This is a genomic window from Mesorhizobium sp. WSM3626 (assembly GCF_000513935.1).
GTDB lineage: Bacteria > Pseudomonadota > Alphaproteobacteria > Rhizobiales > Rhizobiaceae > Mesorhizobium > Mesorhizobium salmacidum.
The window spans coordinates 1-55856 of sequence record NZ_AZUY01000036.1 but is presented as its reverse complement, the minus strand read 5'-3'; the positions used below and the strand labels follow the sequence as shown (position 1 = coordinate 55856).

At 64.0% G+C, this 55856-nt stretch carries 53 protein-coding genes, 2 tRNA genes, 1 pseudogene and 1 riboswitch; of the genes and pseudogenes, 32 read left to right on the top strand and 24 right to left on the bottom strand.

Annotation, left to right across the window (positions count from 1 at the left end; all coding sequences use genetic code 11):
- Positions 1-82: 82 nt before the first annotated feature.
- Positions 83-691 carry a BA14K family protein gene (locus M653_RS0122175; RefSeq protein ID WP_027145323.1) on the bottom strand — a complete coding sequence of 203 codons (609 nt, stop codon included), beginning with the start codon at positions 689-691 and terminating at the stop codon, positions 83-85.
- A gap of 188 nt (positions 692-879) precedes the next feature.
- Here M653_RS0122175 and M653_RS0122170 point away from each other — a divergent pair, with 188 nt between their 5' ends.
- The 4 genes from M653_RS0122170 to M653_RS0122155 all read left to right on the top strand — a co-directional run bounded on the left by M653_RS0122170 (position 880) and on the right by M653_RS0122155 (position 3592).
- Positions 880-1992, top strand: coding sequence for an endonuclease/exonuclease/phosphatase family protein (locus tag M653_RS0122170; protein WP_027145322.1), 1113 nt, complete (start codon positions 880-882; stop codon positions 1990-1992).
- A 62-nt stretch (positions 1993-2054) separates the two neighbouring features.
- A complete protein-coding gene (locus tag M653_RS0122165) occupies positions 2055-2771 on the top strand; it encodes a hypothetical protein (protein ID WP_027145321.1) in 717 nt (238 codons plus the stop codon).
- A gap of 144 nt (positions 2772-2915) precedes the next feature.
- Complete coding sequence (locus tag M653_RS0122160) at positions 2916-3191, top strand: Arc family DNA-binding protein (protein WP_027145320.1); 276 nt, start codon at positions 2916-2918, stop codon at positions 3189-3191.
- The gene (locus tag M653_RS0122155) at positions 3170-3592 is read left to right on the top strand and encodes a type II toxin-antitoxin system VapC family toxin (RefSeq protein WP_027145319.1); all 423 of its coding nucleotides are present in this window, start codon (positions 3170-3172) and stop codon (positions 3590-3592) included. The genes M653_RS0122160 and M653_RS0122155 overlap by 22 nt, the downstream gene beginning before the upstream one ends.
- 58 nt (positions 3593-3650) lie before the next feature.
- Here M653_RS0122155 and M653_RS0122150 read toward each other — a convergent pair whose 3' ends face one another.
- From M653_RS0122150 to M653_RS0122135, 4 genes are all read right to left on the bottom strand, one after another.
- Positions 3651-3890 carry a hypothetical protein gene (locus M653_RS0122150; protein ID WP_027145318.1) on the bottom strand — a complete coding sequence of 80 codons (240 nt, stop codon included), beginning with the start codon at positions 3888-3890 and terminating at the stop codon, positions 3651-3653.
- A gap of 130 nt (positions 3891-4020) precedes the next feature.
- Entirely contained in the window at positions 4021-5238 is a 1218-nt protein-coding gene (locus M653_RS0122145) for an ABC transporter permease (protein ID WP_027145317.1), read from the bottom strand.
- Positions 5235-5942, bottom strand: a complete 708-nt coding sequence (locus M653_RS0122140) for an ABC transporter ATP-binding protein (protein ID WP_027145316.1) — start codon at positions 5940-5942, stop codon at positions 5235-5237. The genes M653_RS0122145 and M653_RS0122140 overlap by 4 nt, the downstream gene beginning before the upstream one ends.
- 4 nt (positions 5943-5946) lie before the next feature.
- Positions 5947-7233 carry an efflux RND transporter periplasmic adaptor subunit gene (locus M653_RS0122135; RefSeq protein ID WP_027145315.1) on the bottom strand — a complete coding sequence of 429 codons (1287 nt, stop codon included), beginning with the start codon at positions 7231-7233 and terminating at the stop codon, positions 5947-5949.
- Positions 7234-7334: 101 nt separating this feature from the next.
- On the opposite strand from M653_RS0122135, the gene M653_RS0122130 reads away from it, so the two are divergent.
- Both M653_RS0122130 and M653_RS0122125 read left to right on the top strand, forming a co-directional pair.
- Positions 7335-8243, top strand: a complete 909-nt coding sequence (locus M653_RS0122130; protein ID WP_027145314.1) for a PhzF family phenazine biosynthesis protein — start codon at positions 7335-7337, stop codon at positions 8241-8243.
- Between the two features lie 128 nt (positions 8244-8371).
- Positions 8372-8447, top strand: a tRNA-Lys gene (locus M653_RS0122125).
- 120 nt (positions 8448-8567) lie between these two features.
- Here M653_RS0122125 and M653_RS0122120 read toward each other — a convergent pair.
- The 8 genes from M653_RS0122120 to M653_RS0122085 form a co-directional block, all read right to left on the bottom strand.
- Positions 8568-8879 carry a hypothetical protein gene (locus tag M653_RS0122120; protein WP_032935780.1) on the bottom strand — a complete coding sequence of 104 codons (312 nt, stop codon included), beginning with the start codon at positions 8877-8879 and terminating at the stop codon, positions 8568-8570.
- Between the two features lie 284 nt (positions 8880-9163).
- A complete protein-coding gene (gene cobT / locus M653_RS0122115) occupies positions 9164-10174 on the bottom strand; it encodes a nicotinate-nucleotide--dimethylbenzimidazole phosphoribosyltransferase (RefSeq protein WP_027145312.1) in 1011 nt (336 codons plus the stop codon).
- A gap of 39 nt (positions 10175-10213) precedes the next feature.
- Positions 10214-10990: an adenosylcobinamide-GDP ribazoletransferase gene (cobS, locus tag M653_RS0122110; protein WP_027145311.1), complete on the bottom strand. Its 777-nt coding sequence runs from the start codon at positions 10988-10990 to the stop codon at positions 10214-10216.
- A 3-nt stretch (positions 10991-10993) separates the two neighbouring features.
- Complete coding sequence (locus M653_RS0122105) at positions 10994-12307, bottom strand: cobyrinate a,c-diamide synthase (RefSeq protein WP_027145310.1); 1314 nt, start codon at positions 12305-12307, stop codon at positions 10994-10996.
- On the bottom strand, positions 12304-13122 hold the full coding sequence (gene cobA, locus M653_RS0122100) for a uroporphyrinogen-III C-methyltransferase (RefSeq protein ID WP_027145309.1): 819 nt from the start codon (positions 13120-13122) through the stop codon (positions 12304-12306). The genes M653_RS0122105 and cobA overlap by 4 nt, the downstream gene beginning before the upstream one ends.
- A complete protein-coding gene (gene cobM, locus M653_RS0122095; protein ID WP_027145308.1) occupies positions 13119-13883 on the bottom strand; it encodes a precorrin-4 C(11)-methyltransferase in 765 nt (254 codons plus the stop codon). Before cobM ends, cobA begins: the two co-directional genes overlap by 4 nt.
- Positions 13880-14266, bottom strand: a complete 387-nt coding sequence (locus M653_RS0122090; RefSeq protein ID WP_027145307.1) for a cobalamin biosynthesis protein — start codon at positions 14264-14266, stop codon at positions 13880-13882. The genes cobM and M653_RS0122090 overlap by 4 nt, the downstream gene beginning before the upstream one ends.
- A complete protein-coding gene (locus tag M653_RS0122085; RefSeq protein WP_027145306.1) occupies positions 14263-15504 on the bottom strand; it encodes a bifunctional cobalt-precorrin-7 (C(5))-methyltransferase/cobalt-precorrin-6B (C(15))-methyltransferase in 1242 nt (413 codons plus the stop codon). The genes M653_RS0122090 and M653_RS0122085 overlap by 4 nt, the downstream gene beginning before the upstream one ends.
- Position 15505: 1 nt before the next feature.
- Here M653_RS0122085 and M653_RS0122080 point away from each other — a divergent pair, with 1 nt between their 5' ends.
- The gene (locus tag M653_RS0122080) at positions 15506-16273 is read left to right on the top strand and encodes a cobalt-precorrin-6A reductase (RefSeq protein WP_027145305.1); all 768 of its coding nucleotides are present in this window, start codon (positions 15506-15508) and stop codon (positions 16271-16273) included.
- On the opposite strand, the gene M653_RS0122075 is transcribed toward M653_RS0122080, so the two are convergent.
- From M653_RS0122075 to M653_RS0122040, 8 genes and pseudogenes are all read right to left on the bottom strand, one after another.
- A complete protein-coding gene (locus tag M653_RS0122075; RefSeq protein WP_027145304.1) occupies positions 16237-17001 on the bottom strand; it encodes a precorrin-3B C(17)-methyltransferase in 765 nt (254 codons plus the stop codon). The two genes, M653_RS0122080 and M653_RS0122075, sit on opposite strands and share 37 nt — an antisense overlap.
- Positions 16998-17756 (bottom strand): precorrin-2 C(20)-methyltransferase, encoded by a 759-nt coding sequence (locus M653_RS0122070; protein WP_027145303.1) that lies wholly within the window; start codon positions 17754-17756, stop codon positions 16998-17000. Before M653_RS0122070 ends, M653_RS0122075 begins: the two co-directional genes overlap by 4 nt.
- On the bottom strand, positions 17753-18385 hold the full coding sequence (locus M653_RS0122065; protein WP_027145302.1) for a precorrin-8X methylmutase: 633 nt from the start codon (positions 18383-18385) through the stop codon (positions 17753-17755). The genes M653_RS0122070 and M653_RS0122065 overlap by 4 nt, the downstream gene beginning before the upstream one ends.
- Positions 18309-19854: pseudogene (gene cobG, locus M653_RS0122060) on the bottom strand (precorrin-3B synthase). Before cobG ends, M653_RS0122065 begins: the two are co-directional and overlap by 77 nt.
- The gene (locus M653_RS0122055) at positions 19851-23390 is read right to left on the bottom strand and encodes a cobaltochelatase subunit CobN (RefSeq protein WP_027145300.1); all 3540 of its coding nucleotides are present in this window, start codon (positions 23388-23390) and stop codon (positions 19851-19853) included. The pseudogene cobG and the gene M653_RS0122055 overlap by 4 nt, the downstream one beginning before the upstream one ends.
- 18 nt (positions 23391-23408) lie before the next feature.
- Positions 23409-24446: a cobalamin biosynthesis protein CobW gene (gene cobW / locus M653_RS0122050; protein WP_027145299.1), complete on the bottom strand. Its 1038-nt coding sequence runs from the start codon at positions 24444-24446 to the stop codon at positions 23409-23411.
- Complete coding sequence (locus M653_RS0122045) at positions 24443-24877, bottom strand: DUF1636 family protein (protein WP_027145298.1); 435 nt, start codon at positions 24875-24877, stop codon at positions 24443-24445. The genes cobW and M653_RS0122045 overlap by 4 nt, the downstream gene beginning before the upstream one ends.
- 37 nt (positions 24878-24914) lie before the next feature.
- Positions 24915-25123, bottom strand: a riboswitch (cobalamin riboswitch).
- Between the two features lie 29 nt (positions 25124-25152).
- A complete protein-coding gene (locus M653_RS0122040; protein WP_027145297.1) occupies positions 25153-26352 on the bottom strand; it encodes a winged helix-turn-helix domain-containing protein in 1200 nt (399 codons plus the stop codon).
- A 335-nt stretch (positions 26353-26687) separates the two neighbouring features.
- Between M653_RS0122040 and M653_RS0122035 the strand changes: the two genes are divergently transcribed.
- The 17 genes from M653_RS0122035 to M653_RS0121955 all read left to right on the top strand — a co-directional run bounded on the left by M653_RS0122035 (position 26688) and on the right by M653_RS0121955 (position 45076).
- On the top strand, positions 26688-27053 hold the full coding sequence (locus tag M653_RS0122035) for an NADH-quinone oxidoreductase subunit A (RefSeq protein WP_010910112.1): 366 nt from the start codon (positions 26688-26690) through the stop codon (positions 27051-27053).
- Complete coding sequence (locus M653_RS0122030) at positions 27044-27625, top strand: NADH-quinone oxidoreductase subunit B (RefSeq protein WP_027145296.1); 582 nt, start codon at positions 27044-27046, stop codon at positions 27623-27625. The genes M653_RS0122035 and M653_RS0122030 overlap by 10 nt, the downstream gene beginning before the upstream one ends.
- Before the next feature lie 4 nt (positions 27626-27629).
- Positions 27630-28232 carry an NADH-quinone oxidoreductase subunit C gene (locus tag M653_RS0122025; protein WP_027145295.1) on the top strand — a complete coding sequence of 201 codons (603 nt, stop codon included), beginning with the start codon at positions 27630-27632 and terminating at the stop codon, positions 28230-28232.
- Positions 28233-29423: an NADH-quinone oxidoreductase subunit D gene (locus tag M653_RS0122020; protein WP_027145294.1), complete on the top strand. Its 1191-nt coding sequence runs from the start codon at positions 28233-28235 to the stop codon at positions 29421-29423. It begins immediately after the preceding gene.
- Positions 29424-30716 (top strand): NADH-quinone oxidoreductase subunit E, encoded by a 1293-nt coding sequence (locus M653_RS0122015; protein ID WP_027145293.1) that lies wholly within the window; start codon positions 29424-29426, stop codon positions 30714-30716.
- 10 nt (positions 30717-30726) lie between these two features.
- Positions 30727-32031: an NADH-quinone oxidoreductase subunit NuoF gene (nuoF, locus tag M653_RS0122010; RefSeq protein ID WP_027145292.1), complete on the top strand. Its 1305-nt coding sequence runs from the start codon at positions 30727-30729 to the stop codon at positions 32029-32031.
- A 66-nt stretch (positions 32032-32097) separates the two neighbouring features.
- Entirely contained in the window at positions 32098-32793 is a 696-nt protein-coding gene (locus M653_RS0122005) for an NADH-ubiquinone dehydrogenase (RefSeq protein ID WP_027145291.1), read from the top strand.
- A gap of 73 nt (positions 32794-32866) precedes the next feature.
- Positions 32867-34948 (top strand): NADH-quinone oxidoreductase subunit NuoG, encoded by a 2082-nt coding sequence (gene nuoG, locus M653_RS0122000; protein ID WP_027145290.1) that lies wholly within the window; start codon positions 32867-32869, stop codon positions 34946-34948.
- Positions 34949-34950: 2 nt separating this feature from the next.
- Positions 34951-35994, top strand: a complete 1044-nt coding sequence (nuoH, locus tag M653_RS0121995; RefSeq protein ID WP_023763315.1) for an NADH-quinone oxidoreductase subunit NuoH — start codon at positions 34951-34953, stop codon at positions 35992-35994.
- Entirely contained in the window at positions 35994-36485 is a 492-nt protein-coding gene (nuoI, locus tag M653_RS0121990; protein WP_027025978.1) for an NADH-quinone oxidoreductase subunit NuoI, read from the top strand. The genes nuoH and nuoI overlap by 1 nt, the downstream gene beginning before the upstream one ends.
- 124 nt (positions 36486-36609) lie before the next feature.
- Positions 36610-37230, top strand: a complete 621-nt coding sequence (locus tag M653_RS0121985) for an NADH-quinone oxidoreductase subunit J (protein WP_027145289.1) — start codon at positions 36610-36612, stop codon at positions 37228-37230.
- Between the two features lies 1 nt (position 37231).
- Complete coding sequence (gene nuoK, locus M653_RS0121980; protein ID WP_027145288.1) at positions 37232-37540, top strand: NADH-quinone oxidoreductase subunit NuoK; 309 nt, start codon at positions 37232-37234, stop codon at positions 37538-37540.
- Between the two features lie 10 nt (positions 37541-37550).
- The gene (gene nuoL, locus M653_RS0121975) at positions 37551-39524 is read left to right on the top strand and encodes an NADH-quinone oxidoreductase subunit L (RefSeq protein WP_027145287.1); all 1974 of its coding nucleotides are present in this window, start codon (positions 37551-37553) and stop codon (positions 39522-39524) included.
- Positions 39524-41029, top strand: coding sequence for an NADH-quinone oxidoreductase subunit M (locus M653_RS0121970; RefSeq protein ID WP_027145286.1), 1506 nt, complete (start codon positions 39524-39526; stop codon positions 41027-41029). Before nuoL ends, M653_RS0121970 begins: the two co-directional genes overlap by 1 nt.
- Before the next feature lie 19 nt (positions 41030-41048).
- Positions 41049-42485 carry an NADH-quinone oxidoreductase subunit NuoN gene (nuoN, locus tag M653_RS0121965; protein WP_027145285.1) on the top strand — a complete coding sequence of 479 codons (1437 nt, stop codon included), beginning with the start codon at positions 41049-41051 and terminating at the stop codon, positions 42483-42485.
- Between the two features lie 4 nt (positions 42486-42489).
- Positions 42490-43311, top strand: a complete 822-nt coding sequence (locus M653_RS0121960) for a biotin--[acetyl-CoA-carboxylase] ligase (protein WP_027145284.1) — start codon at positions 42490-42492, stop codon at positions 43309-43311.
- Positions 43312-43405: 94 nt separating this feature from the next.
- Positions 43406-45076 (top strand): ribonuclease J, encoded by a 1671-nt coding sequence (locus M653_RS0121955; RefSeq protein ID WP_027145283.1) that lies wholly within the window; start codon positions 43406-43408, stop codon positions 45074-45076.
- Positions 45077-45092: 16 nt separating this feature from the next.
- Here M653_RS0121955 and M653_RS0121950 read toward each other — a convergent pair whose 3' ends face one another.
- Entirely contained in the window at positions 45093-45956 is an 864-nt protein-coding gene (locus M653_RS0121950) for an MBL fold metallo-hydrolase (RefSeq protein WP_027145282.1), read from the bottom strand.
- A gap of 126 nt (positions 45957-46082) precedes the next feature.
- Between M653_RS0121950 and mce the strand changes: the two genes are divergently transcribed.
- The 6 genes from mce (at position 46083) to M653_RS0121915 (ending at position 52415) form a co-directional block, all read left to right on the top strand.
- Complete coding sequence (gene mce, locus M653_RS0121945) at positions 46083-46487, top strand: methylmalonyl-CoA epimerase (protein ID WP_027145281.1); 405 nt, start codon at positions 46083-46085, stop codon at positions 46485-46487.
- On the top strand, positions 46484-46768 hold the full coding sequence (locus M653_RS0121940) for a DUF1467 family protein (protein WP_027145280.1): 285 nt from the start codon (positions 46484-46486) through the stop codon (positions 46766-46768). Before mce ends, M653_RS0121940 begins: the two co-directional genes overlap by 4 nt.
- Before the next feature lie 677 nt (positions 46769-47445).
- Complete coding sequence (gene proS, locus M653_RS0121935) at positions 47446-48774, top strand: proline--tRNA ligase (protein ID WP_027145279.1); 1329 nt, start codon at positions 47446-47448, stop codon at positions 48772-48774.
- Positions 48771-50057 carry a lipoprotein-releasing ABC transporter permease subunit gene (locus M653_RS0121930; RefSeq protein WP_027145278.1) on the top strand — a complete coding sequence of 429 codons (1287 nt, stop codon included), beginning with the start codon at positions 48771-48773 and terminating at the stop codon, positions 50055-50057. Before proS ends, M653_RS0121930 begins: the two co-directional genes overlap by 4 nt.
- Positions 50057-50737 carry an ABC transporter ATP-binding protein gene (locus M653_RS0121925; RefSeq protein WP_027145277.1) on the top strand — a complete coding sequence of 227 codons (681 nt, stop codon included), beginning with the start codon at positions 50057-50059 and terminating at the stop codon, positions 50735-50737. The genes M653_RS0121930 and M653_RS0121925 overlap by 1 nt, the downstream gene beginning before the upstream one ends.
- 427 nt (positions 50738-51164) lie before the next feature.
- Positions 51165-52415 (top strand): peptidase M50, encoded by a 1251-nt coding sequence (locus tag M653_RS0121915; RefSeq protein WP_027145276.1) that lies wholly within the window; start codon positions 51165-51167, stop codon positions 52413-52415.
- A 7-nt stretch (positions 52416-52422) separates the two neighbouring features.
- On the opposite strand, the gene lipB is transcribed toward M653_RS0121915, so the two are convergent.
- Positions 52423-53166: a lipoyl(octanoyl) transferase LipB gene (gene lipB / locus M653_RS0121910; protein WP_027145275.1), complete on the bottom strand. Its 744-nt coding sequence runs from the start codon at positions 53164-53166 to the stop codon at positions 52423-52425.
- A gap of 235 nt (positions 53167-53401) precedes the next feature.
- Here lipB and M653_RS0121905 point away from each other — a divergent pair.
- Positions 53402-53486 (top strand) — tRNA-Leu (locus M653_RS0121905).
- 360 nt (positions 53487-53846) lie between these two features.
- On the opposite strand, the gene M653_RS01000000133170 is transcribed toward M653_RS0121905, so the two are convergent.
- The gene (locus M653_RS01000000133170; protein ID WP_032935783.1) at positions 53847-54689 is read right to left on the bottom strand and encodes an AraC family transcriptional regulator; all 843 of its coding nucleotides are present in this window, start codon (positions 54687-54689) and stop codon (positions 53847-53849) included.
- A 132-nt stretch (positions 54690-54821) separates the two neighbouring features.
- On the opposite strand from M653_RS01000000133170, the gene M653_RS0121895 reads away from it, so the two are divergent.
- A complete protein-coding gene (locus M653_RS0121895; RefSeq protein ID WP_027145274.1) occupies positions 54822-55784 on the top strand; it encodes an aldo/keto reductase in 963 nt (320 codons plus the stop codon).
- Positions 55785-55856 lie beyond the last annotated feature (72 nt).

Genomic DNA, 55856 nt, shown 5'->3' with positions numbered 1-55856 from the left:
AGCCCTCTAACTTCGAACGGTCAAAACCAAAAACGGCGCCAGGTGGCGCCGTTTTCATTTTCTCGCATCAGCCGCAGCCAGCTCAGCTATAGGGCGACCAGCACTGCTGGCGCGGGCCGTTGTAGGGCTGGAACGTGTTGTCGTAGGCGCGATATGAACGGTAGCGGTTGTAGCACCACCGGACATGGGCGCTCGAAAGCCGGCCGGCGCGGTAGTAGCGGCGCGGCGCCGGCGTATAGTAATCGTAGTTGCTATAGTTGTTGTACATGCTGCCAAGGCCGAGCCCCAGACCAAGACCGAGGATTGCGGCGGCGCCATCATCGTAGTAGCCGCCGTGATAATGGCGGCGGCCATGGCGCCAGCGCCAGTCATCGCCGCGACTCCAGTTACCGCCACCATTCCAGTGGCGGCCGCTCCAGTTGCCTCCGCCATGCCAGTGGCGGCCGCTCCAGTTGCCACCACCATTCCAGTGGCCGCCGTTCCAGTTCCGGCGCCATCTCCAATCGCCGCCATTGTTGTTGCCGCCGGCCCAGCCTTCGCGGACCGGGGTGACCGTTGGCGCGGCGGTGCTCGCCGGGATCGATACATCGGGCTGCAGGATCGGACCGGCGGCGGATGGCGCCGTGATACCGGAGACAATACCGAGCGCAATCAGCCCGGATTTGACAGTGGAAGAAAAGAGCGAATCCATTGCACTCTCCAAGAGAACAGGCCCCACGCCTACCCTGGGAATGGGCCTACTGTGGGCCTTTGCGTCTGAACGGCGGATGAACGGAAAGGTTCCGTCAACCATAGGGCGAAGGCCACCAGGACCAAAGCATCCCTGCTTGTGGTCCCGCGATCTTGTTTTCCGCCGCTCTTGCAGGCAAATGTCATGGCATGTCGCTGCGCCTTGCCACCTTCAATGTCGAGAACCTGATGAACAGGTTCGATTTTTCCGGCTATCGCAACCAGCTCAACGAGGATCGCACGCTGGCGATGTTCGATATCCAGAGCGAGGCCGAATACAAGATACTGGAGCAGGCGCGCGCCATCGCGCAATCCGACGACACGCGCCAGCTGACGGCACTGGCCATCGCCGCCACCCGCGCCGACATCATCTGCATGCAGGAAGTCGACAACATCGAAGCGCTGAAGGCGTTCGAGTACGGCTATCTGTTCAAGATGGTGGGGCAGGGTTACCGCCAGAAATACACCACGTCGGGCAATGATTCGCGCGGCATCGATGTCCCCGTGATGATGCGCAACGAAACCGCGCAGGGACAGCCGATCGAATTCGTTCGCATGACCAGCCACGCCTATGTCACCTACGAGCAGTTCGGGTTGCACACGCCGGAGCTGGCGGCCCTCGGCAACCTGCCCAATGAACGCATCTTCCGACGCGACTGCCTGGAAGTCGACATCAAGGTGGGCGGCGCGCCGATGACGCTTTATCTCGTGCACTTCAAGTCGATGGGCTCGCCCCGCAACGGGCTCGACGGACGCGAAGCGACAATGCCGGTGCGCGTCGCGGAAGCGCAGGCCGTGCGGCGCATCATCGAGGAGCGTTTCGGTGTGGATCATGCCGCCGACAAGCGCTGGGCGATCTGCGGCGACATGAACGATTACCGCCAGCGGGTGAAGATCGCCGGCGATGAGGTGGACGGCTACCGTTTCGAGGTGGTTGACGAGAACCTGTCCTGCATCAATGTGCTGACAGCGGGCGGGTTCTGCGAAAACGTGGTGGAGCGGCGGCCGGAAATGAACCGCTGGACCTTCTATCACACACGCGGACCCGAAGAGCGGCATCTGTGCCAGCTCGACTATATCCTGCTTTCCAGGGGACTGGCGGCGAAGAACGCCACCGCGGTTCCCGACATCGTCCGCAACGGTCAGCCCTGGCGCACGATCTTTCCCGCGGGCCAGGAAGTCGAGCGCTTCCCGCGCGCCGGCTGGGATCGGCCCAAGGCTTCGGACCACTGCCCGGTGGCGATCACGCTGGACATGGCCTGATGGGGAGTGTGGGCATGATGGGGAGTATGGGGCCTGATGGGCAGGATCGGGCCTGAGCCGACATGAGCTTTGATCTTCCACGCAATGTCATCCTGCCGGTCGATGCCATCGATGTGCGCCTCGATGCCGGCCCGCATCCCTTCGCGGTGGATAATGCCGGGGCGATCGCCGAGAACTGGCAGAGCGAAATCGAGACCAATCCGGCGCTCTTCGACGGCACGGTGGTTCTGCTTTCGGAACTTGCCTATCGCGACCGCAGTCTCATTGGCCTCTGCCATGCGGTCAACTACTCGACCTTCATGCTGTGGCGGAAGCGGCGCGAGAATTCCGGCGCCGAACACGCCTATGCCCATGCCGTGCTGGTGGCCGGCGACAATGCGCTGGTGGCGATCCGCATGGGACCGCGAACCGTCAATGCCGGCCGGGTCTATTTCGCCGCCGGTTCGTTCGAGCCGACCGATTTCCGCGATGGGCTGGTCGATGTCGATTTCAACATGATCCGCGAGGTGCGCGAGGAGACCGGCCTCGACCTGTCGGATGCCAGGCGCGGGATGCGCTGGCACGCGCTGTCGACGGCAAGCGGCACCGTCATCTTCCGCCGCTATCACGTCGACGAGCCTGCCGATGAGATAGCGCGCCGAATCTTGGCCTTCGTCGCCACCGAAGCCGATCCGGAGATCGAGGGGCCGGTGATCATCCGCCATGCCGACGACCTGCCGGACGGTCTGTCGCCGCACATGAAGCCCCTGATCGAGTGGCATTTCGCGAACGGAAACTAAAATTTCGTGCCGATGTCACGATCGCAGATGCGATGGTTCGAGTGGCTTCTTGCAGATGATAAAACCGTACGCGGGCTGTCGCGTAATGATGGCAAATTTGCAATATTGCTATCAATGACATCATCGTAGCTTGGGATGATATCAATGAGTGCTGTAACGATCCGCAATTTGCCAGAGGAAACGCTCCGCGCCTTGAAGGTGCGGGCAGCGCACCACGGCCGCAGCACCGAATCCGAAATGCGTGAAATCCTGGAAACGGCCGTGCGGCCAGCCAATCGGGTCAAACTCGGCTCCCTGCTCGCCGCCATCGGCCGCGAGGCCGGATTGTCTCAAGAGGATGTCGATACCTTGCAACAGCTTCGCGACAAAACACCGGGCGAGCCGGTGCGGTTCGAACGATCCTCATCGACATCAATGTAGTTTCTGAGCCGTGGAAACCTGCACCCGATCCCCGTGTCATCGCATGGATCGACGCGCAGGCCGTCGAAACCCTGCATCTATCGGCCGTCACCGTGGCTGAGCTACGTTTCGGTATCGCGGCGATGCCTGCCGGCAAGCGCCGCACGATCCTGCATGATCGTCTCGAGCAGGACGCGCTGCCGCTGTTTGCAGGCCGTATTCTGCCCTTCGATCTCGACGCGTCGCGCGCCTATGCCATCCTGATGGTACAGGCGAGAGCCGCAAGCAAGGCGATCGGCAAGGCGGACGGCTATATCGCGGCCACTGCCGCGGTACACGGCCTCACGGTCGCCACCCGCGACACCAGCCCATTCGCGGCCGCCGGGTTGAACACCGTCAATCCGTGGGAAAGCGCGCTGTAGTCCCGCCTGCCACCTGTTGGCGCCACGGCCGGGATGAATGATCTCGTGGGGAGGAGGCCTATGATGCCTTGCTTTTGAGTGCCTTGCGGTCGTTGCGCGCGGCGACGAAGAACAGGATGAAGCCGATGCCCAGCAAGCCGCCCATCGCCATACCCATGGTCTGGCCGACGACCGCCTGGAAATCCGGTTTGACGCGATCGGGATTTGCCATCCCGTAATCGGCGAGATACCACCAGATGCCTGCCAGGACAGCTTCGATGACCACCATTGTCAGGACCACGCGCGCCTTCTTGCTCATCAGCTGCTCCTCGACCAGAAATGCCTTGGCATAACATCGCCAACACAGCGACGACAGGTCGGGCGGGGCGGAAACGTCGAAGGTTGTGTAAAACCGGCTCGGAGTGCCGGGCGCCTTTGCAGCTTGCTCGTTACTCATGCCTTAGCGCGTCGATCGGATCGAGCCTGGCGCCGCGCAGGGCCGGGAAGAAGCCGAACACCATGCCGATCAGCGCGGAGAAGCCGACGGCGAGCAGGATGACCGCCGGGCTTGGCGCGAAGGGTATGGTCAAGGTCATCGAGGCGAGGCCGGCCAGCGCCAGGCCAATCAGGATGCCGATGATGCCGCCGAGCAGCGACAGCACCGTCGCCTCGACCAGGAACTGGATGAGGATGTGCTTTTCATGCGCGCCGATGGCGAGCCTGATGCCGATCTCGCGGGTTCGCTCGGTGACCGACACCAGCATGATGTTCATGATGCCGATGCCGCCGACCAGCAGGCTGACGCCGGCGACCGCGCCCTGCATGCCGGTCATCGTCGTGGTTGCGCTGGCCATGGCGTCGGCGATCTGGGTCATGTCGCGGATGGCGAAATCGCTTTCGCGGTCCGGGGTTATACGGCGTGCATCGCGCAAAATATCCTCGACGCGCGGCTGCAATTCGGTGGTCGGCGTGCGGTCGTCGGCGGCGATGTAGATGTTGTCGATATCGCGGTTGCCGGCGATGCGGCGCTGATAGGCGGCGAGCGGCATCAGCACGACATTGTCCTGGTCCTGGCCGAAGCCGGTATAGCCCTTCGGCTCGAGAAGGCCGACGATCTTGCAGGAGGTGCGGTTGACGCGGATGATCTCACCCTCGGGATCGCCGGCGCCGAAGAATTGCTGGCGCACCGTCTCGCCGATCAGGCACACGCCGGTGCCCGAACGGGTTTCGGAATCGCTGAACGGGCGGCCGGACACCAGTTTCCAGTCGCGCGCGTCGAGATAGGCGCTGTCGGTGCCGGTGACGCCTGAGGTCAGGCTTTCGGTGCCGAAGATGACGCGGACCTGCTTCTGCGATGCCGGCGAGATGGCGCGCGCGCCGGAGAGATGCGCAACCAGCGCCGCCAGGTCCTTTTCCGCCAGCGGCCGCACCGCCTGGTCGAGCCCGCCCGGACCTCCGGGACCGGCCGGGCGTCCGGCCCGGACGACCAGCAGATTGCTGCCGAGTTTGGAGATGTCGGCCTTGACCTTTTGCGTGGTGCCGGAGCCGATGGTCAGCATGGCAATGACGGCGGCGACCCCGATGACGATGCCGAGCAAGGTCAGGAACGAACGCAGCACGTTGCGGCGGATCGAGCGCAGCGAGAGGCGGATGGCTTCCCAGATCATGCCGTCTCCATGTTCATTGTGTCGGAGGCGACATGGCCGTCGAGGAAGCGGATGGTGCGCTCAGCATATTCGGCGACATCGGCCTCGTGCGTGACCATGGCGACGGTCAGGCCAAGCTCCTTGTTCAGCCGCGTCAGCAGTTCCATGATTTCGTGGGTGCGAGCCGTGTCGAGATTGCCGGTCGGCTCGTCGGCGACGAGCAGCGTCGGCCTGGTGACGATGGCGCGTGCGATCGCCACGCGCTGCTGCTGGCCGCCGGAGAGCTCGGCCGGCGTGTGATGCTCGCGGCCGACAAGGCCGACCTCAGCCAGCGCCTGCATGGCAAGGTCGCGGCGCTCGCGGGCGGCGACGCCGCGATAAATCAGCGGCAGTTCGACGTTCTCCGCCGCGGTGGTGCGGGCCAAGAGATTGTAGCCCTGGAAGACGAAGCCGACATAAAGGTTGCGCAGCATGGCGCGGCGGTTGCGGTCGAGCCGGCCGGCATCGACGCCCATGAAGGAGTAGGTTCCGGCCGTCGGCGTGTCGAGGCAACCGATGATGTTCATTGCCGTTGACTTGCCGGAGCCCGACGGACCCATGATGGCGACGAATTCGCCGCGCCGGATGGCAAGGTCTACGCCGGCCAGCGCATGCACCTTGGCTTCGCCTTGGCCGTAGCTCTTCCAGACCGTGTCGAAGGTGATGAGGGGCGCGCCCGCGGCCATAGCCTCAGCTCCGCGACTGCGAGGCGGTGATGATCTGCGCTCCTTCCTCCAGGCCGGAGGTGATCTCTGTCAGTTCGCCATCGGTGGAGCCGATCTTGACGTTGACCGGATGCGGCCGGCCGTTCTCCAGCACATAGAGCGTGCGAGAACCATCGGTCGGGGCCTTCGCCGCCTGGCGTTGGCGGTCGGGGCGACCCATGCGGCCGGTGAACAGGTCGCTGAGACTCCAGCCACGCGGGGCCTGCTGCGCCGGTCGGTAGCGGAAGGCGCTGGCCGGCACGGTGAGCACATCCTTGGCCTGCCGGGTAACGACCGAAACGGTAGCGGTCATGCCCGGGCGCAGCAGAAGTTCGCTGTTGTCGACCTCAAGCCGCGCATTGTAGGTGACGACCCCATCCGTCGTGACCGAGGCATAGGAAATGTCGCGGATCTCGGCATCGAACGGCCGGTCGGGGAAGGCGTCGACGGTGAAGCGGGCATGCTGGCCTGACTTGACCGCGCCGATGTCGGCTTCGTCGACCGCCGCCACCAGCTCCATGTTCCTCAAATCCGCGGCGATGATGAACAGCACCGGCGCCTGCAGCGAAGAGGCGACCGTCTGGCCGGGGTCGACCGAACGGGTCAACACGATGCCGTCGATCGGCGCGTAGATGGTGCTGTTGGCGAGATCGGTCTGCTGCGATTTCAAGTCTGCATTGGCGATGGCGAGATTGGCCTCGGCGCTGTCGAGTGCAGTCTTGGAGCGGTCGCGGGTCGCGGTCGCGGCCTCGAGCGACTGGTCGGTGGCCATGCCGCGCTTGGTCAGGGCCGCCGCGCGGACAAGCGCGCTCTCGTTCTCGGAGAGCGTCACCCGGGCGTCCTCGACATTGGCAGCCGCCCCTTGTGCGGACGCTTCGGCCCGTTCGATCTGGACCTGCAGCTTGGCGGTGTCGAGTGCAGCCAGCACGTCGCCCTTCTTCACCTGCCGGTTCTCGTTGACCGTGACCGAGCGTATGATGCCGGAGAGCTGGCTTGATATGTCGACCTGGGTGAGGGGTTGCAGCGTGCCAGTCGCCGAAACCTGGACGGTGAGGTCGGCCTTGGCGGCCGGCACTGTCGTATAGTCGATCTTGGTCGGCGTGCCGGCATACCATTGGTAGCCGGCAAAAGCCGCGACGAGGACGATCAGCGCCAGCAGCGCGTAGAGCCGACCGCGGCGGCGCGTCCTGCGCCGGCCGATCTGGTCGAGCCCTAGCGCCGTCTCAATGGCGGAATCCGATTCCGCCTTTGGCAGATTGACAATCTGGTCCACGTCGGACCCCTATTATGCGCAATGTCCCTGTCTGTGCACAGATCAGGCTTATCGGTTCAAATATCAAATTAAATTTCGCCCATGTTGGGATTGAGGCAGGAATGCAAACCCGGAATTACTTGCTTTACGATGTGTTTACGACCGAGCGACTGGCCGGCAACCCGCTGGCGGTGGTGTTGGATTGCAAAGGTCTGGACACCGCCGCGATGCAAGCCATCGCGCGCGAGTTCAACCTGTCCGAATCGGTCTTCGTGCTGCCGCCGGACAATCCCAAGCACCGAAACCGCATCCGCATCTTTACCCCCGATTATGAAATGCCGTTCGCCGGCCACCCGACGGTGGGCTCGGCCATCGCGCTGGCGGAACTGGCCGGTGAGGGCGGCGCCGGCATCTTCGTGCTGGAAGAAAACATCGGTCCGGTGCGTTGCGCGGTCAGCAAGCACGATGGCGCCACCTTCGCCGAATTCGACCTGGCCATGCTGCCGGAGCCGCTGAAGCTCGACGCCGATCCGGAGGCGATCGGCGCGGCACTCGGCCTGACACCGCACGAGATCGGCTTCGAGAATCACCGCGTCGCCTTCTGGTCGGCGGGCGTGCCCTATGTGACCATCCCGGTCGCCAACCTCGAGGCGGCGGGCCGGATCCGGCTGGACAACCAGGCGTGGTCGGAACTGGCGCCGCGCAAGAGCGAATGGGCCTTCGCCAGCCCGTACGTCTATTGCCGTGAAACGGTGAATCACGAGAGCGCGTTCCATGTGCGCATGATCGTGCCCGGCACGCCGTCCTACGAGGACCCGGCGACCGGTTCGGCGGCGGCGGCCTTCGCCGGCGCCATCATGCATTTCGACGGCCCGACGGACGGGGTTTCGCAATTGTGGATCGAGCAGGGACTGGAGATGGGGCGGCCATCGCGCATCCGCCTCGAACTGACTGTGCAAGGCGGAAAGCTGGCGTCCGCGCGCATTGGCGGCAACGCGATCAAGGTGGCGGAAGGCAAGCTTTTCGTCTGATCGCCTCCGCATTCCTTCCCGGCACGACAAGGCTTGTTGCGATTTGTCGGGAAATGATTCCAGCAGGGCTGGACAGGACCGGTGTCGGCGGCTATATGCCCGCCAACGCCGGTTTTTGCCGGCCGAGTGGGTGCGTAGCTCAGTTGGTAGAGCAGCTGACTCTTAATCAGCGGGTCCACAGTTCAATCCTGTGCGCACCCACCAAAATCTAACAAAATCAGTTTGTTGGACGAGGTGAGGGACCCCGTGGATGCAGGCGGAAGTCCGTGTCCGCATTGTGTCCAAATATTTTGGGCCAGCACCCACACTTTTCTGCATCATGCTCTAGACGCGTGTCATACCACTCTCCCGGCTGCCAAAATGTCGCGCTGGCGGCGGCCGATCGGTGCTTGGCCCTTGGTCTGATCCACAGCCCACTTCGATGATTCCCACCAGTGCGCGAACAAACTCCACCATGTCGTTTGCCGTGATGGCTGCCTTGTCGGGGTTTTGCCCGATGTGCTCGGCGGCTTCGCAACATGAGCGGCGGATGAGATCGTAATGTATATCCCTATCATCCTCCGGCAACGCCGCCAACTTCATGGCTCGGCTATGAATCAACCGCAGCAATAGTTCGAGAGCTGCTCCGACACTCATGCGTTTGCTCCGCATTGGTCGAGCGTCCTGGCGCTTGAGGGCGCGCGTTGGAACGTCCGATGAGGAGGCGTTTCCCGTCCCCGTATGGAAGGCTGCATCACAGTCGTTAATATATTCTTTCCTGCTAATATTCCTCCTTCGTTGAGCCTGCAGAAAGGCCGAGCGGCGCCCGGGGCCGCTTCTTGCGGTCGAAATTTCACTCAGTCCGAGCAAGGACATCGCGAACCCCCTGTTTTGGGGCTCCGAAAATTTATGAGGGTTTGTACATCAAGGCGATCCGCGCATTACTTCTCCGACACGCCAGCCTCGGCAAAACTCGCCATTCTCGCATGGCACTCCAGCGCCGAGCGCACGATGTTGACGGCCAGGCACGCGCCGGAGCCTTCGCCGAGCCGCATGCCGAGATCGAGTAGCGGCGGCAGGGCGAGCGCTTCGAGCAGGCCGCGATGGCCCGATTCGGCGGAGACATGTGCGGCGGTCGCATGAGCAAGGCCGGTTGGGTGCAGCTTTGCCAGCGGCGCGGCGGCGGCGGTGCAGACGAAGCCGTCTAGCAGCACGGGTATGCCCAGGTGCCGGGCGGAGAGCGTGGCGCCGAAGATGGCGGCGAGTTCGCGCCCGCCGAGGCTGGCTGCGACCCCCAGCGGATCGGCAAGGGCAGCGGCGTGGCGCTTCAGGCCGGCTTCGATGGCGACCACCTTGCGCTTCAGTCCGGCATCGTCGACGCCGGTGCCGCGCCCGGTCCATTTTTCGGCACCACCGCCGAAAAGCGCCGCCGAAATGGCGGCGGCCGGCGTGGTGTTGCCGATGCCCATTTCGCCAAAACAGACGAGGTCCAGATCTTTCGTCACCGCGTCGTAACCGGCCGAGACCGCGGTGAGGAAGGGTTTCTCATCCATTGCGGGCACTTGGGTGAAATCGCCGGTTGGATGATCGAGGTCGAGCGGGATGACGTCGAGCTCGGCGCCGGCGATGCGGGCGAGCTGGTTGATGGCAGCACCCCCGCCAGCGAAATTCGCCACCATTTGCACGGTGACTTCCGAAGGATAGGCCGACACGCCTTGCGCGGTGACGCCGTGGTTGCCGGCGAAGACGAAGACTTTCACGCGGTCGAGCTTCGGCATGTCACGGCCCTGCCAGCGCGCCAGCCAGGCGGTGATCGTTTCCAGCCTGCCGAGACTGCCTTGCGGTTTGGTCAGCGTGTCCTGGCGGCTGGCAACGGCATTGGCTGCCGCCTCGCTGCCGGCGGGCAGGTCGAGACAGGCGGCGCGCAGTTCATCGAGGGATTTGAAAGGCATGGGGGCAAGGTCTCCGGAAGGGAATCAGGCAAAAGGGGATCAGGAAAGAGCTACGGAAGCGACGAGAAGCACCGCGATTTCGCTCAATTGCTGCAAGGCGCCAACCGTGTCGCCGGTCTGGCCATTGATCTGGTTGAGGCAAAGGGCGTGAAAGGCAGCAAACAGCAGGCCAAGCAGGATGAGCGCGGCGATGGCGCCGCCGGCGCCAAGCAGGAGCAGCGGAATCGCGCCAAGCACGGCGCCGGCTATCGCCATTTCGAGTGAGACGGTGCCGGCGTCTGCCGAGAGGCCGTCGGATCGCGCTGGCGGCAAAAGATGCATAAAGGCGCCGAGCACACCGCGCGAAGCGGTATGCGCCGCCACCAGAGCGAAGAGGGCTTGCGTGGGATCGGTGAGTTCCGAAAGCGTGCTCCAGCGGATCAGCAGCGATAGCGCCAGCGCCATGGCACCATAGGCGCCGATGCGGCTGTCGCGCATGATCTCGAGCTTGCGTCCGCGCGACTTGCCGCCGCCGAAGCCGTCGGCGACGTCGGACAGCCCATCCTCGTGCAGGCAGCCTGTGGTGAGCACGGTTGCAACGAGGGCGAGGGCGGCCGACGGTCCTATGGCAAGGCCAAACCGTTCCGCCGTGGCAAAGACGATCGCGCCGATCAAGCCGACGACAAGGCCGGCAATGGGGGCGGCCCAGATCGCGGCGGCGAGGCTGCGGCCGCGAAAATCGAAGACGGGCAGCGGCAGGCGGGTGAAGAAGACCAGGCAAAGGGCGATGTCATCGAGGACTTGCCGAGGCGACAGGGTGATTCTTGGGCGCTTCATGGTCTAGGCCCGTGCAATGGCGTGGAAGAAGGTGCCACTGACATGGCCACGCCGGTAGCCGGAAGCGCCGAGCGGATTGCCCTGGCCGTCGGCGAGGTGGGCCAGCGGCTCATCATCGCCGGTGGCCGTCATCTGCGCATAGTGGAATTCGTGACCTCGGATCAGTGCGCCTTGCGGCCCCAGCGGACAGTCGGCGCGCAGCCGTGCTTCACGGTAGCCGAGATTCATCTTGCGCCTGGCGAAGCTGGTGGAATGGCCGAGCAGGCCGAGCATGCGATGCGTTTCGCCGCCGGCATCCTCCAGCGCTTCACCAAGCACCATGAAGCCACCGCACTCACCATGGATCGGCTTCTTCTCGGCGAAACGCGCCATTCCCGCATGGAAATTCGTGGCGGCGGCCAGCTTGCCGGCGTGAAGCTCTGGATAGCCGCCGGGCAGCCAGCAGACATCGCAATCCTCGTCCGGCGCTTCGTCGGCGAGTGGCGAGAACGGGACAATTTCCGCGCCTGCCTTGCGCCAACAGGCGGCGACATGCGGGTAGAGGAAGCTGAAGGCGGCATCCTCGGCCAGTGCGATGCGCTGGCCGGGCGGCCGCAGCGCGTCGGTGAAGTCGCCAACTGCCGGGGCGAGGGGGGTTGCCAGCGCCATGACCGCGTCCAGGTCGAGCGACTTCTCCGCCATGTCGGCCAGCCGGTCGAGATGCGCCATCAGATCGTCATATTCGCCGGCCTGGACGAGGCCGAGATGGCGTTCGGGCAGGTTCAACGTGGGATCACGCAAGATGGCGCCGACGACGGGCAGGCCGATCGCCTCGATGGCGTCGCCGGACAGCCGCCGGTGACGCTCGCTGCCCAGCCGGTTGAGCACGACACCCGCCATCCGCACATCCGGATCGTAGGTGGCAAAACCCTTGGCGACGGCCGCCGCCGTGGTCGACTGGCCGGACACGTCGAGCACCAGCAGCACCGGCAGGCCGTAAAGCCGGGCCAGATCGGCGGCCGAACCGGTGCGCCCCGGCGAGGCCGGAATACCGTCGAACAGGCCCATGGCGCTTTCGAGGATGACGAAGTCGGTATCATCGGCTGCCTGTGCCGCGAGCGCATTGAGCAGCGACGGCGACATCGCCCAGCTGTCGAGATTGACACCGGTCAGGCCGGTGGCGGCGGTGTGGAAGCCGGGGTCGATATAGTCCGGGCCGGATTTGGCGCCGCGCACCTTCAGGCCGCGCCGGGTGAGCGCGCGCAGAATGCCGATGGTGACGCTGGTCTTGCCCGAGCCGGAGCGCGGCGCGCCGATGATAATCGCGCGCGCCGTCATGCTTGCGCTGCCAGTGCCGCGCGCATCGCGACGATGCCGCCGACGACGATCAGTGCCGGTGAGGCGAGCCCGGCAGCCGCCGCTTTCTCGGCAATGGTGGCGAGCGTGGCGACGACGGTTCGCTCCTGCGGTGTCGTCGCGGCGACAATCACGGCCGCCGGCGTCGATGGCGCCAGTCCGCCGTCGAGCAGGGCGGCTGCTATCAGCGGCAGGTTGGCCATGCCCATATAGACGACCACAGGCTGGCCGGTGCGGGCGATCGCCGCCCAGTCGATGTCGTCATCGGTGCCGGCGGCATGGCCGGTCGCCAGAATGATAGCCTTGTTGATGCCGCGCATGGTGGCCGGGATGCCGGTGGCGGCCAATGCGCTGAGGCCAGATGTCAGGCCCGGCAGCACACGGAACGGGATGTTTTCGCGCGCCAGCGCCAGCGCCTCTTCGCCGCCACGGCCGAAAATATAGGGATCGCCGCCCTTCAGCCTGACGACGCGGCGGCCTTCACGCGCCAGCCGCACCAGCAAAGCGGTGATGTCGTCCTGCTTCATCGAGGGCTGGCCGCCGCGTTTTCCGGCAAAGAAAAGCTCGGCGTTACCGGCCACTGCCACGACATCTGGCGAAACCAGCGCGTCGTAGACCAGCGCATCCGCTTCGGCCAACGCCGCCAGCACTTCCAGGGTCAGGCAGCCAGGGTCACCGGGGCCGGCGCCGGCCAGCCAGACATGGCCCGGCTCAAGCGGACGCGGCTTGAAGTTCAGCCGCGCGAGCGCCTGTTCGAGCGTGGCGTTTTCGCCTTTGTTGCTGGTGCTGCCGCTCACAATCCGTCCCGTCCGCGAAAACGCCGCTGATAATGGGCGTCGTATAATGAACTCTCGCCAAAGCCTTCCGCCGCCAGCGAGCGGCCGACGAAGATGAGCGCCGTGCGCTCCATCGGATCGGCGGCCAGTAGCGCCTCGATGGTCTCCAACGTGCCGGTCAGCACCCGCTCATCCGGCCAGGAGGCGCGGAAGACGATCGCGACCGGGCAATCGCCGCCATAGTGCGGCGTCAGTTCGGCGACGACGCGGTCGATGGCGTGGATGGCAAGGTGAATGGCCAGGGTGGCGCCGGTGCGGCCGAAACCGGCCAGCGTTTCGCCGGGCGGCATTTTCGACGCACGCCCTGAAACGCGGGTCAGCACCAGGCTTTGCGCGACTTCGGGAATGGTCAGCTCGCGGCGAATTGCTGCTGCGGCGGCGGCGAAGGAAGGAACGCCGGGGGTCAGCGTGTAGGGAATGCCATGCTTTTCCAGCCGGCGGATCTGCTCGGCGACAGCGCTCCACACCGACAGGTCGCCGGAGTGCAGGCGGGCAACGTCATGGCCGGCCTTGTGGGCCGCCACATATTCAGCCTCGATCTCGTCCAGCGACATCGGCGCGGTGTCGATCAATTTTGTTCCCGGCGCGCAATGCTGCAGCAATTCCGGCGCGACGATCGACCCGGCATGGAGGCAGACCGGGCAACTCGCTAGGAGCCTTGCGCCACGCAGCGTGATGAGGTCGGCCGCACCTGGCCCGGCGCCGATGAAATGGACGGTCATGGCGCGTCTCCGCTGATGGCGATGGCGCAGGTGACCGCGCCGAGCACGGTGCGTGGACCAAGCAGGCTGGCGCCTTTGCCGGCGACGGCAAGGGCGGAGGCTTCCGAGACCGATGGGGTGCCGGCCAGGTCCCGCGAGAGGCTGGAGTTGCTGAGCGTCCGCGGCGAGGCGGCCTGAAGGGCTGCGTTATCGACGATGATGACGGGAAGGTTCAGCTTGCGACCGGCGGCGGCGATCGCGTCTTCATCCTTCTTGAGCGCCGCGGTGGCCAATGCCGAAAGAGCCGTCATCGCTAATCCGTGTGCTTCCAGAGCGGTTTCTATCGCCGCGAGCACGTCTTCGACGGTGACGCCTTTGCGGCTGCCGATGCCCGCGACCATCATGGCTTTACCCAGCTCCATTGCGTGACAGGCATGGCCGGCCGCCATGCCTGCATGGAGCCGACCGGCGAAGCGCGGGAGATGGCGATGCGGGTGAGATCGCCGCCGCGCTTTGTGTGCTGGGCGAGAAGCAGGGCTTCCATTTCCAGCGTCACCGCGTTGGCGACAAGACGGCCACCGGCGCGCAGGGCCTTGATGGCGGCGGTCAACATGCCGGCGTCGCTGCCGCCGCCGCCGATGAAGACGGCATCGGGCATCTCCAGCCTGGCCAGTGCCTTGGGCGCGCTGCCTTCCACAATGACAAGGCCGGGAACGCCACAGGCAACGGCGTTATGGCCGATGCGGGCGGCGCGGGCCGGATCGGCCTCGATGGCGACGGCGCGCATCGAAGGGTGGGCGAGCATCCATTCGATGCCAATCGAGCCTGAACCGGCGCCGACATCCCACAGCAATTCGCCGCGCCTCGGCGCCAGCGCCGACAGGGTGACGGCGCGGATTTCACGCTTGGTGATCTGGCCGTCATGCTCGAACAGATGGTCGGCAAGGCCTGATGTGAGCGGCAGGACGCGGGCTTGCGGAGCCGAATCAATTTCGATGGCCAGCACGTTGAGTGGATTGATGTTTTCGAGGTCGAAGGCGTCGGCACGAACCGAACGCAATGTCTCCTCCGGCCCGCCTAACGCTTCCAGGACCGTCAACCGCGAAGTGCCGAAGTCCAGTTCGGTGAGCAGGCGCCCAATTGCAGCAGGTGCATCGCCATCCGATGTCAGCGCCAGAATGCGCGCGTTGGGCTGCAGCAGCGGGCGAATCAGATCGATCGGCCGGCCATGCAGTGAGATGATCTCGATGTCCTGCAGCGCCCAGCCAAGACGGGCGGCTGCCAGCGAAATGGCTGACGGCGCTGGAATGACATACATCTCGCGCGGGTTGACCTTGCGGGCGAGGGTGGCGCCGACCCCGTGGAAGAACGGGTCGCCGGAGGCGAGCACGCAGACGTTTCCGCCGGCAAGCGCCAAGACCTCGGCCATTCCGGCATCGAACGGAACCGGCCAGGGTCGCTGCTTGCCCCTGGCAAAGGAAGCGACGAGCGCCAGGTGCCGCTTGCCACCGAAGATGAACTCCGCCTCGGCGATCCGCCGCTTGGCCTCGTCGCCGAGACCCGCTAAACCGTCCTCGCCGATGCCGACGATGGTGAGCCATCTTGAGTTGAGCTTGGCGCCGCGCGGACCCTCAGCAGGCATGATGACCCACCGCATTCTGATCCTTGGCGGTACCACCGAAGCCCGGCAACTGGCCGGAGAACTGGCGGCGCGCGCCGATTGCTCGGTCACGCTTTCGCTGGCCGGCCGCACGCAAAGCCCGGTCGCGCAGGGTGTGCCCGTGCGAAGCGGAGGATTCGGCGGCGTCGATGGTCTGGCTGCGTATCTCAGCGTTACAGGCACTGGTCTGCTGATCGATGCCACGCATCCCTACGCGGCGCGAATCTCCGCCAATGCGGCGATGGCCGCGCGCAAGAGCGGCGTGCCGATCCTTGCCCTGCGGCGCCCCGGGTGGGAGGCCGGCCAAGGCGACCGCTGGCTTGAGGTCGACAGCGTTGCCGAGGCCGCGCGGGCGCTTGGCGATGCGCCGCGCCGTGTGTTTCTGGCGCTGGGCCGCCAGGAGGTCGTCGCCTTCGAGGCAGCGCCCAAGCACCATTATCTCATCCGCAGCGTCGATCCGGTCGAGCCGAAGCTGGCGGTTGCCGATGCCGCGTACCTGTTGGCGCGCGGGCCGTTTGGCGAGACCGACGAGCGCGTGCTGCTCGAAAAGCATCGGATCGATGTCGTGGTATCGAAGAACAGCGGTGGCGCGGCCACCTATGGCAAGATCGCCGCCGCGAGGGCGCTTGGCATCGAGGTGGTCATGGTGCGCAGGCCCGATCTGCCGGACGTGCCTTCGGCTGAAACCGTCGAAGCGCTGGCCGCGATGGTGCCTCATTTTGTGGAGCCCGATGCCGAGCGCGGCGTGTAGACCAGCGCCGGCTTGTCGCCGCGCTTGATGATCCGGGTCTCCGGCGAGCCGATGATGATGCAGGTCGCCATGTCGGCCTTTTCTGCGTCGACATCGGCCAGCAGATAGACCTCGATGCGCTCGTCCGGACGGCCGGCGGCGCGGCCGAAGATCACCGGCGTCGTGCCGGGCAGGATGGCGGTCAGGCATTCGAAGGCGCGGCCAAGTTGCCAGGGACGCGCCTTGCTGATCGGGTTGTAGAGCGCGATGACGAAGCCGGCGCCGGCCGCCGCCAGCAGGCGCAGTTCGATCAGATCCCAAGGCTTCAGATTGTCGGATAGCGAGATGGCGCAGAAGTCGTGGCCAAGCGGCGCGCCGATGCGGGCGGCGACCGCCAGCATGGCGGTGACGCCAGGCACGACTGTGACATCGACCGCACGCCATTCGGCCGGACCGGCTTCGATCGCCTCACAGACCGCCGCGGCCATGGCGAACACGCCGGGATCGCCACCGGATACCACGGCGACGTCGTGGCCCTCGGCGGCCTTGGTCAGGGCCTCCTTGGAGCGGGCGAGTTCCTCACGATTGTCGGAAGCGACGCGGGTCTGGTCCGGTCGCAGGTCGAGCCTGTCGAGATAGGGCTTGTAGCCATAGAAGAATTTTGCCTCCGCGATAGCGCGGCTGGCTTGCGGGGTGACCTGGTCGGCATTGCCGGGCCCGAGGCCGATGACGGTGAGACGGCCGCTCATGCCTGCGCTCCAGCCACGCCGGGCCGACCGGACCAGCCGGCAACCAGCACGATGGCGAAATAGGGCGCGTTGTCGTCCGGCTTGTCGACAAGCTTCATCGAGACGCTGCCGGCCATGGTGCCGCGCTCGACGTAGACGGCACGCGTCAGCTTGCCGGTCGCCTCCAGGGCGCGCTTGATCTTAGGCAAGTTGCGGCCGACCTTCATGATGACGGCGGCATCGGTGTCGGCAAGGCGGCGCGTCAGGTCGAATTCGCTCATCGTGCCAGGCAGCACGGTCAGCACGTCGTCGCCCTGGACGATCGGCACGCCGGTCTGCGACCAGCAGCCGGACATGGCGGTGATGCCGGGAATGACCTCGGTCGGGTAGCGATGGGCAAGGCGCACATGCAGGTGCATGTAGGAGCCGTAGAACAGCGGGTCGCCTTCGGAGAGCACGGCAACCATTTTGCCGGCGTCGAGGTGCTCGGCGACCCTGTCGGCCGACTCCTCGTAGAAACCTGATATCTGCGAGCGGTAATCGTCGTGATCCTTGTCGATCTCGGTGGTCACGGGATAGAGCAGCGGCAGTTCCAGCATGTCGGGCCGGAAGCGCGCCTCGACGATGGCGCGCGCATTGCTGTTGTTGCCGCGTTTGGCGAAATAAGCCACGACATCAGCCTCGGCCAAGGTCCGTGCGGCCTTCAGCGTCAGCAATTCGGGGTCGCCGGGACCGGTGCCGACGCCGACGAGGCGGCCTTTGGGGAGCGCGTTCACAGGCCCGGCCTCGCCAGTGAATTGAGCGCTGCGGCGGTCATGGCGCTGCCGCCAAGCCTGCCGCGCACGATGGCGTAGGGCACGCCATAGGAATTGTCGGCAAGCGCATCCTTGGATTCGGCAGCACCGACAAAACCGACCGGCATGCCGATAATGGCGGCTGGCTTAGGCGCGCCATCGCGCAGCTTTTCCAGCAGGTAGAAGAGTGCGGTCGGCGCATTGCCGATGGCGACGACCGAACCGGCCATGCGCTCGCCCCAAAGGTCGATCGCGGCGGCCGAGCGGGTATTGCCGATCTCCCTGGCGATGTCGTGCGTGCGCTGGTCGCGCAAGGTGCAGATCACCTCATTGCCGGCCGGCAGCCGGGCACGGGTGACGCCATGCGAGACCATTTCCGCGTCGCAGAAGATCGGCGCGCCGGCGGCCAGAGCGGTGCGGGCGGCGGTGACGAAATCGCGGGAGAAAACGAAACGACTTGCTGCCTCGACCTGGCCGCAGGCATGGATCATGCGGATGGCGACATCGGCCTCGGCTTCGGAGAAGCGCGACAGATCAGCCTCGGCGCGAATAATGGCGAAGGAGCGCTCGTAAATCGCGGTGCCGTCGTGGATATAGTCGTAGGCGGCCATGCTCATTCCTGTTTGTAGGTCTCGGCGATGCCGGCCGGTCTTAGCCTTGTCAGGCAAGCGGCGGCGGTTTCGCCTTGAAATCGTGCGCTGCGGATCATCGCCGCGACGCGGCTGATGCCGCGCGCGGCGTCATAGCCCGGCCTGTAGCCGGCAGGAAGGGCCTTTGCCGTCGCGTTCACGACAAGTCCGGCTCCATTTTCACCGCCGACAATTGTTAGTGCTGCTGGGCCGGGATGTGCGCAGCCCTTGGCGCAGCCGGAAACGTGCAGGGTAAAGTCGAGGATGTCGGCGTTCTCGGCGGCAATCGTCTCGGCGATGTCGCGGGCCGCGATCCGGCCGGACGCGCAGGCCGGCGTGCCGGGGCAGGCCGCGATGCGCGTGCGCGGGTCGGCTGGGGAGGTGACGAAGCCGAGGGTGGCGGCGGTGTCATGAAGGGATTGTTTGGCGTCCGCCGGCTGGCCGAGGAACAGCAGGGCGCGGCCCGGTGCGAGGCGGATTTCGGTGGTGCCGAGGGCGAGAGCTTTTTGCACGAGGCCGATGATTTTTTCAGCTGGCATGCTGCCGTAGGGGAGGCCGATGCCGAGGGCGTGGCCGTTGTTCACGTCGAAGATGCCAACCGGTAGGCGGCTGCGCTCTACGGCGCCCCCCTCTGTCCTGCCGGACATCTCCCCCTCAAGGGGGGAGATCGGCAGCTTTGCCCCTAGCACTTCCGTTTCAACGTCAAGAATTGGCGAAGACAGCGATAACAGCGCAATCTCCCCCCTAGAGGGGGAGATGTCCGGCAGGACAGAGGGGGGCGCCGTAGAGTGCCAGCTTGCAAGAGACTCCAACTGCCGCCTCGACAAATCCCGCGTGTGCGCCTCGCGGCCTTTCTCGGCAACCATCCGCAGCGCCGCGACAGCAATGTCGCGCGCCGCATCTTCATCCGCCACAGCGAGCGGCTTGGCGGTCTGCCCATCACCCGCGACGGACACAAGCCAACGGCCGCCAGCATCAGCCCGCACCGCCTTCAACCTGACATCGGCCGTCACCGCATCCAGCGTCAGTTGCCCGCCGCCGTCGACGACCACCGCAACCTTGAGCCCCAGCCTTTTTGCCAGCCCGGCTTCCTCAACGGCCACCCGGATGCGCTCAGCCATCGGCCTCGGATCGGCGATCTCCCGCGGGTCAATGCCGGCCAGCGGGCCGGTCTCGACCGGGACGCCGGTGCGCACCGCGATGCCCAGCGCATCGACCTCCGCTGCCAGCAACGCAGCGCTTTCCATTGTCAGGCCGCGTATCTGCAGGCTGCCGCGCGCCGTTACTTCCATGATGCCGTTGCCGTGCCGCACAGCGGATTCGGCCAACGCGATCAAGAGCTTCGGCGGGAGGCCTCCGGCGACCGGGTTGAGCCGCACCAGCAGGCCGTCGCCTGTCTGCATCGGTGTCGACAAAGCAGGGCAGGAGCCACGGCGCGAGAAGGCGTTCATGCCGCGACCCCGAGCGCGTTGGCCTCGGCGATCAGTGCGGCGAGATCGTCGTCGATGGAATTGCGCAAGGGATGCCAGAGGCCGCGCCGGCGCGCCGACAGGAAGCGCTCGGCGATGACTTTGGCGGCGGCGGGATTTTCGCGCAGGATGAAGGCACGAACCTCGGCGTCACCGAGGTAGGCATCGTGCACGGCCTCGATCAACGCGCCTGAAATGGCGTGGGTGGTCTCGGCGAAGCCGACCAGCCGGTCGACGGTTTCGGCGAATTCGGAGGCGCCGCGCGGACCGTGGCGCATCTGCCCAGATATGAAGCGGGCGTTGACGGCACGGGCACGCACTACGCGCGACACCGCTTCGCCAACCGATCGCGGTTTCGGCTTCTGCGGGTCCGTGGTGTCGAGCACGATGACGTCGGCGTTCCTGCCGAGTGTGGCCAAGGCGGCCGAAAAGCCGCCGATGAAGGCGACGTCGGCGGAACCTTCGAGAATGTCGCGGCCGGGGTCGTCGCCGGTATGGACCAGAAGATCGGCTTCGGCGATGCGGCCTTCAAACGCTCCGGGTGCCGAGACCCCTTCGCCGCCGGCGCCGCCATAGGCATGCGAGGTGGCGTCGAGATAGGCGCGGCCGATTTCTTCGCGCGCCGCCCAGTCGCCGCTGGACAAAATCTCTTCGACGCCGGCGCCGTAAGTGCCGGGCGAGGTGCCGAAGATGCGCGGGCTGACCTTGCCGTCGGCGCGGGTCCTGGCCGCCAGAGGGTTTTCCGCATCCTCTTCGTCGCGCGCGGCAACGGCGTTGGCGGCGGCGTCGATCAGTGCGATCTGGGTCGGGAACATGTCGCGGAACAGGCCTGATATGCGCCAGGTGACGTCGACGCGCGGGCGGCCGAGCGTCGCCGGCGGCAACACCTCGATGCCGGTGATGCGGCCGGTCGCGGCGTCCCATTGCGGCCGGCAGCCCATCAACGCAAGGCCCTGCGCGATCTCCTCGCCGCCGGTGCGCAGCGAGGCCGAGCCCCAGAGGTCTGTCACCAGCGAGCGCGGCCAATCGCCATGCGATTGCATGTAGGCGCGCACCACTTCTTCCGCCGCCGCCTTGCCGAGATCATAGGCGGTCGGGGTCGGCATGGTGCGCGGGTCCGATGTGAACAGATTGCGGCCGGTGGGCAAGACATCGGAGCGCCCGCGCGCGGGCGCGCCGGACGGGCCCGCCTTGACGTGACGGCCATCGAGCGCGGCGAGCAGCGCGGCCTTCTCGGCTTCCGCGCTTTGCCTGCGCATGGGATCGGGCTCGTCGTCTGGGACGCGACCATAGATATGCAGCCCGTCCTTGATGGCAAAATCCTTAAGATCGCAGAGCCAGGCGTCGATGCGGCGCAGCGCTTCGTCGGGCGCATCGGTCTCGGCGACGCCGGCCTCGGAGGCGAGGCCGGTCTTTTGCGCGGTTTCGACAATCAGTTTCGCCAGCCGGTCACGACGACGGCGGTCGAGGCCGTCGGCCTGGGCGTATTCGTCGACCAGCCGTTCGAGCCGTTGCTGGTTCTCGTCCAGTCCGGCGCCTGTCAGCGGCGGCGGCAGATGACCAAGCGTGACCGCGGCAATGCGCCGTTTGGCCTGTGCCGCTTCGCCGGGGTTGGAGACGATGAAGGGATAGATGACGGGCAGGGAGCCGGTGACGATCTCGGGAAAGCAGGTTTGAGACAGCGCGACCGTCTTGCCGGGCAGCCATTCCAGCGTGCCGTGTGCGCCGATATGGATGAGAGCGTGGACGCCGAGCGATTTGCGCAGCCACAGGCCGAACGCGATCAAAGCGTGGCGCGGAGGCAGTGTCGGGTCGTGGTAGTCGGCGCGGCGGTCCGCGGAACGGCCGCGGTCGGGGGCGAGTGCGACGGTGATGTTGCCAAAATGCGCGGCGCGAAAGGCGAAGTGTTTTTTGCCTGATAGCGAAGGTCTTCGCGAGGCGCCCCCCTCTGTCCTGCCGGACATCTCCCCCTCTAGGGGGGAGATTGGCAGCTTCGGCGCTCCGCTCGCCTCAGCGACAGTGGGCATTGGCGAAAACGGTGATGAGGGCTCGATCTCCCCCCTTGAGGGGGAGATGTCCGGCAGGACAGAGGGGGGCGCCTCGCGACGACCTGTCACGCTTTCCGCTCTGCCCCAAGCAGCCTCAACTGCGGCCATTGCCGCTCCTGGCAACTCCGTCGAAAACGAGTGATAGTCGTCCAGCCTCAGCCCATTGTCACCGCGTTCCACCAAATCCAGCAATTCACGCGGCGTTTGTGGAATCCCTTCAACGGCATAGCCCTGTTCGCTCAAGTCCCGCAGCATGGCCAGCACGCTGGACGGCACATCCAGCCCGACCGCATAGCCGGTGCGGCCGGGAGCACTGGGATAATCGGGAATGAGGATCGCCAGCTTGCGTTCGGCGCGCGGGGTCTGCTGCAAACGGATGAAGGCCGCGACGCGCCTAGCCACTTGCTCAACACGATCCAGTTCCGGCCGGTTGGCCAAGGCGCGGTGGCCCAGCGCCGGGTCGACATCGCTCTCGCCCTTGAAAGAGATGGCGCCGGCAAGGATGCGGCCATCGAGTTCGGGCAGCACGACATGCATGGCAAGGTCGGCGGGCGCCAGTCCGCGCTGATTGTTTTCCCACACGTCGCGGCGCGTGGTGGCGACGATGACCTGGAAGACAGGCACGCCGGCGCGGTCGAACAGGGTTGCCACGCCGGGCTCGGCGCCAGAAGCGAAAGCGGTCGCGGTGATGATGGCGGCGGGTTTCAGCGATGCGATGGCATTTTCGACGAACGCCAGGGACACCGGATCCTTGAGACTGGAAACGAAGATCGGGACCGGTGCCAGTCCCTGGGAGTGCAAAGCCTCGGCCAGCGCATCGATCGGGGCGACATCGGCTGCAAGCAGCATCGATCGGTAGAAGAGAATCGGGATGATGGGAGCGCTGGCATTTGAAAGGTCCGGCTGTTCTGCGACCCCCAATCCAGATTGATAGTAACCAGCCTTCGGCACGCTGACCGGACTGGCGACGGGCATATCCTGTCCAGCCAGGCCTGCCAGCCTGTGCACCAGGGCGCTCATATTGGCCGGGCCGCCCTCGCGGAAATAGCCGAGCAGGCCGCCGAGTTCGGCGCGCGGCAGCGTCGAGGCTTCGACCAGCCTGAGATCCTCGTCATGGCTTTCACCCGGAAGCAGCGCCAGTCTTATGCCGCGCTCGCGGGCGATTGCCGCGAGCTGGTCGCAGCCATAGCGCCACCAGTCGTAGCCGCCGAGGATGCGCACCATGATGACCTTGGCATGGCGGGCGACGCTGTCGATCCAGAGATCGACGGACATGGGATGGCGCAGGTCGCGCAGTGCGGCGAGCCGCATCGACGGCAAGCGATCGGCGTCGGCCTTCCATGCCGCCGCCAGCCCGGCGAGATCGCTGTCGGTGAAGGACAGGGCCACGATATCCGCCGGCGCCTGCCGGAGATCGACAGGCTCGGCGAGGTCGTCGAGCGAGGCGGAGGTCGTGGTGAGGATGTGCATCGCGGCCCGTGCCTGAAATCAGCCGGCGAGGATACGTTCGATCGCCGGACGGTTCAGCCCCTTGAGGCCGATGACGACTAGGCGCGAGCGGCGGTCGTCCCCGGCGGTCCAGGCGCGGTCGTAGTAATGATTGACGCGCGGGCCGACGGCCTGCAGCAGGAGCCGCATCGGCTTGCCACCAACCTCGACGAAGCCTTTCACCCGCAGCACGTTTTCCTGTTCGGCGGCGGCGGCGACGCGTCTTGCCAGTTCGTCCGGATTGGCGATCGAGGGGATGTCGACGATGAACGTGTCGAAGTCATCATGCTCGTGGTCGAATGCGCCGTCATGATGGGATTTGCGATTCTCGATGTCGTCCTCGACGGCGAGACCAAGCCCGAGCAGCACCGAGGGATCGACCTTGCCGTGAGACGTCGGCACGATCTTCACGGCGCGTGCGGAGTGTTCGTTGACGATGGCGTTGGCGCGGGCCGAACCGGCGGCGTCCATCAGGTCGCTCTTCGACAGGATGATCAGATCGGCGCAGGCGATCTGGTCCTCGAACACCTCCTCGACCGGATCATCATGGTCGAGGCTTTCATCCCCGGCGCGCTGCGCCTGCAGGGCGTCCATGTCGTTGGCGACGCGACCTTCGGCAAGTGCGGGACCATCGACCACGGCGATGACGCCATCGACGGTCACCCGGCTCTTCACCGTCGGCCACTGGAAGGCCTGGACCAGCGGCTTGGGCAAGGCGAGGCCCGAGGTTTCGATCAGGATATGGTCGACCTTCGGCATCAGCGACAGGATCTGGTCGAGCGCCGGCACGAAATCGTCGGCGACGGTGCAGCAGATGCAGCCATTGGCCAGCTCGACGATGTTTTCCTCTGGGCAGGTGTCGATACCGCAGCCCTTGAGGATTTCGCCGTCGATGCCGATGTCACCGAACTCGTTGACAATGATCGCGATACGCTTGCCGCCGGCGTTTTCCAGGAGATGGCGGACAAGAGTCGTCTTGCCGGCGCCGAGGAAACCGGTGACGACGGTGCAGGGAACGCGGGAAACGGATGCGGTCATATCAAGTCTTTCAGTATGTCGAGGGGAGGGATGCGGGCAACGAGGCCGCGCTTGAGGCTGTCGGGCCGGCCCCGCCAGGGAATGAGGCCGTCGCTGGAGGTGGCGAAGAGTTTCGCGCCGGTGACGAGATCGGCGCCGCTGGTCGTGGTCAGATCGCCGAATACATAGCTCCAGCAGCCGTCACGCAGGATCGCGGCACTCAGTCGGCGTTTGCAATTGCCGAGGCATTCGACGGTGCGGATGCGGATGTTGTCGCCCGAGGCGGCTTGGCGCGTATCTTCGGCCAAAAGTTCGCCGGCCCGGGGATGGGCGTCGGAGCCGGTCTCGTCGCGACAGGAGGCGCAGACGATGACAGTGATGCTGGCCAGGGAATCATCCCCGCCGGACGAAATGTCCGTTGTTTCAGCCGAAAAACTGCTGTCGCGATCCAAATCAGGCTCCTTGCCCGGAAAACCCGCCGGGCGATCGGATACTTGCATTCCAGACGGCAGGTCTCCTGGCTCGCGGGTCATCGCCTTGGGTAGCCGCCTTCCCGGGACAATCCCAGTGGCTTTCGGCCTTGGCTCTTCGCTCACAGTTGCGGGGACAGCCGCGGATTTGGGATTTTTCAATCCCGCACCGCATTCCCTCTTGGCTCCTCCCTTTGCCGAGAGGAGACCGTCTGGATCCGATTTAGGCTCTTGCGGGCAGCGGTGTCAACGCGGGCTTACGACACCGCGATGTCGGACAGCGCCGGGCCCAGGTCGCCGGCAGGCGTCACTTCGATGCGTTCGAGGCCAAGCCAGCCCTGCATTTGCTTCAATTCCTCGAAGAGCTGAGCGGCGGTTCCGGGCGGTGCGCAGGCCTCGGCGTAAGCGGCATGGACACGCAGGACACTTGCCGGCCGGTCTGCCTTGAGGTCGACGCGCGCCACGATGCTGTCGCCGAGCAGGAAGGGCAGGACGTAATAGCCGTATTGGCGCTTATCGGCCGGGGTGTAGATCTCGATCCGGTAGTGAAAATTGAACAGCCGCTCTGAGCGCGAGCGCTCGAAAACGACCGGATCGAACGGCGCCAGCAGGGCGCGGGCTTCGATCTTGCGTGGCAAACGCGCGTCCCTATAGAGGTAAGCCGGCTTGTCCCATCCCTCGACGCGAACAGGTAGTAGTTCGCCGAGTTCGACCAGTTCCTCCAGCCGGCCTTTCATGTCGGCGGGGGAGAGTCGAAAATAATCGCGCAGGTCGCCTGATGTCGCGATGCCGTGGGCGCGGGCGGAGATGCGCAGCAATTCACGATGCGCGTCTTCAGTTGCGGGCACCGGCATATCGAGGATCGCCTGCGGCAGCACCCGCTCCGGCAGGTCGTAGAAGCGCTCGAAGCCGCGCCGGTGCGCCGTGGTGATGCGCCCGGCCCAGAACAGCCATTCGAAGGCGTGCTTGGCGTGGCTCCAGCCCCACCAGCCGCCGGAGCCTTTCTGGCCCTCCAGCGCCGAAGCGGCGACCGGGCCGCGTGCGACGACCTCGCGGTAGATCTCTTCTATATAGGCGGCGTGCTCACGGCCCCATTTGGCCAGCCCCAGATACATTTCATCGCCTTGCTCGGCGCGCCGCATGCGCCAGCGCATCAGCGGGTAGGTCTCGACCGGCAGGAACGAGGCCTCATGCGCCCAATATTCGAAGACCGAGCGCTTGCGGGTCACGGCGGCGTTGTCGAGCAAAGCGAGGGGATAGGGGCCAAGACGCGAATAGAGCGGCATGTAATGGGCGCGAACCACCGCACTGACGGAATCGATCTGCAGCAGGCCGGTGCGGGACAGAACGCGGGCGAAGTGGCGGCGGTCGGGCGTACCGGCGGGGCGGGGATCGAGAAACCCTTGAGCGGCGAGCGCGATGCGCCGGGCGGCGGCAAGCGAGATCTTTTCCTTCATGCGGATGCGTCCCTGATGGACCTGTCTGGCGTCGTTGCGAGGCGTGATTCCAGCCCATGCTAGCAGGGTTTTGGCGGCAACCCTGTCAGGAGAGAAAAGTGGAGTAAATGGCGAAGGAAATCAAACAGGAGCGTATGGGACCAGTTTCTCCCGGATTGCCGTCCAGCTCGGTGTTTTGAACAAGGTTTGACTTGCTTCGCTGGAAGTGCTGCGCTAACCCTCGCCGCGTTGCAGCATAGGCTCCTTAAAACGGTTCAGCGGTTAAACTGTCACGCTTCCGCATTAAGGTCCGGTGCTGTAATCAACGTGGATTGGCGCCAACGGAAAGCCGCTGCATGAACGCACTCCTCAGTTCGTACCTGCCCATCGTCCTGTTTATCGGCGTGGCGCTGGTGGTCGGTCTGGCGCTGCTGGCCGCGCCCTTCCTGGTAGCCTACCGCAACCCGGATCCCGAGAAGCTGTCCGCCTATGAATGCGGATTCAACTCGTTCGACGATGCCCGCATGAAATTCGACATCCGCTTCTACCTGGTGTCGATCCTGTTCATCATCTTCGACCTGGAAGTAGCCTTCCTCTTCCCCTGGGCGGTGTCCTTCTCGAAGATTGGCATGCTCGGTTTCTGGTCAATGATGGTGTTTTTGGCAGTGCTGACCATCGGCTTTGCCTATGAATGGAAAAAAGGAGCGCTGGAATGGGATTGAACGACAGTTCAGGCACCCTCGTCGCGCCGAAGCCCAAGGGTATCATCGATCCCAACACCGGCAAGCCGGTGGGGGAGGACGATCCCTTCTTCCTCGAAATCAACAACGAGCTTGCCGACAAGGGTTTTCTGGTCACCTCGACCGAGGCGCTGATCACCTGGGCGCGCAGCGGTTCGCTGATGTTCATGACCTTCGGTCTGGCGTGCTGCGCGGTCGAGATGATCCACACCTCGATGCCGCGCTACGATTCGGAGCGCTTCGGTGTCGCGCCGCGCGCGTCTCCGCGCCAGTCCGACATCATGATCGTGGCCGGCACGCTGACCAACAAGATGGCGCCGGCGTTGCGCAAGGTCTACGACCAGATGCCGGAGCCGCGCTACGTCATCTCGATGGGCTCCTGCGCCAATGGCGGCGGCTACTACCACTATTCCTATTCGGTGGTGCGCGGCTGCGACCGGGTCGTGCCGGTCGACATCTATGTGCCCGGCTGCCCGCCGAGCGCCGAAGCCCTGCTCTACGGCATTCTTCTGCTGCAGAAGAAGATCCGCCGCACCGGCACGATCGAACGGTAAATCCATGGCCGCATCCCTTAGCGAACTGTCGACCTATCTCGGCGAGAAGCTGATCGGCCGCGTCAATGACGCGGTGCTCGCCTATGGCGAGCTCTCCATCAATGTCGAGCCGCGCGACCTGGTCGAAGTGATGACTTTCCTGCGCGACGATGCCCGCTGCCAGTTCATCTCGATCATCGATGTCTGCGGCGCCGACTATCCGTCGCGGGCCAAGCGCTTCGACGTCGTCTACCATCTGCTGTCGCCGAAACAGAATGTCCGCATCCGGGTCAAGGTGCAGGCCGACGAAGAGACGATGGTGCCGTCGATCACCGGCGTTTATCCCGGCGCCGACTGGTTCGAGCGCGAGACCTACGATCTCTATGGCGTGCTGTTCTCCGGTCATCCCGATCTGCGCCGCCTGCTGACCGATTACGGGTTCGAAGGCCATCCGCTGCGCAAGGATTTCCCGCTGACCGGTTTCGTCGAAGTGCGCTACGACGACGAGGCCAAGCGCGTGATCTATGAGCCGGTTGAGCTCAAGCAGGAATTCCGCAATTTCGATTTTCTTTCCCCGTGGGAAGGCACCGACTATGTGCTGCCTGGGGATGAGAAGGCAAAGCAGTAAATGGCTGAAACCTCCGTCCGCAATTTCAACATCAATTTCGGCCCTCAACACCCTGCGGCGCATGGTGTTTTGAGGTTGGTTCTCGAACTCGACGGCGAAGTCGTCGACCGCGTCGATCCGCATATCGGCCTGCTGCATCGTGGTACGGAAAAGCTGATCGAGGCCAAGACCTATCTGCAGGCGGTGCCTTATCTCGATCGGCTCGACTATTGCGCCCCGATGAACCAGGAGCATGCCTTCGCGCTCGCCGCCGAGCGCCTGCTCGGCATCGAGGTGCCGAGGCGCGGCCAGCTGATCCGCGTGCTCTATTGCGAAATCGGCCGCATCATGTCGCACATCCTCAATGTGACGACGCAGGCGATGGACGTCGGCGCTCTGACGCCGCCGCTGTGGGGTTTCGTCGAGCGCGAAAAGCTGATGGTGTTTTATGAGCGGGCCTCCGGCTCGCGCATGCATGCGGCCTATTTCCGTCCCGGCGGCGTCCACCAGGACCTGCCGCGCCAACTGGTCGAGGACATCGGCAAGTGGATCGACCCGTTCCTGAAATCGCTCGATGACCTCGACAAGCTGCTCACCGGCAACCGCATCTTCAAGCAGCGCAATGTCGATATCGGCATTGTTTCGCTGGCCGACGCCTGGGCCTGGGGCTTTTCGGGCGTCATGGTGCGCGGCTCGGGTTCGCCTTGGGACCTGCGCAAGTCGCAGCCCTATGAATGCTATTCGGAAATGGATTTCGACATCCCGATCGGCAAGAACGGCGACTGCTTCGACCGTTATCTCCTGCGCATGGAAGAAATGCGCCAGTCGGCGCGGATCATGCGCCAATGCGTCGACCTGCTGCTCGGCAAGGAGAGCACCGGTCCGGTGTCGAACCTCGACGGCAAGGTAGTGCCGCCCAAGCGTGCCGCGATGAAGCGTTCGATGGAAGCGCTCATCCATCACTTCAAGCTCTACACCGAAGGCTATCGCGTGCCGGCCGGCGAGGTCTATGCGGCGGTCGAGGCGCCGAAGGGCGAGTTCGGCGTCTATCTGGTCTCCGACGGCACCAACAAGCCCTACCGCTGCAAGCTGCGCGCACCCGGTTTCGCGCATCTGCAAGCCATGGATTTCCTCTGCCGCGGCCACCTGCTGGCAGACGTCACCGCCGTTCTTGGCTCCCTCGACATCGTGTTTGGTGAGGTCGATCGCTAAATGTCAGTCCGCCGTCTCGCAGAAGCCAGCGTCCAGCCAGCCTCCTTCGCCTTCAACCGGGCGAACGTGGCGGCTGCCAAGCAATGGATCAAGAAGTATCCCAAGGGCCGCGAGCAGTCGGCGATCATTCCGCTTTTGATGCTTGCGCAGGAGCAGGAAGGCTGGGTCACCAAAGCGGCGATCGAGACTATCTCCGACATGCTCGACATGCCCCGCATCCGCGGGCTCGAGGTCGCGACCTTCTACACGCAGTATCAGTTGAATCCCGTTGGTACCCGCGCCCACATCCAGGTCTGCGGCACCACGCCGTGCATGCTGCGCGGCTCGGAAGCGCTGATGGATGTGTGCCGCTCGAAAATCCACCACGACCAGTTCCACACCAATGACAAGGGCACCTTGTCGTGGGAGGAGGTGGAGTGCCTCGGTGCCTGCGTCAACGCGCCGATGGTCATGGTGTTCAAGGATACGTTCGAGGATCTGACACCCGAGCGTCTGGCCGAAATCATCGATCTCTATGATGCCGGCAAGGGGGCCTCGGTGGCGCCCGGACCGCAGAATGGCCGTACAGGCTCGGAGCCGGCCTCCGGTTTGACGACGCTGAAGAGCGAAAAGGCGATCCTCAAGTCGACCCGCGACCGGGAGGCCCGGGAAGCAGCCAAGGCTGCCAAGGCAGCACCCGGCGCGATCATCGCGGCGCCGGTGCCGCCACCGGCGGCTGGTGCTCCTGCCGCCCCTGTCGCGCCGTCCAATGCCAGCAAGCCGAAGACCGACGCGCCTGAGACCAGCCCGGCGTTGAAGACGCCTTCAAAGGCCAAGGTGGCGCCGGCCACGGAGAAGGCGGCGAGCGTTTCTGCGCCGCTGCATTCGGCCGCCAATGCCAACAAAGCGGCGCCGGAAGTGGAGAAGGTCTCCAAGCAGCGCAGTGGACCGACGGTCAGGGCCGAACCGGCATCGGCCTTCAAGGCGCCGGAAGCCAAGGTGCCAGTCGCAAAGCCGGCAAAACCATCGCTGGAGGACAAGAACCGTCCGGCCGGTATCGACAGGCCGGCCGCGGTCGACGATCTCAAGTTGATCTCCGGGGTCGGTCCGAAGATCGAGGGTATCCTGCACACGCTGGGCATCTTCACCTTCGCGCAGGTCGCGTCGTGGAAGAAGGCCGAACGAGAGTGGGTCGACGGCTATCTCTCCTTCCAGGGCCGCATCGACCGCGACGACTGGGTCCGCCAAGCCAAGGCGCTCGCCAAGGGCGGCGTCGCCGAATACATCCGCGTCTTCGGCAAGAAGCCGGTCTGAGGGACGAAAAATGCTTCAGGACAAAGACCGCATCTTCACCAATATCTACGGCCTCTTCGACAAGTCGCTGGCCGGTGCGATGGCGCGCGGCGCCTGGGACAACACGCCCGGCATCGTCGCCAAGGGGCGTGAGTGGATCGTCAACGAGATGAAGGCGTCGGGCCTGCGCGGACGCGGCGGGGCCGGCTTTCCGACCGGGCTGAAATGGTCGTTCATGCCCAAGCAGAGCGACGGCCGGCCGAGCTATCTCGTCATCAACGCCGACGAATCCGAACCCGGCACCTGCAAGGACCGCGATATCCTGCGCAACGACCCGCACACGCTGGTCGAAGGCGCGTTCCTGGCCGGCTTCGCCATGGGCGCGATTGCCGCCTACATCTATGTGCGCGGCGAGTTCATCCGCGAGCGCGAGGCGCTGCAGCGGGCGATCGATGAGGCCTACGAGGCCAAGCTGATCGGCAAGAACAATACGTCGGGCTACGATTTCGAAATCTATATGCATCACGGCGCCGGCGCCTATATCTGCGGCGAGGAAACGGCGCTGCTGGAAAGCCTCGAAGGCAAGAAGGGCCAGCCCCGGCTGAAGCCGCCATTCCCGGCCAATGTCGGCCTTTATGGTTGCCCGACGACGGTCAACAATGTCGAATCGATCGCGGTGGCGCCGACCATCCTGCGCCGCGGGGCTGCGTGGTTCTCGTCCTTCGGCCGGCCCAACAATGTCGGCACCAAGCTGTTCTGCGTCTCCGGCCACGTCAACAATCCGTGCACCGTCGAGGAAGCGATGTCGATCCCGTTCCGCGAACTGATCGAGACGCATTGCGGCGGTATCCGCGGCGGCTGGGACAATCTGCTCGCGGTCATTCCGGGCGGCGCCTCGGTGCCGCTGGTGCTGGCGGAGCAGATCATCGACACGCCGATGGATTTCGACGCGTTGCGCGATCTCAAATCCGGCCTCGGCACGGCGGCCGTCATCGTCATGGACAAGTCGACCGATGTCGTGAAGGCGATCGCGCGGCTTTCCTACTTCTACAAGCATGAAAGCTGCGGCCAGTGCACGCCGTGCCGCGAAGGCACCGGCTGGATGTGGCGGGTGATGGAGCGGCTGGTGCGCGGCGAGGCGCAGAAGCGCGAGATCGACATGCTGCTCGACGTCACCAAGCAGGTCGAGGGCCACACGATCTGCGCCTTGGGCGATGCGGCGGCATGGCCGATCCAGGGCCTGATGCGGCATTTCCGCGGCGAGGTGGAGCGGCGCATCGACGAATTTTCGCGCAACGCGCACCGGGCCGAACCGGTGATGGTGGCGGCGGAATAAAAAGAAACTTTTGAACTCGGGAAGAAAACGGGGCGGGACGAACGAAGAATCGACCAGGAGAACTCTATGGCGCCGTATTCGACACCCTACCCATTGATGCCCAATTTGGACCAGATCGAGAAGATGAACCAAGACCTGACCAGGATGCTGCCGAAGGAGATGGCCAACGCCGTCAACCTTTTCGCGCACCCTGTCGCGGGTGCGGTGGCGATGTCGGCGCTTGGCATGGGGCTCGCCAATCATGCGTTCGGCGTCTGGATGGGCGCGCTTTCGGGGGCAGCCGAGGCGTCACAGCGCCTCATGCAGCCGCTGATCGAGGATTTCGAAGCACGCGTCGAGCAATTCGAGGATGCGAACTCGTCGTCCACCAGGGCGCGGGCGACGGCGAAGACCATGATTGCCGAGGCGCAGTCCTTCGCCCAGGAAGTCACCGATATCGCAGCCAGGGAAGACGCCATCATCGCGCCGACCGCAAGTGCCGCTCCGGCAACAAGCGAGGCCGCCGATGTGCTGCTGCCCGAGGATTTCCGCCAGCCCAAGGCCATGGCGAAGCCGGCGAAGCCGTCCGACCTCAAGGCGATATCGGGCATCGGTCCGAAGCTGGAAAAAGTGCTGAACGGCCTCGGTATCTGGACGTTCGCCCAGATCGCGGCATGGTCGCCGCAAGAGATCGCCTGGGTCGACGATTATCTGTCGTTCAACGGCCGTATCGGCCGCGACGGCTGGACTGCCCAGGCCGTGGCGCTGGCCGCCAAGAAGTAAACGGAATGTCGGGCGCTGCTTCTGTCGCGCCCGGGAAATGAGATTGCGGGAAATCCGCAGGGGTTTGAGACGAATGGCAAAGCTCAAGGTCGACGGGAAAGAAATCACTGTACCCGACCATTACACGCTGCTGCAGGCGGCCGAGGACGCGGGCGCGGAAGTGCCGCGCTTCTGCTTCCACGAGCGGCTGTCGATCGCCGGCAATTGCCGCATGTGCCTGATCGAGGTGAAGGGCGGGCCGCCCAAGCCGCAGGCCTCCTGCGCCATGGGCGTGCGCGACCTGCGCCCCGGTCCGAACGGCGAGCCGCCGGAAATCTTCACCAACACGCCCATGGTCAAGAAGGCCCGGGAAGGCGTGATGGAATTCCTGCTGATCAACCACCCGCTGGATTGCCCGATCTGCGACCAGGGCGGCGAGTGCGACCTGCAGGACCAGGCGATGGCCTTCGGCGTCGATTCCTCGCGCTATCACGAGAACAAGCGCGCGGTGGAAGACAAGTATATCGGCCCGCTGGTCAAGACGGTGATGAACCGCTGCATCCACTGCACGCGTTGCGTCCGCTTCACCACCGAGGTAGCCGGCATTTCTGAACTTGGCCTGATCGGCCGTGGCGAGGATGCCGAGATCACCACCTATCTCGAACAGGCAATGACCTCGGAACTGCAGGGCAATGTCATCGATCTCTGCCCGGTCGGCGCACTGACCTCGAAGCCTTTCGCCTTCCAGGCGCGGCCGTGGGAGCTGACCAAGACCGAATCCATCGACGTCATGGATGCCGTCGGCTCGGCGATCCGCGTCGATAGTCGTGGGCGCGAAGTGATGCGCATCCTGCCGCGCGTCAACGAGGCCGTGAACGAGGAATGGATTTCCGACAAGACCCGCTTCATTTGGGACGGCCTGCGCACGCAGCGACTCGACCGCCCCTATGTGCGCAAGGACGGCAAGCTGGTTCCGGCGAGCTGGGCCGAAGCGTTCGCATCGATCAAGGACGCTGTTTCGAAGACGACGCCTGAGAAGATCGGTGCGATCGCGGGCGATCTCGCCGCGGTCGAGGAAATCTTTGCGCTGAAGCTTTTGATGGCTTCGCTCGGTTCGAAGAACATCGATTGCCGCCAGGATGGCGCCGCGCTCGATCCGGCGCTCGGACGCGCCAGCTATATCTTCAACCCGACCATCGAAGGCATCGAGCAGGCCGACGCGGTGCTGATCGTCGGCGCCAATCCGCGCTTCGAGGCCTCGGTGCTCAATGCCCGCATCCGCAAGCGCTGGCGCCTGGGCAATCTGCCGGTCGGCGTCATCGGCGATGTCGGCGATACGCGCTATGACTACGAACAGCTGGGCGCCGGGCCGGATTCGCTGAAGGATCTGGCGGATGGCAACGGCAAGTTCTTCCAGACGCTGAAGAAGGCGACGCACCCCCTGATCATCGTCGGCCAGGGCGCCCTGGCGCGCGCCGATGGCGCGGCCGTGCTCGGCCAGGCGGCCAGGCTCGCCGCTGCCGTCAATGCCGCCCGCGCCGACTGGAACGGCTTCGCCGTGCTGCACACTGCGGCGGCGCGCGTCGGCGGCCTCGACCTCGGCTTCGTACCGGGCGAGGGCGGCAAGGCCGTTGCCGGCATGCTGGGCGAGACGGATGTGCTGTTCCTGCTCGGTGCCGACGAGATCGACATGAGCAAGACCGGCGGCGCCTTCGTCGTCTATGTCGGCACGCATGGCGACGCCGGCGCGCACCGCGCCAATGTCATCCTGCCGGCGGCGGCCTATACCGAAAAGTCCGGCACCTATGTCAACACGGAAGGGCGCGTGCAGCAGACCAACCGCGCCGGCTTCGCACCGGGCGATGCGCGCGAGGACTGGGCGATCCTCAGGGCACTGTCCGACGTGCTGGGCAAGAAACTGCCGTTCGATTCGCTGCCGCAGCTGCGTGCCAAGCTCTATGGCGAATACCCGCATCTCGCCCGCATCGACCAGGTCGCGGCTGGTAATGCCGAGGACATCGCCAGGGTCGCGAAGCTAGGCGGACGGCTGAACAAGGGCACCTTCACCTCGCCGGTCAAGGATTTCTACCTGACCAATCCGATCGCGCGGGCATCGGCCGTGATGGCGGAATGCTCGGCACTGGCCAAGAGCGGCTTCAAGCAGGCGGCGGAATAAGCATGGATACCTTCTTCTCCTTCTACGTGCTGCCGGCGCTGCTGATCCTTCTGAAGTCAGTCGTGCTGATCGTGGTGCTGCTGATCTTCGTCGCCTACATCCTCTACGCCGACCGCAAGATCTGGGCGGCCGTGCAGTTGCGCCGTGGCCCGAACGTCGTCGGCCCCTGGGGCACGCTGCAGGCCTTCGCCGACCTGTTGAAGTTCGTCTTCAAGGAACCGGTCATTCCGTCCGGCGCCAATAAGGGCGTCTTCCTGCTGGCGCCGCTGGTCTCGGCCGTGCTGGCGATCTCGGCCTGGGCGGTCATTCCGGTCAGCCAGGGTTGGGCGATCGCCAACGTCAATGTCGGCATCCTTTATGTCTTCGCCATCTCCTCGCTGGAGGTCTATGGCGTGATCATGGGCGGCTGGGCGTCCAACTCGAAATATCCGTTCCTCGGTGCGCTGCGCTCGGCCGCGCAGATGGTGTCCTATGAAGTCTCGATCGGCTTCGTCATCGTCACCGTGCTGCTCACCGCCGGTTCGCTCAACCTCAGCGATATCGTGTTGTCGCAGCAGGGTGGGCTCGGTACGCGGCTTGGCCTGCCCAACACGTTCCTCGACTGGAACTGGCTGGCGCTGTTCCCGATGTTCATCATCTTCTTCATCTCGGCGCTGGCCGAGACGAACCGTCCGCCCTTCGATCTGGTCGAAGCCGAATCGGAGCTGGTCGCCGGCCACATGGTCGAATATTCGTCGACGCCGTTCCTGCTGTTCTTCCTCGGTGAATATGTCGCCATCGTGCTGATGTGCGCGCTGGCTACCATCCTGTTCCTCGGCGGCTGGCTGCCCCCGTTCGACTTCGCGCCTTTCACCTGGGTGCCCGGCGTGATCTGGTTCGTGCTGAAGGTCTGCTTCGTCTTCTTCGGCATCTCGATGGTGAAGGCCTTCGTGCCGCGCTACCGCTACGACCAGCTGATGCGGCTGGGCTGGAAAGTGTTCCTGCCGATCTCGCTGTTCATGGTCGTCGCCACGGCGGCCTTCCTCAAGATCACGGGGTTTGCGTGATGTCCGCTTTGTCTCAAGCCGCAAAATCGCTGCTGCTGCAGGATTTCGTCAGCGCCTTCTTCCTGTCGATGCGCCAGTTCTTCGCGCCGAAGGAGACGATCAACTATCCGCACGAAAAGGGGCCGATCAGCCCGCGCTTCCGCGGCGAGCATGCGCTGCGCCGCTATCCCAATGGCGAGGAACGCTGCATCGCCTGCAAGCTGTGCGAGGCGATCTGCCCGGCGCAGGCGATCACCATCGAGGCCGGCCCGCGCCGCAATGACGGCACGCGCCGCACGGTGCGTTACGACATCGACATGGTGAAGTGCATCTATTGCGGCTTCTGCCAGGAAGCCTGCCCGGTCGACGCCATCGTCGAGGGGCCGAATTTCGAATTCGCGACGGAGACGCGCGAGGAACTCTACTACGACAAGGACAGGCTGCTGGCGAATGGCGACCGGTGGGAGCGCGAACTGGCGCGCAACATCTCGCTGGATGCGCCGTATCGCTGACATTTGACGCATGGACGGGGCGAGGGGCCTCGTCTAAGGACAAGCAACTTGCCAGCCGGAGGCGGCGGCAGAAAATCGGATAGGCGCAAGCGTCGTGTCCGGACAGGAACCCGGGGGATCCCCAATGCTGAGTGGACTAGAGGCGGCCTTTTTCTACCTCTTCGCCTTTGTCGCGGTGGCATCGGCGTTCATGGTCATTTCGTCGCGCAACCCCGTGCATTCGGTGCTGTTCCTGATCCTGACCTTCTTCAACGCGGCCGGCCTGTTCATGCTGACCGGCGCCGAGTTCCTGGCGATGATCCTGCTTGTCGTCTATGTCGGCGCCGTCATGGTGCTGTTCCTGTTCGTCGTCATGATGCTCGACGTCGACTTCGCCGAGATGAAGGAAGGAGCCCTGCAATACGCGCCGATCGGTGCGATGGTCGGGCTGATCCTGGCGGCGGAGCTGATCGTCGTGCTGGGCGGCTACACCTTCGCGCCGAAGCTCGCCTCGACGGTCGCAAAGCCCATTCCGGATCTCGCCGCGCGCTCGAACACGGCAGCGCTCGGCGACATCCTCTATACCGACTACCTCTATTACTTCCAGATTTCGGGCCTCATCCTGCTGGTCGCCATGATCGGCGCCATCGTCCTGACGCTACGCCACAAGGAAGGGGTCAAGCGGCAGTCGATCGCAGCCCAGGTCGGCCGCACGCCGGCGACCGGCATGGAAATCCGCAAGGTCAAGTCGGGCGAAGGAGTCTGAGATGGTCGTCGGCATCGCACATTATCTGGCCGTATCGGCGATCCTGTTCACGCTCGGCGTGTTCGGCATCTTCCTCAACCGCCGCAACATCATCGTCATCCTGATGTCGATCGAATTGATCCTGCTCGCCGTCAATATCAACTTCGTCGCCTTTTCGGCAGCGCTCGGCGATCTGGTCGGCCAGGTGTTCGCGCTGTTCGTGTTGACGGTCGCGGCGGCTGAAGCCGCAATCGGACTTGCCATTCTCGTCGTCTTCTTCCGCAACCGTGGCTCGATCGCGGTCGAAGACGTGAACGCCATGAAGGGTTGACGGAACCACCATGTATCAGGCCATCGTCTTCCTTCCACTGCTCGGCTTCCTGATCGTCGGCCTGTTCGGCACGTCGCTCGGTGCCAAGGCATCCGAATACATCACATCCGGCTTCCTGGTGATCGCGGCCGTGCTGTCATGGGTCGCCTTCTTCAGCGTCGGTTTCGGCCATGGCGAGGTGTTCACCGTGCCGGTGCTGCACTGGATCCAGTCCGGCGGCCTGGACGTCTCCTGGGCGCTGCGGATCGACACGCTGACAGTGGTGATGCTGGTGGTGGTCAACACCGTGTCGGCGCTGGTTCACATCTATTCGATCGGCTACATGCACCACGATTCGAACCGGCCGCGATTCTTCGCCTATCTGTCGCTGTTCACCTTCGCCATGCTGATGCTGGTGACGGCCGATAACCTCGTGCAGATGTTCTTCGGCTGGGAAGGGGTGGGCCTCGCGTCCTACCTGCTGATCGGCTTCTGGTACAAGAAGCCGTCGGCCAATGCCGCCGCCATCAAGGCCTTCGTCGTCAACCGCGTTGGCGATTTCGGCTTCGCGCTCGGCATTTTCGGCCTGTTCGTGCTGTTCGGCTCGGTCAATCTCGGCACGATCTTCGCCAATGCGGCGACGTTCATTCCTGCTGAAGGCGCGCCGCAGGATGCCGCCGTGCTCACTTTCCTCGGCCATGCGCTGGACAAGCAGGCGGCGATGACCGTCGTCTGCCTGCTGCTGTTCATGGGCGCCATGGGCAAGTCGGCGCAGGTGCCGCTGCACACCTGGCTGCCGGACGCCATGGAAGGCCCGACCCCGGTGTCGGCGCTCATCCATGCCGCCACCATGGTGACCGCAGGTGTGTTCATGCTGGCGCGGCTTTCGCCGCTGTTCGAATTGTCGCATTCGGCGCTGACGGTGGTAACCTTCATCGGTGCCTTCACCGCCTTCTTCGCGGCGACCGTCGGCCTGGTCCAGAACGACATCAAGCGCGTCATCGCCTATTCGACCTGCTCGCAGCTCGGCTACATGTTCGTGGCGCTCGGCGTCGGCGCCTATGGCGCGGCGATCTTCCACCTGTTCACGCACGCCTTCTTCAAGGCGCTGCTGTTCCTTGGCTCGGGCTCGGTCATCCATGCCGTCTCCGACGAGCAGGACATGCGCAAGATGGGCGGCTTGAGGAAGCTGATCCCGACCACCTACTGGATGATGGTGATCGGCACGCTGGCGCTGACCGGCGTCGGCATTCCGGTGACCGTCATCGGCACCGCCGGCTTCTTCTCCAAGGACGCCATCATCGAGACGGCCTTTGCCGGGCACAATTCGGTCGCGGGGCTGGCCTTCGTGGCGCTGGTCATCGCCGCCGGCTTCACCTCCTTCTACTCCTGGCGGCTGATCTTCATGACCTTCCATGGCGAGCCACGGGCGAGCCACGAGGTGATGCATCACGTCCATGAATCACCGCCGGTGATGCTGGTGCCGCTGTTCATCCTGGCGGCCGGCGCTTTGTTTGCCGGCATCATCTTCCACGGCGCCTTCATCGGCGAGGGCTATGCCGAATTCTGGAAGGCGTCGCTGTTCACGCTGGCGGACAACCACATCCTGCACGAGATCCACGAACTGCCACTTTGGGTCGAGCTCTCGCCCTTCATCGCCATGCTGATCGGGCTCGCGGTGGCCTGGCAGTTCTACATCCGGTCGCCGGAAATGCCGAGGAATCTCGCTGCCCAGCATCGCGGGCTCTACGCCTTCCTGCTCAACAAGTGGTATTTCGACGAGCTTTACGACTTCCTGTTCGTGCGGCCGGCCAAGCGTCTCGGTTCCTTCCTGTGGAAGACCGGTGACGGAACCATCATCGATGGGCTCGGGCCGGACGGCATTTCGGCGCGCGTCGTCGATGTCACCAACCGCGTCGTCAAGCTGCAGACCGGCTATCTCTACCACTATGCCTTCGCCATGCTGATCGGCGTTGCCGCACTCGTCACCTGGATGATGCTCTGATGACCGCCTGGCCAATCCTCTCGCTGGTCACCTTCCTGCCGCTGGTTGGTGTGCTGCTGATCCTGTTCATCAACGATGACAGCGAAAACGCGCGACGCAACATCCGCGCCATTGCGTTGATAACCACGGCATTCACCTTCCTGGTGTCGCTGTTGATCTGGACCGGCTTCGACAATTCGCAGGCCGGCTTCCAGTTCGTCGAAAAGGTCGCCTGGCTGGACTCCGGCATTTCCTACCATATAGGCGTCGACGGCATTTCCATGCTGTTCGTCATCCTGACGACCTTCCTGATGCCGCTTTGCATCCTGGCGTCGTGGGAAGCGATCGAGAAGCGCGTCAAGGCCTACATGATCGCCTTCCTGCTTCTGGAAACGCTGATGATCGGCGTGTTCTGCGCGTTGGACATCGTGCTGTTCTACGTCTTCTTCGAAGCCGGCCTGATCCCGATGTTCATCATCATCGGCGTGTGGGGCGGCAAGCGGCGCGTCTACGCCTCGTTCAAATTCTTCCTCTACACGCTGGCCGGCTCGGTGCTGATGCTGCTCGCCATCATGGCGATGTTCTTCCAGTCCGGCACCACCGACATCCCGACGCTTTTGACGCACAACTTCCCGGCCAACATGCAGACCTGGTTGTGGCTTGCCTTCTTCGCCTCGTTCGCGGTGAAGATGCCGATGTGGCCGGTACATACCTGGCTGCCCGACGCACACGTCGAGGCGCCGACGGCAGGCTCGGTCATCCTGGCCGCCATCCTCTTGAAAATGGGCGGGTACGGCTTCCTGCGCTTCTCCCTGCCGATGTTCCCGCTGGCGTCCGAGATGTTCGCGCCGCTGGTGTTCACACTGTCGGTCGTCGCCATCATCTACACCTCGCTGGTGGCGCTGATGCAGGAGGACATGAAGAAGCTGATCGCCTATTCCTCGGTCGCCCATATGGGCTTCGTCACCATGGGCATCTTCGCCATGAACCAGGAAGGCGTGCAGGGCGCGATCTTCCAGATGCTCAGCCACGGCCTGGTCTCGGGCGCGCTGTTCCTTTGCGTCGGCGTCATCTATGACCGCATGCATACCCGCGAGATCGCCGCCTATGGCGGCCTCGTCAACAACATGCCGAAATACGCCACAGTGTTCATGATCTTCACCATGGCCAATGTCGGCCTGCCTGGCACGTCAGGCTTCGTCGGCGAGTTCCTGACCATGCTCGGCGTGTTCCGCGTCAACACCTGGGTGGCGTTCTTCGCCGCCACCGGCGTCATCCTGTCGGCCGCCTACGCGCTTTGGCTCTATCGTCGGGTGATCTTCGGCGCACTGACCAAGGACAGCCTGAAGGGACTGCTCGATCTGTCGACCCGCGAGAAGGCGATCATCTATCCGCTGGTCGTGCTGGTCATCTTCTTCGGCGTCTATCCCGCACCCGTCTTCGACGCGACGGCCCAGTCGGTCAAGTCGCTCGTCACCAATGTCACCGCATCCATCGGCGCCGCGCAGACCGCGGCGGCGAACTGACCCAGGGGTTTTGCGAACCATGACGCCGGACCTTCTCTCCAGCCTGTCGCTCTCGACGCCCGAGCTGATCCTTGCCATCGGCGCGCTCGCGCTGCTGATGGTCGGGGCCTATTCGCGTTCCAACACCGCCAATACGGTGACCGGCCTTGCCGTCGCCGTGCTGGTGATCGCAGGCGCCTGGCTGATCTTCCACGCCGGGCAGGGCACCGCCTATGGCAACGCCTTCATCCAGGATTCCTTCGCCCGCTTCATGAAGGTGCTGGCGCTGGTCGGCTCGGCGGTGACGCTCATCATGTCGATGCGCTTTGCCAAGGCGGAGCGTTTCGACAAATTCGAATATCCGGTGCTGATCCTGCTTTGCACGCTCGGCATGATGCTGATGATCTCGGCCAACGGCATGATCGGGCTCTATCTCGGCCTCGAACTGCAGTCGCTGGCGATCTACGTGCTGGCGGCGATCAATCGCGACAATCTGCGTTCGACCGAGGCCGGCCTGAAATATTTCGTCCTCGGCGCGCTGTCCTCGGGCATGCTGCTCTACGGTATCAGCCTGGTCTATGGTTACACCGGCAACACCGGTTTCCAGGAGATCGCCACCGCACTTGGCGGCGGCGAGCGCCAGCTTGGCCTCGTCGTCGGCCTCGTCTTCGTGCTGGCCGGGCTTGCCTTCAAGATCTCGGCGGTGCCGTTCCACATGTGGACGCCAGACGTCTATGAAGGTGCGCCGACGCCGGTGACGGCCTTCCTGGCGGCAGCGCCGAAAATGGCGGCTATGGCGCTGATCGTGCGCGTCACCATGGGCGCGTTCAAGCCGATCGCTTCCGACTGGCAGCAGATCATCGTCTTCATCTCGATCGCCTCGATGGCGCTTGGCGCTTTCGCCGCCATCGGCCAGACCAACATCAAGCGGCTGATGGCCTATTCCTCGATCGGCCATATGGGCTACGCGCTGGTCGGCCTTGCCGCCAACAGCCAGGCCGGTGTGCGCGGCGTCGCCATCTATATGCTGATTTACCTGGTGATGACGCTCGGCACCTTCGCCTTCATCCTCGCGATGCGGCGCAAGGAAGGCAATGTCGAGCAGATCAGCGATCTCGCCGGCCTGTCGTCGACCAACCCGGTGATGGCGACGATCCTGACCATCCTGATGTTCTCGCTGGCCGGCATTCCGCCGCTCGCCGGCTTCTGGGGAAAATGGTACGTCTTCCTCGCCGCCATCAACGCCAATCTCTATGCGCTGGCGGTCATCGGCGTACTGGCCTCGGTGGTGGGCGCCTACTATTATCTGCGCATAATCAAGATCATGTGGTTCGATGAGCCGGTCGGCGGCTTCGTGCCGATGGCCAGCGAATTGCGTGTCGTGCTCGGCGTCAGTGGCGCGTTCGTGCTGTTCTATGTGCTGATCGGCGGGCCGATCGGCACCTATGCCGAAGCCGCCGCCAAGACATTTTTCTGACGGGATGGCATTTCGGCTGGCTCCAACCTCGGCGTCGGAAGGGTTCCGGCTCGAAGCGCATGACAGTGTCGGCTCCACCAACGCGCTGGCGCTGGACCATGCCCGGGCGGGCGACCCGGGCAAGCTCTGGGTCGTTTCCAAAAAGCAGGAAAGCGGCCGCGGCCGGCGTGGCCGTGCCTGGGCAACGCCGGAAGGCAATCTGGCGGCGACGCTGCTTGTCATCACCGCCGGCGAGCTTCGCCTTGCCGCGACGCTCGGCTTTGTCGCCGGGCTGGCGCTGGCCGACGCGCTCGACGCGGTGGTGTCGAAGAGCCGCATCGCGATAGGCCTCGACGGTGCGAGCCAGGGACAGAACCGCTTCGAGCTGAAATGGCCGAACGACGTGCTCGCCTCCGGGGCCAAACTCGCCGGTATCCTCTTGGAATCGGCGATGCTTGATGGTGGCCGTTTCGCGGTGGCGGTGGGCATCGGCGTCAACGTGGTGGCACACCCGCAGGATTTGCCGTATCCCGCGACATCGCTTCATGCGTTGGGCGCGGCTTGCGATGCCGAAACGCTGTTTCTGGCGCTGTCGGATGCCTGGAGCGAGAATGCCCGCCTTTGGGACGAAGGGCGTGGCCTTGCCGCCATCCGGGAGCGTTGGCTTGCCCGCGCAGCTGGCCTTGGCGGCGAGGTTGCTGTCAGAATTGACGGTAATGTGGTGCGCGGCGTCTTCGAGACCATTGACGAGGACTGCCGTTTCGTGATCCGCGACGATGAAGGGTCTGTTCTGACGATCGCCGCCGGAGATGTGCATTTCGGCGCGGTCGCGTCCGCGCGGGTATAGTTTTGTTTTTGAGCAATTCCGGGCTGAAAACGGTTAGACACTTTTGCTGGAATTGCTTTAACGGCTTGGCCTGAGGGCCAGGAAGGGAAAAATCATGGCGAAAGCGGACAACGCCGAACTCGTCTTCGTGCCGCTTGGCGGCGTCGGCGAGATCGGCATGAACTTCGCCCTCTACGGCTACGGCCCGCCGAGCGCGCGCGAGTGGATCGTCATCGACGTCGGCGTCACTTTTCCCGATGCGGCCCATCCGGGCGTCGACCTGATCCTGCCCGACACGCGCTTTATCGAGGAGAACCTCGCCAATTTGCGCGGCATCATCATCACCCACGCGCATGAGGACCATTACGGTGCGCTGCTCGACACCTGGCCGAAGCTGAAGGCGCCGGTCTGGATGACGCCATTCAGCGCCGGGCTGCTGGAAGCCAAGCGGCAGGGCGAGCAGGGCGCACCGAAGATCCCGCTGTCGATCTACCGGGCCGGCGAAAAGTTCACCGTCGGTCCCTTCGAAATCGAAGCCATTCCGGTGGCGCATTCCATTCCCGAGCCGATGTCGCTGGCGATCACCTCGCCGGCCGGCACCGTCATCCATACCGGCGACTGGAAGATCGATCCGGAACCGACGATCGGACCCAAGACCGATGAGGCGCGTTTCCGCGCCTATGGCGACAAGGGCGTGCTGGCGCTGATCTGCGATTCGACCAACGCGCTGCGCGAAGGCGATTCACCCTCGGAAGTGGCCGTGGGCGAGGGCCTGAAAGGCGTCATCCAGGCCGCCAAGGGCCGCGTCGCCGTCACCACCTTTTCCTCCAATGTCGGACGTATCGTCTCGATCGCCCGGGCGGCGCGCGATGCCGGCCGCCAGTGCCTGGTGCTCGGCCGCTCGCTGAAGCGCGTCATCGATGTCGCTGACGAGCTTGGCTATATGGACGGTCTGCCGGAGTTCATCGCCGAGGAGGATTTCGGTTTCATCCCGCGCGAGAACCTTGTCATCATCTGCACCGGCAGCCAGGGCGAGCCGCTGGCGGCGCTGGCGAAACTGTCGCGCGATGAGATGAAATCGGTGTCGCTGACGGCGGGCGACACGGTGGTGTTTTCTTCGCGCACCATTCCCGGCAACGAGAAGGCGATCCTCGAAATCAAGAACCGCCTGATCGATCTCGGCATCAAGATCATCGAGGACGGCGATGCGCTGGTGCATGTCTCCGGCCATCCCCGGCGCAGCGAACTGCGCAAGATGTATGAATGGGTGCGTCCGCAGATCGGCGTTCCCGTGCATGGCGAGGCCGCGCATCTGGTGGCGCAGGGTTCGCTGATGTCGATGTCGGGCATCGGCCAGGTGGCGCAGGTGCGCGATGGCGACATGCTGCGGCTCGCGCCAGGTCCCGCCACCATCATCGACCAGGTGCCGTTCGGCCGCGTCTACAAGGACGGCAATCTGATCGGCACCGACCAGGCGATGGGTATTCGCGACCGGCGCAAATTGTCCTTTGCCGGTCATGTCGCGGTCAATGTCGTTCTCGACGATAAGTATGAACTGGCCGGCGATCCCGATCTGGTCGCAATCGGCGTCGCCGAGGCCGATGCCCGTGGCGAGACGCTCGAGGATCTGATGATCGATGCGGCCGTCGGCGCGGTCGATTCGATCCCCCGTCAGCGCCGCAAGGATCTCGATCTCGTGCAGGAGGCGGTGCGGCGCGCGGTGCGCGGCGCGGCCAACGAAGCCTGGGGCAAGAAACCGCTGGTGACTGTTTTCGTAACCCGTTGAGAGGGGCAGGGTCTGGTCAGACGTTCAACTGATAGCTGACCGGAATCCAGCGAAAGGACCCGCCTGTCTGCCCGACATAGCCCAGGCCCGGAAACGGCATGTGATGACCTGCAACGAGCAGCCGCCGCTCTGAAGCCATCCTCAGCAGCCGCTTGCGGGTCTCGATTGCCCTTTCCTTGTCGTCGTCGAAATCGGCATGCCACTCCGGACGCTGAATGGATACGACATAGTGCAGGAAAGCGTCCGACCAGATCAGCAATTGCTGCCCGTCGCTTTCGACAAGGAAGGCCAAAAGCCCGGGTGAGTGACCGGCTGCATCGATGGCAGTGATGCCCGGCACCACTTCGTCTCCAGGCGCTATGAATGTCGCGCGATCGGCCAGTCCGGTGCAAATCCGCCTGAAGAGATCACGATTGGCCAACCTGGCCGGGCGCACCGCATTTCCTTCGGTCCAGAAGGCGAATTCCGTCGCGCCGAATACATAGCGCGCCCGGCTGAAAACCGGTTCGCCGTTCCGGACAAGCCCGCCAATGTGGTCCGGATGCCCGTGCGTGATGACCACCACATCGATGTCATCGGAGCCGAGCCCAAGGGCTTGCAGACAGTCCAGCAGTGAACTGTCTTCATCTCCGCAGCCAGTGTCGAACAGGATCTTTTCGGAACCGGTGTCGATCAGCGTCGGGATGAAGCAATGCTCGTAGCGATCCTGGTCGATGAAGTTCGAGACCGCGAGTTCGTGCACGGCCGCCGGCGGCTGTCCGGCCGCGAAGGCCGATGCAAGCTTGTCTCTGATATCGACGGCGTCGAGCAAAGCGGCAACTTTGAACGATCCGAGATCGAAGGTAAACACGCGGGCGCGGGCAGGGCTGATTCCGGACATTGCCGTTTGTACTTCGCTGATGTCGTTTGCAACAGGTGCGACAGTGCGCGCTTCCTGAAAGGCTGTCGGTCTCGGTTGATTTGACGTATGACGCCAACCTTGGACCTGGGAGAAAAAAAGCTTGCCATGCTCGGACGGCTGAACCATGTCGCGCTTGCGGTGCCGGATTTGACGGCCGCCATTGCCGCTTACCGCAACACACTCGGCGCCGAAGTGACCGAGCCGCAGGCTTTGCCGGAGCATGGCGTCACCGTGGTGTTCGTCAATGTCGGCAACACCAAGATCGAATTGCTGGAGCCGCTCGGCGAGAACTCGCCGATCGCGGCATTCCTGGCGAAGAACCCATCAGGCGGCATGCATCATCTCTGCTACGAGGTCGACGATATCCTGGCCGCGCGCGACCAACTCAAGGCTGCCGGCGCCCGCGTGCTTGGCGACGGCAATCCCAAGTCAGGTGCGCATGGCAAGCCGGTGTTGTTCCTGCATCCGAAGGATTTCTTCGGTACGCTGATCGAATTGGAGCAATCATGAGCTGGGTCTCGTTCACCGCCCTGTTTTTCGCGACCTGGTGGGTGGTGCTGTTTGCCGTTCTGCCGTTCAGCGTCAAGACGCAGGATGACGATCATGACGTGACGCTGGGCACGGTTGCGAGCGCGCCGCGCGGGCCGCATATGTTGCGTGCCGTGATCCGCACCACCGTCGCGACGGCGATCCTGATGGGCACTTTCTACGGTTTGACGCACGGGCTGGGATATAGCCTCAACGACATTCCGCACATCGTGCCGGATTTCGGCCAGACCCCAGCGAAATAGAGAGCCCGGCAAGGCTGCTCCCCAAGGGTGCTCCCCAAGGGTGCTCCAACGAGATCGGAGCGCTGCGGATGGTATTGAGATGCCGCCCCGCCTGCCGGCCATGGGCTGCTGACGCAAGGTCATGTAGCCTGGCAATTCGCGGCGCTAACCAGATGATTGCACAAAAAAAATGCAAGGCACAAGGCCTTGCAATTAAACGCGTCCGATCTGTTTCCGGTGTCCGGCGGCAGCGAATAACCGCGCCTAGATCGCATCCTCCCAAGACTTTGACCGCGTAGGAAGGCAGATTTGTTTCCGCCCTCTCGGTTATCGGGGCACATTAGCCTAACGGAAATGAAAATGTCACGAAGAATTTTGCCTTGAAACGGGCATTCTCGTGCTGCACTGCACAATAGTGCGGCAGGCTTTGCTTTTGAAACGGACAGCCAAGGTCGATAGAGCCTTTGCGGCATGTTCGCGATTGACGCGCGCAAAGAATTGGTGGGCAAATCCGAAGAGGTTCGGTGCGTTCCATTGTCGGCGCGGACTGATCCGAAGCGCGGGATTCCGGGAAGGAAGGGGCTGATGTGGTGGGATGGCCGGGTTTCCATTCGGTCATGAAATCGCTATGAAGCCGGGGCAAGCAAGCCTGCGCCCCGCCGATTCTGGCGTGGCCATTCTCATTCACGGACCAGTCCATGCGTTTGTCGCGCTATTTCCTGCCTATCCTTAAAGAAAATCCGCGCGAGGCCGAAATCGTCTCGCATCGGCTGATGCTGCGCGCCGGCATGATCCGTCAGCAGGGGCAGGGCAGTTTTTCCTGGCTGCCGCTGGGCAAGCGGGTGCTGGACAAGGTCTGCAAGATCATCCGCGAGGAGCAGAACCGCGCCGGTGCGCTGGAGATCCTGATGCCGACCATCCAGTCGGCCGATCTGTGGCGCGAGAGCGGCCGTTACAACGACTACGGCAAGGAGATGCTGCGCATCAAGGACCGCCAGGACCGCGACATGCTCTACGGACCGACCAACGAGGAAATGGTCACCGAGATTTTTCGTGCCTACGTCAAGTCCTACAAGGACCTGCCGCTCAACCTCTACCACATCCAGTGGAAGTTCCGTGACGAGGTGCGGCCGCGCTTCGGCGTGATGCGTTCGCGCGAATTCCTGATGAAGGACGCCTATTCCTTCGATCTCGACTTCGAGGGCGCGCGAGCCGCCTATAACAGGATGTTCGTGTCCTATCTCCGGACCTTCACCCGCATGGGCCTGCAGGCAATCCCGATGCGGGCCGACACCGGACCGATCGGCGGCGATCTCAGCCATGAGTTCATCATCCTGGCCGATACAGGCGAGAGCCAGGTTTTCTGCCATCGCGATTATCTGTCGCTTGCCGTGCCCGGCGCGAACACCGACTTCGCCAATGACGGCGAGATATCGGATATCGTCAAGACGTGGACGACGCCTTACGCCGCCACCGACGAGATGCATGACGAGGCGGCCTGGGAGAAGGTCCCGACAGGCGACCGGGTCTCGGCGCGCGGCATCGAGGTCGGCCATATCTTCCACTTCGGCGAGAAATACTCCAAGCCGATGGGCGCCAAGGTGACCGGCCCCGACGGCAAGGATCATTTCGCCTCCGGCGGCTCCTACGGCATCGGCCCGTCGCGGCTGGTCGCGGCGATCATCGAGGCCAGCCACGACGAGAACGGCATTATCTGGCCGGAAGCGGTGGCGCCGTTCGATATCGGCCTGATCAACATGAAGGCGGGCGACGCCGACTGCGACCGCGTCTGCGATGAGCTCAACGCTGCCTTCACCGCCGCCGGCAAGGACGTGCTCTACGACGATACCGACCAGCGGCCGGGCGGCAAATTCGCCACCGCCGACCTGATCGGGCTGCCCTGGCAAGTGATTGTCGGGCCGCGCGGCGTGGCCGCCGGCGAAGTCGAGATCAAGAATCGCAAGAGCGGCGAGCGCGTGACGCTGCCGATCGCCGACGCGGCAAAACGCTTCGGTGCCACCGCATGAGCGAGGCGGCGGCAGCGAGATCGGCGGGCGCCGGCCCGTTCTCAATCTTCGAGCGCACGGTTGCGTGGCGCTATTTGCGCTCGCGGCGCAAGGAGACGGTGATCTCGGTGATCGCCTCGATCTCCTTTCTCGGCATCATGCTGGGCGTCGCCACGCTGATCGTGGTCATGGCCGTGATGAACGGATTCCGCGCCGAGCTTTTGACGCGCATACTCGGCGTCAACGGCCATCTGATCGTGCAGCCGCTCGATTCGCCACTCGAGGACTATGCCCAGGTCGCCAGCCGCATCAACGGCGTGTCCGGCGTCAAATACGCTATTCCGCTGATCGATGGCCAGGTGCTGGCGCAAGGCAATGTCGGCGGCGGCACCGGCGCGCTGGTGCGCGGTATCAGGGGTGAAGACCTCGGCAAGATCGCCATTGTTGCCAGCAACATCAAGCAAGGCACGCTCGCCGATTTCGATACCGGCGAGGGCGTCGCCATCGGCAAGCGCATGGCCGAGAATCTCGGCTTGGCGCTCGGCGATACCATCACCTTGATCTCGCCGGACGGGGATGTGACGCCGCTCGGCACCACGCCGCGCATGAAGGGCTACAAGATCGCCGCGATCTTCGAAGTCGGCATGTCGGAGTATGACAGCTCCATCGTCTACATGCCGTTCTCCGAAGCGCAGCTCTATTTCAACATGGACGGCCGGGCGCAGACGATCGAGATCTATGTCGACAATCCCGATGATGTCGATGCGCTGAAACCGAAGGTGGAAGAGGCGGCGCAACGCCCCATCGACCTCGTCGACTGGCGCCAGCGCAACGAGACCTTCTTTTCCGCCCTTCAGGTCGAGCGCAACGTGATGTTCATGATCCTGACGCTGATCGTGCTGGTGGCGGCGCTCAACATCATTTCCGGACTGATCATGCTGGTGAAGGACAAGGGGCATGACATCGCCATCCTGCGCACCATGGGCGCCTCGCGCAGCGCCATCCTGCGCATCTTCCTGATGACGGGAGCGGCGATCGGCGTGACGGGCACGCTCGCCGGCGTGCTGCTCGGCGTCCTGATCTGCACCAACATCGAATCGATCCGCCAGTTCTTCTCCTGGATGACCGGCAAGGTGCTGTTCAATCCGGAGCTGTATTTCCTCAGCCAGTTGCCGGCCAAGATGGATCCGCGCGAGACGACCTATGTCATCATCATGGCGCTGGCGCTGTCCTTCCTGGCAACGGTGTTTCCAGCGTGGCGGGCGGCCCGTCTCGATCCGGTCGAAGCCTTGAGGTACGAGTAGTGGCCGAGGTCATTATCGAGTTGAAGAGCGTCGAGCGGCACTACGTCCAGGGCCCGCGCAAGCTCACCATCCTGAACGGCGCCGACTTCTCGCTGCGGCGCGGCGAGATGGTGGCGCTGGTGGCTCCGTCGGGCACCGGCAAGTCGACGCTGCTGCATACGGCGGGCCTGCTGGAGCGTCCCGACGCCGGAGACGTGATCTTGTCCGGCCGCGCCTGCGGCCGGTTGTCCGACGACGAGCGCACCTCGATTCGCCGCAACGATGTCGGCTTCGTCTACCAGTTCCATCATTTGCTGCCGGAGTTTTCGGCGCTGGAAAACATCATGATGCCGCAGCTCATCAAGGGGCTGCCGCGCAAGGAAGCGGGCGAGCGCGCCGCGCAACTGCTCGACTACATGCAGATCGGCAAGCGGGCGTCGCACCGACCATCCGAGCTGTCCGGCGGCGAGCAGCAGCGTGTCGCCATTGCCCGTGCCGTCGCCAATGCGCCGCTGGTGCTGCTCGCCGACGAGCCGACGGGCAACCTCGACCCGGTCACCGCCTCCTACGTCTTCGAGGCGCTGGAGGCGCTGGTGCGGCAATCGGGTCTCGCCGCGCTGATCGCCACCCACAATCACGAACTGGCATCACGCATGGACCGGCGCGTCACGCTCTCCGACGGCAAGGTGGTGCCGCTTTAGCCTGTGCGTCAGGTGTTGCCGGCCTGACCTGAAACTCAACACCTGCGTGTTTCGCGAGTGCCCCACGCCCGCCATTTCCCCTGCCTGTTGATAGGCGGCGGGCTGTCAATCTTTTCTTAACCCTGCCGAGCTGATCGCCCGGAGATTTTGGATGCGGTCGGATTCTGTTCGTTGACAATGGAACAAAATTAGAACAAATTAGAAACATATCCACAACAGGAGAGAGTTATGACCGATCTGGTTCAGGATGTCATCTCGCTGGTTTGCATGAGTGCGTTTCTTGTTTCCATGGCGATCTGGATCGGAGCCATGTGAGTTGGCGGCATTCGCCATTCGCTGTTTCCCGATGGCCGTAAGCCGCTCCGCCGTTAAGCTTTTCTTGCCGCCGCGAGGTTAGGGTACGCCTCCAGGCAGGAGCAACGTCCAGGTGTCGCCCATCGTCACGGCCATTCTCGTGGCCAGCAATCTCGGGCTGATCTTTCTCTTGATGACCGTGCCGCTCGGCTTGCGCACGGTCCGGTCGAGCCGCGTCGTCGCAATGGACCGGCAGCGCCTGTGGCAGGCGCTGTGGCCGCTTGGCAGCGACGCCGGCTGGTCCGGCGAGATCCTGTCGGCGCAGCCGCTGGACGAAGAGGGCGTGGCCCGCATCATGCTGTCGTGGGAAGGCCGCGACGGCAAGCCGATCGAGCGCAGGGCGCGGTTTGAAGATGTCGTCGAGGGCAGCCGCTTCTCGATGCGGGTGATTGAGGACACCGCGCTTGATGGCTCGTTCTGGAAGGATTATGGCGAGACCGCCGAACTGGTTTCGCAGGGCAGCGGCACACGCGTGACGCTCAGCCGCACAGACCGGTATCGCGGCGTCGCTTTCCTGGTGTTCCGGTACTTCGCCATGCGCCGCGAGCTGTCCAAGCTGCAGCGTTGGGCAAAGACCGGGCGGTACCGCAAGGGTGGCTGGTTCGAGCATCCGCTGAGCCAGGTCGGCTTTGCCGTGCTGTCGGCGTTGATGCTGTGGCCGTTCTTCGGCCTTCATCTTGGCGGGCTGGCGTTGGCCGCGATCCTGACGTCGGTGGTGGCACTGCACGAACTGGGCCACATGGCGGCGTTTCGGCTGACGGGCCATCGCAGGGCGCGGATGATCTTCATCCCGCTGCTTGGCGGCATCGCCATTGGAGGCCGGCCCTACAACAGCCGTTTCGAAGTGGCCTTCGTGGCGTTGATGGGGGCGGGGTTCTCCGCCTTCCTGGTACCGATCGTCATTGCCGCCAGCGTGCTTGCCGGCGGAGAGGGCCACAAGGCCGCGGCCGCGCTGCTGGCCGCGCTTGCGGGCTGCGTGGCCCTGTTCAACATCGCCAATCTGGTGCCGGTGTGGAAATTCGACGGCGGCCAGGTGCTGCGCCAGATCTGCCCGGGGCCGGTCGTCCTGGCGCTAGCGTCCTTCTCGCTGCTTTCGGCCTTTCTGGCGCTCGGCTGGCGGGCTGGTTTTTCGTCGGGCTTCCTCCTGGCGGCCGGTGCGGTGTTTTCGATCCTCAGCCTGCTCACCGTCGGCAGCGGCGTGAAGCCACGTCACGAACTGGAGCCGATCGGCACCGTCGACCGTCTCGTCATCGCAGTGGCCTTGCTGGCGGTGTTCGCCATCCATGGCTGCGGCGTGTTGTGGGCGTCGGCCCAACTGATCTGATGCGCGGTCAGCCGGTCTTGCGGGCCACTTCGGCGGGCAAGGCCGCGGCTGCGCCGAACACATCCTCAAACGCGGATTTCAGCGCCAGGTCGAGATCGGCCATCGTCAGCGGAAGGCCGAGATCGACGAGGCTGGTGACGCCGTGATCCTGCACGCCGCAGGGCACGATGCCGCCGAAATGGGAGAGGTCCGGCTCGACATTGATGGCGATGCCGTGAAAACTGACCCAGCGCCGCAGCCTGATGCCGATTGCCGCGATCTTGTCCTCGCCCAGTGAGCCGTCCGGCAAGGCAGGGCGATCGGGCCGCACCACCCAGACACCGACCCGGTCCTCGCGGCGCTCGCCGCGCACGTTGAAGGCGGCGAGCGTACCGATGATCCACTGTTCGAGTGCGGCGACGAAGGCGCGCACGTCCTCGCGCCGGCGCTTCAGGTCGAGCATGACATAGGCAACCCGCTGGCCGGGCCCGTGATAGGTGTATTCGCCGCCGCGACCGGCCGCGAAGACCGGAAAGCGGTCAGGCTCGATCAGGTCCTCGATGCGGGCGCTGGTGCCGGCGGTGTAGAGCGACGGATGTTCGACCAGCCAGACCATCTCGCCGGCGGCTCCGCTGCGGATCGCCTCGGCGCGCGCCTCCATGAAGGCCAGCGCATCGGGATAGGCGGTAAGGCCAGGTTCAACCAGCCATTCTACCGGCGCCGAACCGGGCAAGGGGAGGAACGACGTGGCGATCTGGCTGCGTTCTGTCATGGCGTGTCGCTTTTACTTATACATGTCGTGGCCCCAAAACCGCCTTGCACTTTTGGGCGACATGCCTTTGGCCTCCATATGGCGACATCAGGCGTAAACGTCCAGTTCCGGATGCTCATTGCAATCCTGTGGAACGTTATGCCAATTGCCGGACATTATTGCTCATCGCGCACTTGTTTCGCCGGAAACGATTTGCTACACGCCGCGAGCCGGTCGGTTCCGGCTCCTACCACGTGCGGTCGTGGCGGAATTGGTAGACGCGCAGCGTTGAGGTCGCTGTGGGGCAACCCGTGGAAGTTCGAGTCTTCTCGACCGCACCATTGCCGGATTTGTCGAGCCGAAAAGGCTGCTGGCAACTGGCGGCAAGGCTGAACCTCTCCTGCCGGAGCAGTGCGGGAGAGGGTGACTGCGTCTCGCTGTCCGAGTTCGATTTCTCCTGTGGTTACTTATGAGCGACACATAGTCTAGCGACGCTGCGTTCGAAAGACCTCTCAGCCGTGCGTGCGGCGATCGGCGGCAAAGGCGTACAAATAGGATGGTTTGCAGGTGTGCCAGCCCGAACAAAGAAGATTGACAACCGCGTCAGCCTTTGACGCCACAGCGTAGTGCACGTCGCCTTTGCTCCGACGCATTTGCCCTTCGCCTGTCAGAAGCCAGTTTCGACGATCGTTTGCACCATGTCAGCGTCGCGGAGGCTCGCCAAAAAGGCGCTTGTACTCCCGGCTGAATTGCGAAGTGCTTTTGTAGCCGACAGCAAAACCAGCAGAGGCCGCATCACCCTGCTTGGCAACGAGGCGGCGGCGGGCTTCTTGCAGTCGGATGTGCTTTTGATACTGCAGTGGGCTTAGCGCCGTCACGGCCTTGAAGCGGCGATGGAACACGGACGCGCTCATGCCGGCAACCGCGGCCATGTCCTCAACGCTGAGCTGCTCGGTATAGTGCTCGCGTATCCAGCCCATCACCTGGCGGATGTGGGACAGCCGGGAGTCGACTCCAGCAATCTGGCGCAGCATCTCGGCGTGCGGGCTCAGCATCAGCCGAAACATCAGTTCATGCTCCAAATGGAGTCCCATCACGGGGATCTCCTTCGGGCGCTCATACATTTCCAGCAACCTTTGCCAGGCCCCTATCAACTCGGAATTGGCCATGCTGAAACCGAATCCGGGCTGCATCTGCAGCTCGGGCGTCTGGGACAGATAGAGCACCACGTTGGTTATTACAGCGGGATCGAGATTGAGGTTTATCGCCAGGAACGGGCTGTCCACCGATGCCTCGAGGATCTGGCCCATGGCCGTGATTTCGGCGGCAACGACCATGGTCTGACCCGGTCCGTATTCGAACACCTTATCCCCGATGATCGTGCGCTTGGTTCCCTGAAGTACGATGAAGGCCATCGGAACATAAACCAGGGCCATCATTTCTGTCGGTTCAGCAATGCTGTGGACACTCAGCCGCGGCATACCGGGGTGTTGGACTCCGGCATGACGGATCGCCAAGGATCGGAGTTCGTCGAGTTTTTCCATGGTCTCATCAGGTGCCAGTTACCTGAAAAAATCAACCTGTCGGCAGGATCAGGCAATTAATCAGGACCATCAGGCATCGCAAAAGTCTGACGACTGACCACATTCCTCCCGTACCACGGAAGGATACAAAACATGCAAAAACGCAAATTGGGCACTAACGGCCCGGAAGTCTCCGCCATCGGATACGGCGCCATGGGTTTTCACCTGGCCTATGGTGCCGCCGATGAGCAGGCCGGGCTTGCAACGATCCGCCGCGCCTATGACCTGGGCGTGACCTTGTTCGACACCGCCGAGCTCTATGGCTGGGGAGAAAACGAGAAGTTCATCGGCCGCGCCGTCAAGGGCTTCCGTGATAAGGTCGTCTTGGCGACCAAATTCGGGTTCACCCGATCCTGGGGATCCGACAGCCGTCCAGAACACATTCGTGAGGTCACCGAGAATAGCCTGCGCAATCTCGGCGTCGATCATATCGACGTCCTCTACCAGCACCGCGTCGATCCAAACGTGCCGATTGAGGATGTTGCAGGCACGGTCAAGGATCTGATCGCTGAGGGAAAGGTCAAGTATTTCGGGCTGAGCGAAGCAGGCACCCAGACGATCCGCAAGGCCCACACCGTGCAGGAAGTTGCAATGCTGCAGACCGAACATTCAGTGTTCGAGCGCGATGTCGAAGTCCTGTTTCCGACCTTGAGAGAGCTTGGCATCGGCTTCGTCCCGTACTCACCGCTCGGCCGTGGCTTTCTGACTGGAGCGGTCAAGCCCGCCGCTGAGTACGAGGAAAGCGACATGCGCCGAGGCGATCCACGCTGGCAGCCCGGCAATTTCGAGAAGAACCTCGAAGCCGTGCGCCAGTTGACGGAACTGGCCAAAACCAAAGGGGCCACCGTGTCACAGCTGGCACTAGCCTGGCTTTTGGCTCAAGGCAACGACATCGTGCCGATTCCGGGCTCGCGTCGACAGGACCGTGTGGCTGAAAACGTCGGCGCTGCCGATCTGGTGCTGTCCGCAGAAGACCTGGCCAGGATCAAGGAGATCCTTCCGGAAGGCGGCTTCGGCGAGCGCTATGCCGCTGAATTCACGCCGACCTGGATCTAGGGCGTAGTGACGATTTAACTACCTGAGCCAGATAGCGATAGCGGCAAGTTTGACAAAGCCCATGAAGTTGGC

Bases quoted from the DNA above. Each gene is read 5' to 3' on its own strand.
- M653_RS0121955 (WP_027145283.1), top strand. From the start codon at position 43,406: ATGGCGAAAGCGGACAACGCCGAACTCGTCTTCGTGCCGCTTGGCGGC.
- nuoL (WP_027145287.1), top strand. From the start codon at position 37,551: ATGTATCAGGCCATCGTCTTCCTTCCACTGCTCGGCTTCCTGATCGTC.
- M653_RS0122015 (WP_027145293.1), top strand. From the start codon at position 29,424: ATGTCAGTCCGCCGTCTCGCAGAAGCCAGCGTCCAGCCAGCCTCCTTC.
- M653_RS0121985 (WP_027145289.1), top strand. From the start codon at position 36,610: ATGCTGAGTGGACTAGAGGCGGCCTTTTTCTACCTCTTCGCCTTTGTC.
- M653_RS0122120 (WP_032935780.1), bottom strand. From the start codon at position 8,879: ATGAGTGTCGGAGCAGCTCTCGAACTATTGCTGCGGTTGATTCATAGC.
- M653_RS0122090 (WP_027145307.1), bottom strand. From the start codon at position 14,266: ATGATGGTCGCGGGCATCGGCAGCCGCAAAGGCGTCACCGTCGAAGAC.
- M653_RS0122020 (WP_027145294.1), top strand. From the start codon at position 28,233: ATGGCTGAAACCTCCGTCCGCAATTTCAACATCAATTTCGGCCCTCAA.
- M653_RS0122165 (WP_027145321.1), top strand. From the start codon at position 2,055: ATGAGCTTTGATCTTCCACGCAATGTCATCCTGCCGGTCGATGCCATC.
- lipB (WP_027145275.1), bottom strand. From the start codon at position 53,166: ATGACAGAACGCAGCCAGATCGCCACGTCGTTCCTCCCCTTGCCCGGT.
- M653_RS0122170 (WP_027145322.1), top strand. From the start codon at position 880: ATGTCGCTGCGCCTTGCCACCTTCAATGTCGAGAACCTGATGAACAGG.
- M653_RS0122005 (WP_027145291.1), top strand. From the start codon at position 32,098: ATGGCGCCGTATTCGACACCCTACCCATTGATGCCCAATTTGGACCAG.
- M653_RS0121895 (WP_027145274.1), top strand. From the start codon at position 54,822: ATGCAAAAACGCAAATTGGGCACTAACGGCCCGGAAGTCTCCGCCATC.
- M653_RS0122085 (WP_027145306.1), bottom strand. From the start codon at position 15,504: ATGCCTGCTGAGGGTCCGCGCGGCGCCAAGCTCAACTCAAGATGGCTC.
- M653_RS0122065 (WP_027145302.1), bottom strand. From the start codon at position 18,385: ATGGCCGCCTACGACTATATCCACGACGGCACCGCGATTTACGAGCGC.
- nuoH (WP_023763315.1), top strand. From the start codon at position 34,951: ATGGATACCTTCTTCTCCTTCTACGTGCTGCCGGCGCTGCTGATCCTT.
- M653_RS0122175 (WP_027145323.1), bottom strand. From the start codon at position 691: ATGGATTCGCTCTTTTCTTCCACTGTCAAATCCGGGCTGATTGCGCTC.
- nuoG (WP_027145290.1), top strand. From the start codon at position 32,867: ATGGCAAAGCTCAAGGTCGACGGGAAAGAAATCACTGTACCCGACCAT.
- M653_RS01000000133170 (WP_032935783.1), bottom strand. From the start codon at position 54,689: ATGGAAAAACTCGACGAACTCCGATCCTTGGCGATCCGTCATGCCGGA.
- M653_RS0122055 (WP_027145300.1), bottom strand. From the start codon at position 23,390: ATGCACATCCTCACCACGACCTCCGCCTCGCTCGACGACCTCGCCGAG.
- M653_RS0122140 (WP_027145316.1), bottom strand. From the start codon at position 5,942: ATGGCCGCGGGCGCGCCCCTCATCACCTTCGACACGGTCTGGAAGAGC.
- M653_RS0122025 (WP_027145295.1), top strand. From the start codon at position 27,630: ATGGCCGCATCCCTTAGCGAACTGTCGACCTATCTCGGCGAGAAGCTG.
- cobW (WP_027145299.1), bottom strand. From the start codon at position 24,446: ATGACCGCATCCGTTTCCCGCGTTCCCTGCACCGTCGTCACCGGTTTC.
- nuoN (WP_027145285.1), top strand. From the start codon at position 41,049: ATGACGCCGGACCTTCTCTCCAGCCTGTCGCTCTCGACGCCCGAGCTG.
- M653_RS0122040 (WP_027145297.1), bottom strand. From the start codon at position 26,352: ATGAAGGAAAAGATCTCGCTTGCCGCCGCCCGGCGCATCGCGCTCGCC.
- M653_RS0122105 (WP_027145310.1), bottom strand. From the start codon at position 12,307: ATGACGGCGCGCGCGATTATCATCGGCGCGCCGCGCTCCGGCTCGGGC.
- M653_RS0121950 (WP_027145282.1), bottom strand. From the start codon at position 45,956: ATGTCCGGAATCAGCCCTGCCCGCGCCCGCGTGTTTACCTTCGATCTC.
- cobS (WP_027145311.1), bottom strand. From the start codon at position 10,990: ATGAAGCGCCCAAGAATCACCCTGTCGCCTCGGCAAGTCCTCGATGAC.
- cobM (WP_027145308.1), bottom strand. From the start codon at position 13,883: ATGACCGTCCATTTCATCGGCGCCGGGCCAGGTGCGGCCGACCTCATC.
- nuoF (WP_027145292.1), top strand. From the start codon at position 30,727: ATGCTTCAGGACAAAGACCGCATCTTCACCAATATCTACGGCCTCTTC.
- M653_RS0122160 (WP_027145320.1), top strand. From the start codon at position 2,916: ATGAGTGCTGTAACGATCCGCAATTTGCCAGAGGAAACGCTCCGCGCC.
- M653_RS0121970 (WP_027145286.1), top strand. From the start codon at position 39,524: ATGACCGCCTGGCCAATCCTCTCGCTGGTCACCTTCCTGCCGCTGGTT.
- proS (WP_027145279.1), top strand. From the start codon at position 47,446: ATGCGTTTGTCGCGCTATTTCCTGCCTATCCTTAAAGAAAATCCGCGC.
- M653_RS0122150 (WP_027145318.1), bottom strand. From the start codon at position 3,890: ATGAGCAAGAAGGCGCGCGTGGTCCTGACAATGGTGGTCATCGAAGCT.
- M653_RS0122030 (WP_027145296.1), top strand. From the start codon at position 27,044: ATGGGATTGAACGACAGTTCAGGCACCCTCGTCGCGCCGAAGCCCAAG.
- mce (WP_027145281.1), top strand. From the start codon at position 46,083: ATGCTCGGACGGCTGAACCATGTCGCGCTTGCGGTGCCGGATTTGACG.
- nuoK (WP_027145288.1), top strand. From the start codon at position 37,232: ATGGTCGTCGGCATCGCACATTATCTGGCCGTATCGGCGATCCTGTTC.
- M653_RS0121940 (WP_027145280.1), top strand. From the start codon at position 46,484: ATGAGCTGGGTCTCGTTCACCGCCCTGTTTTTCGCGACCTGGTGGGTG.
- M653_RS0122035 (WP_010910112.1), top strand. From the start codon at position 26,688: ATGAACGCACTCCTCAGTTCGTACCTGCCCATCGTCCTGTTTATCGGC.
- M653_RS0121960 (WP_027145284.1), top strand. From the start codon at position 42,490: ATGGCATTTCGGCTGGCTCCAACCTCGGCGTCGGAAGGGTTCCGGCTC.
- cobT (WP_027145312.1), bottom strand. From the start codon at position 10,174: ATGCCTTTCAAATCCCTCGATGAACTGCGCGCCGCCTGTCTCGACCTG.
- nuoI (WP_027025978.1), top strand. From the start codon at position 35,994: ATGTCCGCTTTGTCTCAAGCCGCAAAATCGCTGCTGCTGCAGGATTTC.
- M653_RS0121930 (WP_027145278.1), top strand. From the start codon at position 48,771: ATGAGCGAGGCGGCGGCAGCGAGATCGGCGGGCGCCGGCCCGTTCTCA.
- M653_RS0122145 (WP_027145317.1), bottom strand. From the start codon at position 5,238: ATGATCTGGGAAGCCATCCGCCTCTCGCTGCGCTCGATCCGCCGCAAC.
- M653_RS0122130 (WP_027145314.1), top strand. From the start codon at position 7,335: ATGCAAACCCGGAATTACTTGCTTTACGATGTGTTTACGACCGAGCGA.
- M653_RS0122080 (WP_027145305.1), top strand. From the start codon at position 15,506: ATGACCCACCGCATTCTGATCCTTGGCGGTACCACCGAAGCCCGGCAA.
- M653_RS0122075 (WP_027145304.1), bottom strand. From the start codon at position 17,001: ATGAGCGGCCGTCTCACCGTCATCGGCCTCGGGCCCGGCAATGCCGAC.